Source organism: Acidimicrobiia bacterium (genome assembly GCA_041394025.1).
Classification (GTDB): Bacteria; Actinomycetota; Acidimicrobiia; order IMCC26256; family JAOSJL01; genus JAOSJL01.
Genome location: JAWKJA010000003.1, coordinates 57,287 through 114,957, shown reverse-complemented (window position 1 = coordinate 114,957; position 57,671 = coordinate 57,287). Strand labels below are relative to the sequence as shown.

Annotated in this window: 50 protein-coding genes and 2 pseudogenes (1 of these 52 cut by a window edge); 31 read left to right on the top strand and 21 right to left on the bottom strand. The window is 66.8% G+C overall.

Going from position 1 to position 57,671, the window contains the following annotated elements; genetic code table 11:
* Nucleotides 1-637: 637 nt before the first annotated feature.
* Nucleotides 638-1,919 (top strand): annotated as a pseudogene (locus R3A49_07990) (IS30 family transposase).
* 7 nt (nt 1,920-1,926) lie between these two features.
* A pseudogene (locus R3A49_07985) lies at nt 1,927-2,291 on the top strand (integrase core domain-containing protein).
* Here the strand turns inward: R3A49_07985 and R3A49_07980 are convergent.
* The 3 genes from R3A49_07980 to R3A49_07970 form a co-directional block, all read right to left on the bottom strand.
* The gene (locus R3A49_07980) at nt 2,249-2,650 is read right to left on the bottom strand and encodes a hypothetical protein (GenBank protein ID MEZ5170669.1); all 402 of its coding nucleotides are present in this window, start codon (nt 2,648-2,650) and stop codon (nt 2,249-2,251) included. The pseudogene R3A49_07985 and the gene R3A49_07980 sit on opposite strands and share 43 nt — an antisense overlap.
* Before the next feature lie 1,299 nt (nt 2,651-3,949).
* Nucleotides 3,950-5,242, bottom strand: a complete 1,293-nt coding sequence (locus tag R3A49_07975) for an APC family permease (GenBank protein MEZ5170668.1) — start codon at nt 5,240-5,242, stop codon at nt 3,950-3,952.
* A gap of 75 nt (nt 5,243-5,317) precedes the next feature.
* Nucleotides 5,318-5,758, bottom strand: a complete 441-nt coding sequence (locus R3A49_07970) for a cytochrome c (GenBank protein ID MEZ5170667.1) — start codon at nt 5,756-5,758, stop codon at nt 5,318-5,320.
* A gap of 118 nt (nt 5,759-5,876) precedes the next feature.
* Between R3A49_07970 and R3A49_07965 the strand changes: the two genes are divergently transcribed.
* Entirely contained in the window at nt 5,877-6,257 is a 381-nt protein-coding gene (locus R3A49_07965) for a BlaI/MecI/CopY family transcriptional regulator (protein ID MEZ5170666.1), read from the top strand.
* Complete coding sequence (locus R3A49_07960) at nt 6,254-7,180, top strand: M56 family metallopeptidase (protein MEZ5170665.1); 927 nt, start codon at nt 6,254-6,256, stop codon at nt 7,178-7,180. Before R3A49_07965 ends, R3A49_07960 begins: the two co-directional genes overlap by 4 nt.
* A 23-nt stretch (nt 7,181-7,203) precedes the next feature.
* On the opposite strand, the gene R3A49_07955 is transcribed toward R3A49_07960, so the two are convergent.
* Both R3A49_07955 and R3A49_07950 read right to left on the bottom strand, forming a co-directional pair.
* A complete protein-coding gene (locus R3A49_07955) occupies nt 7,204-7,764 on the bottom strand; it encodes a redoxin domain-containing protein (protein MEZ5170664.1) in 561 nt (186 codons plus the stop codon).
* 80 nt (nt 7,765-7,844) lie between these two features.
* The gene (locus R3A49_07950; GenBank protein ID MEZ5170663.1) at nt 7,845-8,573 is read right to left on the bottom strand and encodes a cytochrome c biogenesis protein CcdA; all 729 of its coding nucleotides are present in this window, start codon (nt 8,571-8,573) and stop codon (nt 7,845-7,847) included.
* A gap of 139 nt (nt 8,574-8,712) precedes the next feature.
* Between R3A49_07950 and R3A49_07945 the strand changes: the two genes are divergently transcribed.
* Nucleotides 8,713-9,249: a signal peptidase II gene (locus tag R3A49_07945; protein MEZ5170662.1), complete on the top strand. Its 537-nt coding sequence runs from the start codon at nt 8,713-8,715 to the stop codon at nt 9,247-9,249.
* Nucleotides 9,250-9,259: 10 nt separating this feature from the next.
* Here the strand turns inward: R3A49_07945 and R3A49_07940 are convergent, their stop codons facing one another.
* From R3A49_07940 to R3A49_07925, 4 genes are all read right to left on the bottom strand, one after another.
* Nucleotides 9,260-9,781 carry a class I SAM-dependent methyltransferase gene (locus R3A49_07940; GenBank protein MEZ5170661.1) on the bottom strand — a complete coding sequence of 174 codons (522 nt, stop codon included), beginning with the start codon at nt 9,779-9,781 and terminating at the stop codon, nt 9,260-9,262.
* Nucleotides 9,782-9,902: 121 nt separating this feature from the next.
* Entirely contained in the window at nt 9,903-10,586 is a 684-nt protein-coding gene (locus R3A49_07935; GenBank protein ID MEZ5170660.1) for a YHS domain-containing protein, read from the bottom strand.
* Nucleotides 10,583-12,073, bottom strand: coding sequence for an ABC transporter permease (locus R3A49_07930; GenBank protein MEZ5170659.1), 1,491 nt, complete (start codon nt 12,071-12,073; stop codon nt 10,583-10,585). The genes R3A49_07935 and R3A49_07930 overlap by 4 nt, the downstream gene beginning before the upstream one ends.
* Entirely contained in the window at nt 12,070-12,777 is a 708-nt protein-coding gene (locus R3A49_07925; GenBank protein ID MEZ5170658.1) for an ABC transporter ATP-binding protein, read from the bottom strand. Before R3A49_07925 ends, R3A49_07930 begins: the two co-directional genes overlap by 4 nt.
* Nucleotides 12,778-12,967: 190 nt before the next feature.
* Between R3A49_07925 and R3A49_07920 the strand changes: the two genes are divergently transcribed.
* From R3A49_07920 to R3A49_07910, 3 genes are read left to right on the top strand one after another with little or no spacing between them, the layout of a single operon-like run.
* On the top strand, nt 12,968-15,979 hold the full coding sequence (locus R3A49_07920; GenBank protein ID MEZ5170657.1) for a heavy metal translocating P-type ATPase: 3,012 nt from the start codon (nt 12,968-12,970) through the stop codon (nt 15,977-15,979).
* Nucleotides 15,980-15,984: 5 nt separating this feature from the next.
* Nucleotides 15,985-16,269, top strand: a complete 285-nt coding sequence (locus tag R3A49_07915; protein ID MEZ5170656.1) for an SHOCT domain-containing protein — start codon at nt 15,985-15,987, stop codon at nt 16,267-16,269.
* Entirely contained in the window at nt 16,266-16,535 is a 270-nt protein-coding gene (locus R3A49_07910) for a metal-sensitive transcriptional regulator (GenBank protein ID MEZ5170655.1), read from the top strand. The genes R3A49_07915 and R3A49_07910 overlap by 4 nt, the downstream gene beginning before the upstream one ends.
* Nucleotides 16,536-16,568: 33 nt before the next feature.
* Here the strand turns inward: R3A49_07910 and R3A49_07905 are convergent, their stop codons facing one another.
* A complete protein-coding gene (locus R3A49_07905; protein MEZ5170654.1) occupies nt 16,569-17,009 on the bottom strand; it encodes a cupredoxin domain-containing protein in 441 nt (146 codons plus the stop codon).
* Between the two features lie 212 nt (nt 17,010-17,221).
* Here R3A49_07905 and R3A49_07900 point away from each other — a divergent pair, with 212 nt between their 5' ends.
* The 11 genes from R3A49_07900 (at nt 17,222) to R3A49_07850 (ending at nt 28,467) form a co-directional block, all read left to right on the top strand.
* Nucleotides 17,222-18,370, top strand: coding sequence for a peptidoglycan DD-metalloendopeptidase family protein (locus R3A49_07900; GenBank protein ID MEZ5170653.1), 1,149 nt, complete (start codon nt 17,222-17,224; stop codon nt 18,368-18,370).
* A 679-nt stretch (nt 18,371-19,049) separates the two neighbouring features.
* Complete coding sequence (locus tag R3A49_07895) at nt 19,050-19,547, top strand: hypothetical protein (GenBank protein ID MEZ5170652.1); 498 nt, start codon at nt 19,050-19,052, stop codon at nt 19,545-19,547.
* A 128-nt stretch (nt 19,548-19,675) separates the two neighbouring features.
* Complete coding sequence (locus R3A49_07890) at nt 19,676-20,350, top strand: hypothetical protein (protein MEZ5170651.1); 675 nt, start codon at nt 19,676-19,678, stop codon at nt 20,348-20,350.
* Nucleotides 20,351-20,563: 213 nt separating this feature from the next.
* Entirely contained in the window at nt 20,564-21,073 is a 510-nt protein-coding gene (locus R3A49_07885) for a sigma-70 family RNA polymerase sigma factor (GenBank protein MEZ5170650.1), read from the top strand.
* 154 nt (nt 21,074-21,227) lie between these two features.
* A complete protein-coding gene (locus tag R3A49_07880; protein ID MEZ5170649.1) occupies nt 21,228-22,751 on the top strand; it encodes a hypothetical protein in 1,524 nt (507 codons plus the stop codon).
* Nucleotides 22,752-22,827: 76 nt separating this feature from the next.
* The gene (locus tag R3A49_07875; GenBank protein MEZ5170648.1) at nt 22,828-23,334 is read left to right on the top strand and encodes a sigma-70 family RNA polymerase sigma factor; all 507 of its coding nucleotides are present in this window, start codon (nt 22,828-22,830) and stop codon (nt 23,332-23,334) included.
* Nucleotide 23,335: 1 nt separating this feature from the next.
* The gene (locus R3A49_07870; protein ID MEZ5170647.1) at nt 23,336-25,204 is read left to right on the top strand and encodes a hypothetical protein; all 1,869 of its coding nucleotides are present in this window, start codon (nt 23,336-23,338) and stop codon (nt 25,202-25,204) included.
* A gap of 157 nt (nt 25,205-25,361) precedes the next feature.
* Nucleotides 25,362-26,843 carry a hypothetical protein gene (locus R3A49_07865; protein MEZ5170646.1) on the top strand — a complete coding sequence of 494 codons (1,482 nt, stop codon included), beginning with the start codon at nt 25,362-25,364 and terminating at the stop codon, nt 26,841-26,843.
* 139 nt (nt 26,844-26,982) lie between these two features.
* Nucleotides 26,983-27,750: a hypothetical protein gene (locus R3A49_07860; GenBank protein ID MEZ5170645.1), complete on the top strand. Its 768-nt coding sequence runs from the start codon at nt 26,983-26,985 to the stop codon at nt 27,748-27,750.
* Nucleotides 27,751-27,869: 119 nt separating this feature from the next.
* On the top strand, nt 27,870-28,073 hold the full coding sequence (locus tag R3A49_07855) for a hypothetical protein (protein ID MEZ5170644.1): 204 nt from the start codon (nt 27,870-27,872) through the stop codon (nt 28,071-28,073).
* On the top strand, nt 28,066-28,467 hold the full coding sequence (locus R3A49_07850) for a type II toxin-antitoxin system HicB family antitoxin (protein MEZ5170643.1): 402 nt from the start codon (nt 28,066-28,068) through the stop codon (nt 28,465-28,467). Before R3A49_07855 ends, R3A49_07850 begins: the two co-directional genes overlap by 8 nt.
* A gap of 446 nt (nt 28,468-28,913) precedes the next feature.
* Here the strand turns inward: R3A49_07850 and R3A49_07845 are convergent, their stop codons facing one another.
* The 4 genes from R3A49_07845 to R3A49_07830 are packed head-to-tail and all read right to left on the bottom strand — an operon-like array spanning nt 28,914 to nt 34,342.
* Nucleotides 28,914-32,000, bottom strand: coding sequence for an FtsX-like permease family protein (locus R3A49_07845; GenBank protein ID MEZ5170642.1), 3,087 nt, complete (start codon nt 31,998-32,000; stop codon nt 28,914-28,916).
* On the bottom strand, nt 31,975-32,688 hold the full coding sequence (locus R3A49_07840; protein MEZ5170641.1) for an ATP-binding cassette domain-containing protein: 714 nt from the start codon (nt 32,686-32,688) through the stop codon (nt 31,975-31,977). The genes R3A49_07845 and R3A49_07840 overlap by 26 nt, the downstream gene beginning before the upstream one ends.
* Nucleotides 32,685-33,347, bottom strand: a complete 663-nt coding sequence (locus R3A49_07835) for an ATP-binding cassette domain-containing protein (protein ID MEZ5170640.1) — start codon at nt 33,345-33,347, stop codon at nt 32,685-32,687. Before R3A49_07835 ends, R3A49_07840 begins: the two co-directional genes overlap by 4 nt.
* A gap of 11 nt (nt 33,348-33,358) precedes the next feature.
* Nucleotides 33,359-34,342, bottom strand: a complete 984-nt coding sequence (locus tag R3A49_07830; GenBank protein ID MEZ5170639.1) for a hypothetical protein — start codon at nt 34,340-34,342, stop codon at nt 33,359-33,361.
* Nucleotides 34,343-34,721: 379 nt separating this feature from the next.
* Here R3A49_07830 and R3A49_07825 point away from each other — a divergent pair, with 379 nt between their 5' ends.
* The 3 genes from R3A49_07825 (at nt 34,722) to R3A49_07815 (ending at nt 37,825) form a co-directional block, all read left to right on the top strand.
* Nucleotides 34,722-36,167: a cytochrome ubiquinol oxidase subunit I gene (locus tag R3A49_07825; GenBank protein ID MEZ5170638.1), complete on the top strand. Its 1,446-nt coding sequence runs from the start codon at nt 34,722-34,724 to the stop codon at nt 36,165-36,167.
* Nucleotides 36,164-37,189 (top strand): cytochrome d ubiquinol oxidase subunit II, encoded by a 1,026-nt coding sequence (locus R3A49_07820; protein MEZ5170637.1) that lies wholly within the window; start codon nt 36,164-36,166, stop codon nt 37,187-37,189. Before R3A49_07825 ends, R3A49_07820 begins: the two co-directional genes overlap by 4 nt.
* Nucleotides 37,190-37,279: 90 nt before the next feature.
* Nucleotides 37,280-37,825: a hypothetical protein gene (locus R3A49_07815; GenBank protein MEZ5170636.1), complete on the top strand. Its 546-nt coding sequence runs from the start codon at nt 37,280-37,282 to the stop codon at nt 37,823-37,825.
* 53 nt (nt 37,826-37,878) lie between these two features.
* Here the strand turns inward: R3A49_07815 and R3A49_07810 are convergent, their stop codons facing one another.
* Nucleotides 37,879-38,865, bottom strand: a complete 987-nt coding sequence (locus tag R3A49_07810; GenBank protein ID MEZ5170635.1) for a glycerophosphodiester phosphodiesterase — start codon at nt 38,863-38,865, stop codon at nt 37,879-37,881.
* 149 nt (nt 38,866-39,014) lie between these two features.
* On the opposite strand from R3A49_07810, the gene R3A49_07805 reads away from it, so the two are divergent.
* Nucleotides 39,015-39,926 carry an LLM class flavin-dependent oxidoreductase gene (locus tag R3A49_07805; GenBank protein MEZ5170634.1) on the top strand — a complete coding sequence of 304 codons (912 nt, stop codon included), beginning with the start codon at nt 39,015-39,017 and terminating at the stop codon, nt 39,924-39,926.
* Between the two features lie 15 nt (nt 39,927-39,941).
* On the opposite strand, the gene R3A49_07800 is transcribed toward R3A49_07805, so the two are convergent.
* On the bottom strand, nt 39,942-40,523 hold the full coding sequence (locus R3A49_07800; protein ID MEZ5170633.1) for a VOC family protein: 582 nt from the start codon (nt 40,521-40,523) through the stop codon (nt 39,942-39,944).
* A 196-nt stretch (nt 40,524-40,719) separates the two neighbouring features.
* Between R3A49_07800 and R3A49_07795 the strand changes: the two genes are divergently transcribed.
* A complete protein-coding gene (locus R3A49_07795) occupies nt 40,720-41,739 on the top strand; it encodes an oxygenase MpaB family protein (protein ID MEZ5170632.1) in 1,020 nt (339 codons plus the stop codon).
* Here R3A49_07795 and R3A49_07790 read toward each other — a convergent pair.
* On the bottom strand, nt 41,700-43,922 hold the full coding sequence (locus tag R3A49_07790) for a YceI family protein (GenBank protein ID MEZ5170631.1): 2,223 nt from the start codon (nt 43,920-43,922) through the stop codon (nt 41,700-41,702). The two genes, R3A49_07795 and R3A49_07790, sit on opposite strands and share 40 nt — an antisense overlap.
* Nucleotides 43,923-43,964: 42 nt before the next feature.
* A complete protein-coding gene (locus tag R3A49_07785) occupies nt 43,965-44,837 on the bottom strand; it encodes an isocitrate lyase/PEP mutase family protein (protein ID MEZ5170630.1) in 873 nt (290 codons plus the stop codon).
* 88 nt (nt 44,838-44,925) lie between these two features.
* Here R3A49_07785 and R3A49_07780 point away from each other — a divergent pair, with 88 nt between their 5' ends.
* Nucleotides 44,926-45,264 (top strand): STAS/SEC14 domain-containing protein, encoded by a 339-nt coding sequence (locus tag R3A49_07780; GenBank protein MEZ5170629.1) that lies wholly within the window; start codon nt 44,926-44,928, stop codon nt 45,262-45,264.
* Nucleotides 45,265-45,272: 8 nt separating this feature from the next.
* Nucleotides 45,273-47,081, top strand: coding sequence for a glycoside hydrolase family 15 protein (locus R3A49_07775; protein ID MEZ5170628.1), 1,809 nt, complete (start codon nt 45,273-45,275; stop codon nt 47,079-47,081).
* Nucleotides 47,082-47,115: 34 nt separating this feature from the next.
* On the opposite strand, the gene R3A49_07770 is transcribed toward R3A49_07775, so the two are convergent.
* Nucleotides 47,116-48,696 (bottom strand): MFS transporter, encoded by a 1,581-nt coding sequence (locus R3A49_07770; GenBank protein ID MEZ5170627.1) that lies wholly within the window; start codon nt 48,694-48,696, stop codon nt 47,116-47,118.
* A gap of 99 nt (nt 48,697-48,795) precedes the next feature.
* Between R3A49_07770 and R3A49_07765 the strand changes: the two genes are divergently transcribed.
* Nucleotides 48,796-49,197 carry a DUF2237 domain-containing protein gene (locus R3A49_07765; GenBank protein ID MEZ5170626.1) on the top strand — a complete coding sequence of 134 codons (402 nt, stop codon included), beginning with the start codon at nt 48,796-48,798 and terminating at the stop codon, nt 49,195-49,197.
* Between the two features lie 56 nt (nt 49,198-49,253).
* Here the strand turns inward: R3A49_07765 and R3A49_07760 are convergent, their stop codons facing one another.
* The gene (locus tag R3A49_07760) at nt 49,254-50,483 is read right to left on the bottom strand and encodes a serine hydrolase (GenBank protein MEZ5170625.1); all 1,230 of its coding nucleotides are present in this window, start codon (nt 50,481-50,483) and stop codon (nt 49,254-49,256) included.
* 139 nt (nt 50,484-50,622) lie between these two features.
* On the opposite strand from R3A49_07760, the gene R3A49_07755 reads away from it, so the two are divergent.
* The 4 genes from R3A49_07755 to R3A49_07740 all read left to right on the top strand — a co-directional run bounded on the left by R3A49_07755 (nt 50,623) and on the right by R3A49_07740 (nt 57,094).
* Nucleotides 50,623-52,839 (top strand): glycoside hydrolase family 31 protein, encoded by a 2,217-nt coding sequence (locus R3A49_07755; GenBank protein MEZ5170624.1) that lies wholly within the window; start codon nt 50,623-50,625, stop codon nt 52,837-52,839.
* 188 nt (nt 52,840-53,027) lie between these two features.
* Nucleotides 53,028-53,951, top strand: coding sequence for a sulfate adenylyltransferase subunit CysD (gene cysD / locus R3A49_07750; protein ID MEZ5170623.1), 924 nt, complete (start codon nt 53,028-53,030; stop codon nt 53,949-53,951).
* A 2-nt stretch (nt 53,952-53,953) separates the two neighbouring features.
* Nucleotides 53,954-55,888 (top strand): sulfate adenylyltransferase subunit CysN, encoded by a 1,935-nt coding sequence (cysN, locus tag R3A49_07745; protein ID MEZ5170622.1) that lies wholly within the window; start codon nt 53,954-53,956, stop codon nt 55,886-55,888.
* Nucleotides 55,889-55,948: 60 nt separating this feature from the next.
* Nucleotides 55,949-57,094 (top strand): acyl-CoA dehydrogenase family protein, encoded by a 1,146-nt coding sequence (locus R3A49_07740; protein ID MEZ5170621.1) that lies wholly within the window; start codon nt 55,949-55,951, stop codon nt 57,092-57,094.
* 18 nt (nt 57,095-57,112) lie between these two features.
* Here the strand turns inward: R3A49_07740 and R3A49_07735 are convergent, their stop codons facing one another.
* Nucleotides 57,113-57,671, bottom strand: partial view of a carcinine hydrolase/isopenicillin-N N-acyltransferase family protein gene (locus tag R3A49_07735; protein ID MEZ5170620.1) — the 3' portion only. It continues 629 nt past the right edge of the window; the window shows 559 of its 1,188 coding nt (coding positions 630-1,188); the start codon falls outside the window, past its right edge; its stop codon occupies nt 57,113-57,115.

The window sequence follows — 57,671 nt, the reverse complement described above, 5'->3', positions numbered from 1 at the left end:
AACCGCACGCCGTCGGCCAGAGCGATTGCGGCGCGGCGATGATGCGGGTGCTGATGGTCTTGTGGGTCGCGAACCGCAAGGTCTACGGAGCCCACAAACTTTGGAAAGCAGCACGGCGTGCTGGCCATGACATCGGCCCCCGCGATCAGGTGGCTCGCCTCATGCGTGAGCTGGATATCCGCGGTGTGTCGCGACGCCAAAGGTGTTCACGACCGTGCGGATCCCGACGCCGTTCGGGCGCGGGATCGTCAACCGGGACTTCCAGTGCGGATCGGCCCAACGTTGTGGGTGACCGATCTGACGTATCGCTGCCGACGAGGTCGGGGATGGCCTATGTGTGTTTCATCGTCGATGCGTTCAGCCGGCGTATCGTCGGTTGGCGTGTACCGGCGAACATGAAAACCGAGATGGTGCTCGATGCATTGGAGATGGCCCGACGATCCCGTGGGGCTCGACGCCTGGTCGGACTCGTTGCACACTCCGATGCCAGGTCGCAGGGCGAAATCAACTGGTTGTCGCAACACCTCATGATGATGGAGGTGACCGAGGTGAGGTCGCGACGGCGGCGGACGGCTTGAACAGGGCGCTTCGCCCGGCGATGCCGTTCGCCGGGACGGCCGATCTGCGTCATGGGCACGAGTTCTGGCGTCTGATCGCCCAGGGCAAGCGCACCGAGGACGCAGCGGCCGGTGTCGAGGGTGTCGGTTCCTGTCGGAGTCGCGCTGGTTTCGTCACGCTGGCGGCATGGCACCTTTGAACCTCGGCGAACCGTCGGGCCGGTACTTGTCGTTTCCGGAGCTTGAGGAGTTGGCGCTGCTGCGCGGGGTCTCGGCGTGCGTGCCATCGCCCAGGAGATGAACCGAGATCCGGGACGGTCGCGGGAGCTGCGCGCAACGCAGCAACCCGCGGCGAAGCTCCGAGTACCGGGCGACGGTCGCGCAATGGAAGGCGCAGATGGCGGCCAAGCGGCCGAAGCCGGCGAAGTTGGCCACGAACCCGCGATTTGAACAATTATGTGCGACAACGCCTCAGCGGCGAGCTCAAGCAGCCCGACGGAACAGCCTCGCCTGGCCCGCCGACGACCTGGAAGGGTTTGAACAAGCCACATCGGGCGGATCGCCGGTGGGCGACAGCATGGAGTCCCGAGCAGATCTCTCGACGGCTGGTCGTCGACTTGATGATGAGGACATGCGCATCAGCACGAGGCGATCTATCAGGCGCTTTACATCGAGGGTCGGAGGTGCGCTCAAGCGTGAGCTGGTGGCGTGCCTGCGCACCGGGCGCGCCCTGCGCAAGCCTCGGCAACGGGCCCGCAACCGGCCCCAGGGTCACGTGACCTCGGATGTCGTGTTGAGCGAGCGGCCTGCCGAAGCGAGGACCGACCCGTGCCCGGGCACTGGGAAGGTGACCTCATCATCAGGCTGCATCGCTCGGCGATCAGCACCGTCGTGGAACGCACCAGCCGCTACGCTCCTTGTCCACCTGCCTCGGCTCGAGGGCTACGGCGTCAGGCCGCCGGTCCAGAACGGGCCCTGCTCTCGGCGGCTACGGCGCCACTCGCCATGAAAGACGCCCTCGAATCGACCCTGGGGACGATGCCAGCAGGGCTGCTTCGATCGCTGACCTGGGACCGGGCAAGGAACTGTCCACCCGCGCAGTTCACGATCGACACCGGCATCTCGGTGTACTTCGCCGATCCACACTCGCCATGGCAGCGAGGCACGAACGAGAACACCAACGGTCTGCTTCGCCAATACTTCCCAAAGGAACCGACCTCTCTCGCTGGGACCTCGAAGATCTCCTCGCCGTCCAGGACACGCTCAACAGCAGACCCGCAAGATCCTCAGCTGGAAGCCCCGCCGGTCCTCGACGAACAGCTTCGGTCACTCGAACGGGCAGGTGTTGCAACGACTGATTGAACCCAGTCAGTTCACATCGGTGAGATTCACCGAACGCCTCGACGAGATCGGGGGGCACGCCCGTCGTCCAGCACCATCCGCGGATTCCTACGACAACACGCTCGCCGAGACGACCAACGGTCTCTACAAGGCCAGTGCATCTACGAGCCCGACACCACCGGCTGGGACGACGTCGACGAACTCGAGTTGGCGACCCTGTCGTGGGTGCACTGGTTCAACCACGACCGACTCCACGGCCACTGCGACGACGTGCCACCAGCGGAGTTCAGAGCAGCGTTCTACGCTGCCGCAGACCGACCACCACGGTTGGGCAATGAACAGAGTCTCCATCAAACCCAGGGCGGTTCAGTTCGTTTTCCCGGGGTCTCGTGATGAGCAGGCTGGTTCTCGTCGCCGTCGTCCTGTCGTTGCTGGTGGCCGCCTGCGGCGATGGTGGTGGGCATGGCCCCCCGGGCGGAATGGGCGGACACATGGACGACCCCAGGGGCGGCCACATGAGCGGCGGTTCGTCGAACCGGCGCCGCCGACAGCGCCCGATAGCGAGGTAAGCGGTGCGTGCCCGCTCGTTCGCATTCGAGCCCGATCAGATCGACGTCCTGGCGGGGAGAACGTAACGATCGCTCGATCTCGGTGATCTCTACGACTTCGTCGTCGACGGAGTCGACTTCCCGCTCAGTGCCGGCGCGGAGAGCACCGCAGAGGAGCGGACTCGTCGTCGACGAGCCCGGCACCTAAGCGTTCTACTGCTCGGTGCCCGGCCACCGGGGGAGGCAGGGATGGAGAGGCACCCTCGAGGTCGAGCGCCACAGCGTGATTCCCAACGTCCCCAGTGTTCGCGAGCCGGACCGTCGCCCGGACGCGCGGAGGCCTTGACCTTCCTCGAGTGGAAGGGTTTACCGTACGGACCGTCCCATGAGACCCCACACGTGGAGGACCGTTGATGCGGTCGAGCTGCAGTACTTCGAGGGTGCCCGAACTGGAGGACCGTCGAGGAGCGCCTACAACGGTTGTCGACCGAGCACGTTTCAGGTGGACCGACGGCTGGTGACGACCCCGGAGGAGGCCGAGACGGTCGCGTTCAGGGTTCCCCGACGGTTCTGGTCGAGGGCCAGGACCCGTTCGCCCGGGGCGACAGGCCCGTCGGCCTGTCGTGTCGCGTCTACCGGACCCCGGAGGGCCGGCGGGATCGCCGACGCTCGAGCAGCTCCGGGCGGTGCTGGACGAATGAGCGATCCCCGGCCGGCCTTCGACGACGTCGACACCGCGCTCGCCGGCGCCGCGAGACTCGCCGGGTCGTGGTCTGGTGTTCCGTGATGACGGGGCGGGATCGTCGCCTTCGGTGGCCTGGCGCTGTCCGAGGCCGCACCGCATCCCGGATGGGTGATGTCGATCCCTCACGCATAGTGCGTGGGACCCGCTCTTCTCGGCCCTGATCGTCGGTGACCTCGGCGAAGCGCTCGACTCCGCCGCCGGCGCTGTCCACCGACCCGCCACCGACTGAGCGGACCGGGCCTCCCGTACGATGGAAGGTGGGGCCGGAGTCGGTTTCGTGGGTCGAGGGGGGTTCGGTGCGGATCGGTGAGCTCGCGGACAGCAGCGGCGTCACGACGAAAACGATCCGCTACTACAGCAAATCGGTGTGCTCGGCGAACCCGAGCGGACCGCGTCGGAGGCCATCGCGACTACGGCGAGGAGACGGTCGACCGGCTGGCGTTCGTGAAGGCCGCGCAAGCCGGTCGGGCTCACTGGCCGAGATCGCGAGGTCCTGGCCTTCCGCGACCGAGGGCGAGGCACCCTGTGAACGTCACAACCTGCTCGGCGAGCATGCCGAAGACAATCGACGAGCAGATGCGTGATCTCGAGGCGCTGCGCAGTGAGCTCCGCAAGCTGGCCCGTCGGGCACGGCGACTCGATCAAAACGCGATTGCGACCCCAGCGACGTCTGCCATCTCATCCCGCGGCAATGATCCATGCACGCCGAACGTATGCTGCAAACGAAGCCGAGGAAGCTGGCGCGACCGACGAGGGATTCACATGGCCATGTTCCCTTCAGAGTCGGTGTGCGACCGCATGAAGAGTCGCTCACCGATCACGATGAGAGCGATGCCGGCAGCGGACACGTAGAGGATGAGCGGGTCGGTGGAGGCCTTCACCCACACAAGGGCGCCCAGGACGACGAGGTCGAGAACGATCGCTGCGGCCACGATCGTTGGCCTTGCGTCGATTCGGGATCTGAGGTGGCGGAGGATCCCCCAGTGGATGGCGATGTCCATGATGAGGTAGTAGATAGCGCCCAACGCTGCGATTCGCCGGAGATCGAACGCGATCGTGAGAGCCATCGCGAAGGCCGTCGTGTAGATCATGGCGTGTGTGCGGACGGTGCCCGGTAGGCCGAAGTGGCGGTGTGGCACTTCTTTCATACGCGTGAGCATTGCCAGCATGCGGGAGGCGGCGAAGATGCTGGCGATGACGCCCGAAGCGGTCGCGATGATGGCGAGTACGACGGTGAGCCAGACCCCCGCATCACCGAACGCGGGCCGTGCAGCTTCAGCGAGTGCGTAGTCCTGAGCCGCAATGATCTCGTTGAGGCCGAGGTTTCCGGCTACGGCAATCGAGAGCGCGAGGTACAGGACCGTACAGATCGAGATCGAGATGACGATCGCGCGTCCCGTGTTGCGGTGCGGGTCGACAATCTCACCGCCGCTGTTGGTGATCGTCGTGAATCCCTTGTAGGCGAGGATTCCGAGCGCCACCGCCGCAAGGAAGCCGTCGACCGAGAGCTCGAATCCCGTGCCCTTGGAACCGCTCGTGAAGTTCGCAGCTTCGACGAACCAGAGACCGGCGATGGCGAAAATCGCGATGCCGGCGATCTTGACCACCGCCATTGCACCTTCTGCAGCCTGAATGACCCGATTCCCGGAAATATTGACAACGAAGGCGACAACAAGGAGAAACACGCCGAGTGCCGGAATCCAGAACGAGGCGGGGGTCAAGTCCAGAACTTGGAGCGTGTAGGCACCGAAGGTGCGAGCGACGAGGCTCTCGTTGATGACCATCGACACGTACATGAACAGCGCGAAGACACCGGTCGTGGTGCCGAGGCCGTACTCCTCCTTGAGAAACATCGCGATTCCACCCGACGACGGAAAGGCGTTGGACAGCTTCACGTACGAATAGGCGCTGAACGCAACGACGAGCGCTGCGGCGAGAAAGGCCACGGGAAAGAGTCCGCCGGCGAGCGCCGCGGTCTGACCCGTGATGGCGAAGATGCCGGCTCCGATCATGACACCGGTGCCGAGCGATATCGCCCCGACCAGGCTCAGACTGTCGGGTACGTCCTCGGGCGCGCTTCGGTCCGGTTCGTCGCTGTCACGAGCCGAGCCGCCGGTCGTGGTCACTTACCCGTGTCTCGGATCGACGGTGATCCCGTCCTGCTCCTGTGCGGCGCGCACGTATGCGATGATCGCCCCCACGTCGTCGTCGGTGAGACCTTCGAGCGGCGGCATGGGTCCGAAGTTCCAGTGGTGGGGTTGCACTCCGTTGGCGACAGCGGCGAAAAAGGCTTCATCGGAATGGTGGTTCGGTGCGTAGGTCGCGTCCAGGAACGGGGGCCCTTGCTCTGTTCCACGAAGGTCGTTGCCGTGGCACGTCGCACACGACGCCTCATAGAGCATCTGGCCACTCTCGAGATCGCCGGCGGCGGCACTCGGATCGTTGCCGTCGGAGTCGTCGGCTGTCCCGCAGGACGCTGCCAGCACCATGGCGACGAGAGCTGTGGCGATGCTGCGCACCCAGCCTCGCTCAAGCTCCGACCGTCGGACGGCTTCGGTGGGTCCCAAAGGTCCTCCTTGGGTCGTCTCAACCAACGGAATATAGACGACATCTTGTAGTATGTAGCGTTCCGAGGCTTCCGTAGGACACAATCGCGATCGTGAATGCGCCGGAAGTGATGTGACGGTGAAGCGACGCGAGCGCGGCGAACTCGAAGCAGAGGTGATGGACGTTCTCTGGGACGAGGAGGATTGGCTCGCTCCGGCAGAGGTCCAGCAAGCCGTCTCCGCTCCGCGTCGTCGTCTGGCGTATTCGACAGTCATGACGATTCTCGTACGGCTCTGGAAAAAGGGCCTGTTGGAGCGGCGCCGAGAAGGCAAGAAGTACCTGTACCGGCCCGTCGCCACACGCGAGGAACTGGCCGCCCAGCGCATGCACGACCTCCTCGAGCAGGCGGGCGACCCATCGTTGGCGCTCGGGCACTTCGTCGATTCCATGAATGCTGCAGAGACTCGACGGCTCCGAAACCTACTTCGGCGTGGGCAGAGCGGCGGAAGGCGCTCGTGAGTATCGCTTTGCTCGTCGTGGGCATCGCGCTCATCGCAGCGCCGAGATGGTTGCAAACGCGCCTCGGTGTTCTCCCCGCCGCCGAGAGCACCCGTGTCACAACGTTGGCACTCACCTCGGGCGTGATCGTCGTCGAGGCGGGGCTGGTGATGCTCGCTCTTCCGACCGTGCTCCGTGCGGCGGGAATCCCGGAGGTCGCGCATCTTTGCGAGGAGGTCCTCGTCCACGTGACGCCCGGCGGTCCCACCATCGGATGGCTAGCCGCTGCGCTTGCGGTCGGGATCCCGGCGACTGCCATGCACGCCGCCTCGCGAGCGCATGTCGGCGCCCGCGCCCTTCACGTCGATCCGTGGCTCGGCCGGCATGAGGACAAGGGCTCCTACGAGCTCGTCACCGTTCCGACGAGCCGCGTCATGGCGCTCTGCGTTCCGGGTCCGCGCCCTCAGGTCGTTGTCTCCAGCGGTCTCGTCGAGCTTCTTGATACCACTGAGCTCGACGCGGTGATCGGCCACGAGATCGCACACCATCAGCTACGCCACCACCGGCTTCTTGCTCTTGCGGTTGTTGTCGAGCAAGTCTTCTTCTTGGTTCCGGGAGCGCGGCGGAGCGCCCACGTGCTGAGAGAGGAGGTCGAACGCTCGGCCGACGAGCAGGCAGCCACGAGATCGCAGGGTCCACTGCCGGTCAGCGCGGCGTTGCATGCGATCGCCCGCTGTAGCGCAGTACCCGACAAGCCCGAATCCGACTCCGTCGCCAACCGGCTCCGAGGCCTTCGCCGGCACGGCCCCTCCCGAATTCGCAGCGCTCGAATGCTGACCTACGCACCCATGGCCGCTCTCGGAATCGTCGGCCTCGCGGTCGCAACGGCTTGGGTCACCGACGCCCATCACCTGCTTGCACTGGGCGGTCACTGCTTCTCCTGACAAGAGCGCCGTCACGAATTCGTTCAGCGGGATGTCTCGTAGGCGTCGCTACGCCCTTGGACCTCGCGACCGGCGCGCACGTCGGGAAGGAGATCATCGAGGGTCGTCGCGCCGATGGCTCCGATGAGCTTGGCGCGTACGATCCCATCGGCGTCGACGACGAACGTCTCGGGGATCCCTGCCACACCGAAATCAAGCGCGGTTCGTCCATTCGGGTCGAGCGCCTGCGGATAGGTCAGACCGAACTCGTCTCGGAACTCACGCGCAGCATCGGCCGAGTCGTTCCACACGACACCGACCACCTCGATCGATCCCTCCCACCGTCCCGCGAAAGCGCGCAGCGCCGGCGCCTCCTCCCGGCATGGAACGCACCATGAAGCCCAGAAGTTCACGACGTAGGGCTTCCCTGTGAGGTCGACGGAGCGAATGCGCTCCCCTTCCAGGGTCTCGAGGTCGAAAGAGGGTGCAGGCCGACTGAGTAGAGGTGAATCCACGAGAGTCGGGTCTTCTCCGAGTCGACTGCCGAGGATGAATGCCATCGGTACGACCACGACCACGACGACGGCGATGCCTCCCCAGAACACGGGTCGCCGAACTCGACGCCGTCGCTCCTTCACGGAAGGGCGGGCAGGTGGGCGTGTTGACCCTGTGGGTGCGGGGCCGGTCAGATCGGAGGCCATCCGAGCCTCGCGAACTCGCGCTGCAACGGCAGGAAGAAGGAGCTCCACACGTCGGTGACGAACAGGACTCCGATGACAACGAGCATCGCACCACCGATGCGCTCGATCGCCTGGCCGTGCCGTCGAAGCCATCCCAGCGATCCTCGGGCACGGTCGTAGCCGAGCGCGAGCAGGATGAACGGAAGGCCGAGGCCGATCGAGAACAGGGCCAGGAGCAGACCGCCCCACGCCGCAGTCTGAGTGGCGGACGCGGTCGCGAGGATCGTGGCCAGGACGGGACCGATACACGGAGTCCAACCGAATGCAAACGCCATTCCGAGCGGAACCGCGCCCTTCGGGCCGGTCGGAACCCGAGCGAGGTCGAGACGTCGCTCCCGTGTGAGCATCGGCAGCCGAACGATCCCGAGCATCCCGAGGCCCATGACGATGATCACGAATCCCGAGATCTTGAGAATGAGCGGCATGTTCCGGTTGAGCGCCGATCCGAGAATCCCGACCGAGACGCCGAGCAGCGTGAAGACCAGGGTGAAACCGAGGACGAACAGGAGCGCAGCACGCAGCGTGATCGACCTCGCTTCGGCGCGATCCAAGTCAGAGACAGGAAGGGCCGAAACGTACGACAGGTAGCTAGGGACCAGAGGCAGTGCACACGGAGAGCTGAACGACACGACTCCGGCAACGACTGCGATCAGCGGGAGCGCCACCAACTCCATACAACGACAAACCGTAGTAGTTCAAAGAAGCCCACTTCCCACCGGCGCTCGTCACCTCGGGCAACTCGGCGGGAGTAACACCGAGACCAGTACCGAGGCGGTGTGTAACCACCGACATGATGTCGTAGCATCCGCGAGCATGCGGGACGACTCCGAGATCGCGGAACAGAGCGCCACGGAAACAGAGGCCCAGCCGTCCTTCGTGACGGCTCGCCGACCAGTTGTGTCGGCAACGACAGCGATAGGGGTCGCGATCGCGGCACTGGTGGTGGACCAGATCAGCAAGGCGATTGCCGTCGGCTGGCTGGCACACGGGCCGGTTGACCTTCCGGGGCCGATCTCGTTGCGGCTCGTGGCGAATCGTGGAATCCTGATGGGAATCCCCGCCCCGCTCTGGGTCGTCTTCGCTGCAACGGCCGTGCTCCTGATCGTGTCGGTCCGCGCGTTTCCGACAGCGACTCCCGCGCGTGCAGTCGGGCTGGGCCTCGCGATCGGGGGAGCGCTGGGAAATCTCGTCGACCGACTCGTCCAGCGAGGAGGCTTCCCCGATGCCGCGGTGGTGGACTGGATCACATGGTCGTCAGGACCGACCTTCAACCTCGCCGACGTCTTCCTGATCGTCGGCGTGATCCTCGCGTGGGGCAGCGCTGAGAACACCATGCGTGAGGTGAGCTGACCGACGGGCGTCACCCGTCCGTGCGAAGCCGGAACCGGGCGACGAGCCCTCCGAGCCCAGCGGCGACCTCGAGCGTCTCGACGGGAAGGCCGGCCACGGCAGCGCGCAGCGCGGAGAGCGGGAACAAGTGGTGAGCGGAACCGTCGAGCCTGTGGATGAGCCGCGCCGGCGGAGTGTCGAGTAAGTCGTAGCCGATGAAGTATCCACCTGGCCGGACAACCCGAACGACCTCTGCCAAGGCCTGTTCCCATTCGAGTACGTGGTGGAGCATGAGGAAGGAGAGCACGGCGTCGAAACGGTCGTCCGCGAAGTCGAGCGCCGTGGAATCGGCCAGACGTACGTCGGCCCGATCACCAAGTGGAGCGAGGCGCGTCGTTGCTGCGTCGACCATGGCTGGGTCCGCGTCGGTCGCGGTGAACCTCACGTCGGGGAAGCGCTCGACCGCGGCTGCCGCCATTGCACCGCTGCCGGATCCGATCTCCAAGACGTCGCCAACAAGAGGCTCAGCTCCTAGTACCCACGGCAAGATCATGCCTCGGGTGAATGCACGCCACGGTGCGCTTCGACAGAAGGTCCGCTCGATCTGTGACATCGCCGGCATCAGTCAGCTCCTCAGCGCCGAGGGTGATCGAGACGGGCGCACGCGCGACTCATCATTTAGCCGCGTAGCGTTTGGGATACTGAGCGAACGCGCTCGCGCATTCAAGCGAGCAGAACCACCAGTCCTTTTCCGCGTACCTGAGTCGACCCGCCGCCTCGTTCCGCTCAATCCGCATGCGACACACGGGGTCGACGAACCAGCAACACGGCGATTCCGCGACAGCAATGTCCCAGAGCTCCACCGCGTCGGCGAGGTTGTGGAACTCGAAGCAACCGAGTGCCACGGTGGGTAGCTCCAGCGCTCGTGCAGCATCGGCGACGTCGGAGGTCGCCAACGACTGTCCTCCTCGCGCCTGGTCGGTGACGCGTGCCGTGAGGTTGACACTACGGCCGAACCAGTCACCACCGCGTTCGACCGCGCTGCCGTGGTGCAGCCCCGCGCGCGGCGACGGGAAGCCAGGCTCCTGGTTACACGCGTCGATCAGGCGCGCGAGCGCTCCGAGAGCTGAGTCCGGCCCGGGGAACGCGAGCATGACCGCGTCGCCCATCGACTTCACGAGCTGATCGTCGGGCTGGAGCACTGATCTGCTCAGCGTCGTGAAACGCTCCGCGAGGTCGGCAGCCTCGACGTCGCCGTGGATCTCGGTGAGCGCGGTGAAGCCGGCGAGGTCCACGAAGGCGAACGTCCGCTCCTGCTTCGTCTCGGCGGCTTCGGGCTTCGCAGGAGGGAGCGTCATGTTCTTCGAGCGGCAGCGACACGATGGAACACAGCGACGGCGACTGCCGTGATCCCCGCCAGCCAGGCGACAGCAAGTCCGAGCGCGAACTCTGTATCGAACCCCGGTGTGAACGCTCCGTCCATGAGCACCTGCACTGCGCCGTACCCGGGCATGAACCGGGCCCAGTCGGGCGGCGCGGCGCTGAACATCGTGTTCTGAGCAAGTCCGACGTCGATGAAAGGGAGCAGGAAGATGACATAGAGGCCACCGACGCGTCCGAAGAGAATTCCGACGATGACGCCGATCATGCCGTAGGTGAGAGCAACGAGCACGGTGGCCGCGGCGAATGTGAGCCACACGTCGGGAGTGAAGTCGCGGGCGGTGATCAGCAAGGACACGACCGTCGCGAGGAGCGATGCGAAGGCGATGATGCCGAGTCGCGCTGCGAGTGCTTCGCGGGTCCGAAACCCGGCGAGGACGAGGCGGCGATCACCCTCGGCCGAGTCGAGTACAACGAACATGCCCGCAAGGCCGGCGAGGAACGCGACCGTGATCGGAACCATGATCGCCCCGTGGACTCTCGTCATCGAGATGATCTCGATCGCGCTGATTCCGCCTTCGGTGAGACTCACCGGTGTCGGATCGGCTGGGGTCACGGCGATTGCGGCGGTGATGAAGAAGATGGGGAGGCCGATGAGGAGGATCCAGAGGGCGACGTTGCGTCGGTACTCGCGGAATCCGTACCGCAGTCCAGCGACGAGCCGGGCCCAGGACCCGGACGTCGTGCGGATACGCGCCCGTGCCGGACGTGTGGTCGCCGAGAGGATCAACCACGCCAGGGTCAGTGCTCCGACCGTCCAGAGCAGCGACGCGCCGAGGTCGCCGATTGGGCCGGCATGCCCTGTGTGTGCGTTGATCATCACGAGTGTGGGGAAGTGCGTCGGGAGCAGACGCAGCACCGCGACGTCGGAGCCGCCCATGGTCGGACCGAGGAAGACATCGAACATCCACACGAAGATGATGACGAGCGAGCCGTTGACCTCGGAGCGCACCACCGCGCCGACAGCGACGCCGATCGACAGGTAGATCAGGGCGAACATCGCCGTGGCTACCACCGCGAGCGGCACGTCCGAGATACCCGCTCGGAGGGCGAGCGCCAGCAGCGACCCGACCACGGCGACCCCGGCGATCGCGACGGCGGAGAGCATCCGGGAGGTGACCACCGGGCCGGTCCCTGCGCCCGCCGCGGCGACACGTCGGTCTGCAGCGCGCGACCCGGTGACATGAAAGAAGCCGGCGACACCCGCGATGAAGGCGGCCGCCCATCCGGCTGTGGCCGCCTCGAGCGAGCCGCGATCACCCAGCCCCCCGAAGACCTCGGCGAAATCGACGATCGCGCCGGCCGAGAGTGTGACGAATACGAAAGGCACGACCGCGAGCAGCACGACATTGATCGGGCGTCGGCCGTACTCGACGAGGTAGCGATGGGTGAGCAGCGCGGTCACTGCTCGGCCGTCCGACCGTCGCGGAGGTGCACGATGCGGTCGAAGCGCTCTTCATCGGTCACGAAGTGGCTGATGATGAGCACGCTCCGTCCTGCCTCACGTCGTGTTCGAGTCAGCTCCCAGAAGCGCAGGTAGGTGTCCCAATCGAAGCCGGCATACGGCTCGTCGAGGAGGAGCAGCTCGGGGTCGGGGAGCAACGCGAGCCCGAGGTTGAGCTTGGCGCGCGTCCCTCCGGACAGCTCCTCGACGCGGGTCTCGGACCAATTGCCGAACCCGAGTGCGTCGTAGATGGGGTCGCGGGCCTCCGTGGCCTGGCTTCGATCGAGTCCGTAGGCGCGGCCGAACAACTCGAAGTGTTCATCGCAGGTCAGCCGTTCGTAGAGGACAGGTGTCTGCGGGCAGTAGCCCATGGTGCCGCGCATGCGAACTGTCCCCCCATCGCGAGCGAGGGCTCCCACGAGGATGCTCATGAGCGTGCTCTTGCCCGAGCCGTTTTCCCCCACGAGGCCGACGATCTCTCCCGGCCGGAGCGTCACGTCGGCGCCGCGCAGCACGCGTAGCGACCGGCGCCGGGGCCACCAGCCGGTCCGATACGACTTCACGATCCCCCGGGCCTCGAGGACGGCCACGAGGTCGTCGCCTCCCGTGCCGTCTCGTGCACTTCCGGGGTCGGGAATCTGGTGCCGGTCGGTTGTCGCCGTCATCATCCCACCCTTCGTCGGGGCGGAGCATACCACCCCTCCCAGGGGGGGTGTCAACCGGGCGAAATCGTAATGCGGGATATTGCCCTTATGTCGCAGGCTGAATAGCGACATCGATGAGCGCTAGACACCCCCTCCCCCGGGGTGTATCCTCAGGAGGTCGTTCGAGACACAGATCGAGGGGAGCACGGTCATGGATGTCGTCGATGCGGGCGTGATCGCCGGGTCGGTTGCTGCGATCCTGTTCCTGGCCTGGTTCTTCTTCGGCTCCAAGCGAGCCGGTAAGGCGACCTTGCAGGGCGGCGCCCAAGAAGTCGTCGTAACGGTGAAGGGCGGGTACTCGCCGGATCGGGTCATCGTGCGGGAGGGGGTGCCGCTGCGGCTCATTTTCGATCGACAGGAGTCCGGTGACTGCACGTCGCGGGTCCTGTTCCCGGATTTCGGCGTGAGCAAGGCACTCCCCGCGTTTGGGACCGCCACCGTCGAGTTCACTCCGGAGAAGGAAGGAGAGTTCGGCTTCGCCTGCGGAATGAACATGGTCCACGGCACGCTCGTCGTCGAGGCGGGCAACGGCTCCGGGACTACTGAAACCGCCTCCTCCGCCGAAGCGGGCGTCGAGCCCCGCGACGCCGAGGCGCACGTTCATGAGCACGAGGAGGCACGCACGATCGAAGTCGGCCCTGGCGTCGACCTGGATGGTGAGGCCCGGGTGGAGCTGGCACTCGAGTCCGTAGGCACCGGATGCCCGACCTGTGTGACGAACATCGAAGCTTGGCTCGAGGACGTGGCCGGTGTCGATCGGGTGGAGGCGAGTGTCGGCCAGGAGCGACTCGCGGTCGTCTACGACTCGGAACGACTCACCGTTGACGAGATCACTGATGCCGTCGCCGAGATCGGCTATCGGGTGCGCACGGTGGACGGAGGCGGGCGAGGCGCGACGCACGACAGTGCGGGGCGCGAAGGCGAAGAGGAGGATGCCGAGGCCGCCGCCCGTCAGGCGGAGATCGCCGACCTGAGCCGCCGGGTGATCGTTGGTGCGGTTCTGAGTGCTCCGGTGGCGGTCGGGGTGATGGCCCACGAGCTCTTCGACGTCACCTGGGTGCCGTCGCTGCTGCTGAACCACTGGTTCCAGCTCGCGCTCATCGCCCCGGTGATGTTCTATGCAGGTTGGCCCATCCATCACATCGGCTGGCTCACGCTGCGCCATCGCACAGCCGACATGAACACGCTCATCACGGTCGGCACGACAGCGGCATTCGGCTACAGCCTGCTCGTCACGCTTGCGCCGAGCCTTCTGCCCTCGGAGGTGCGCGACGTCTACTACGAAGCTGTCGGGGTCATCATCACGCTGATCCTGCTTGGTCGCCTCCTCGAGGTGCGGGCCAAGGCGGGGACCGGCGAGGCCATCCGCGAGCTCATCGGTCTCCAGGCCCGCACGGCGCGAGTGGTGCGAGACGACGGCGAGCGCGAGGTGCCCATCGAGGACGTCGTCGTTGGCGACGAAGTCGTCGTGCGCCCGGGAGAGAAGATTCCGGTCGACGGGGAGATCCTCCAGGGACGTTCGACGCTCGACGAGTCGATGGTCACGGGCGAGTCGATTCCGGTCACGAAGGAGGCCGGCGACACCGTCATCGGGGCGACCGTCAACCAGACGGGCGCCTTCCACATGCGGGCCACCAAGGTCGGGTCCGACACGATGCTTTCCCAGATCGTGCGCCTCGTCGAGGAGGCGCAGGCGTCGAGAGCGCCGATCCAGCGTCTTGCCGATCTGATCTCGAGCTACTTCGTTCCGGCCGTGATGTTCATCGCGCTCGGCACCTTCGCCGTCTGGTTCGTCGTTGGGCCAGAGCCTGCGATGACCTTCGCTCTGGTCAGCTCGGTCGCGGTGCTGATCATCGCCTGCCCATGCGCGCTCGGTCTCGCGACGCCCCTTTCGATCATGGTCGGCACGGGCAAGGGCGCCCAGCACGGCATCCTGATCCGCTCCGCCGAAGCGCTCGAGACGGCCCACGAGCTCGACACCGTCGTGCTCGACAAGACCGGCACTCTCACACGAGGCGAGCCCGCGCTCACCGACATCGAGACGGTCGACGGCGTCGATCCGAACGATCTGCTCCGCCTGGTCGCCTCGGCGGAACGCGCATCGGAGCACCCGCTCGGCGAAGCGATCGTGCGCGGCGCACAGAACGCCTCGCTGGAATTGGCCGAGCCCGTTGGATTCGACTCCGTGACCGGCAAGGGCATCCGGGCAACTGTGGACGGCCACGAGGTCCTCGTCGGGAGCCACCGCCTCCTCGAGGACGCCGGTGTCGGGCGGGCCGACCTGGAAGCGGTCGCCGACCGCCTCTCCGAAGCAGGCAAGACCCCGATGCTCGCGGCTGTCGATGGTCAACCGGCGGGAGTGATCGCGGTGGCCGACACGCTCAAGGACGACTCGGTGTCGGCCGTCGCGGCGCTCACGCGTCTCGAGGTCGAGGTCGTGATGATGACCGGAGACAACCGGCGAACCGCCGGAGCGATCGCCCGTCAGGCAGGCGTCGGCCGGGTGTTGGCCGAGGTCCTTCCGGAGCACAAGGCACGCGAGGTCAGCCGACTTCAGGAGGAAGGCAAGGTCGTCGGCATGGTCGGCGACGGCATCAACGACGCTCCCGCACTCGCGCAGGCCAACGTCGGTTTTGCCATCGGCACGGGAACGGACGTCGCGATCGAATCCTCCGATGTCACGCTCATCTCCGGGGCCGTCACGGGCGTGGTCACAGCCATCACGCTCAGCCGGGCCACGATGCGCAACATCCGCCAGAACCTGTTCCTGGCGTTCGTGTACAACGCTGTCGGGATCCCGATCGCCGCCGGCGTGCTGTACCCGTTCTTCGGGATCCGCCTGAGCCCGATCATCGCCGCGGCGGCGATGGCAGCGAGTTCCCTGTCGGTGGTGACGAACGCCAACCGTCTCCGACGATGGCACGCGGCGCCGCTTCCCGAGGTCGAGGCAGCCCCCGTGGAGCCCCGTGTCGAGACAGCTGCAGAAGACGAGGACGAGCCAACACCGATGGCCACCGATCCCGTGTGCGGGATGACCGTCGACCCCACAACCGCGATCCACGCGCACGACGACGGTAGCGACCGCTACTTCTGTTCGGAGGGGTGTCGCGACGCATTCGTCGCCGAGCCCGACAAGTTCATCGAGAACCTCGTAGGGAGCTGAGGATCATGCAATTGACGACGCTGCAACCGACGCTGGGGCTGGCAGAGATGCTCGCCGGCGGGTGGGGACACATGGACGGCTGGGGTGGAGGATGGATGTGGCTGTGGGGATCCCTGATGATGATCTTCTGGGTCGCCGTCATCGGTATCGCGGTCTGGCTCGTCATGCGAGGGCAGGACCGAGGCCCGCGCGAGAGGGGCGAGCGACCGCGCGAAATCCTCGCCGAGCGCTACGCACGTGGTGAACTGACCACCGACGAGTACCACGAACGCTTGGAGGCGTTGCGATGAGCAACCCCGAATCTCTTCAACGCCTGCGGAGCGCTCGCGGGCATCTCGACGGCGTGATCCGGATGCTCGAAGATGACCGCTACTGCATCGACGTGCTGCATCAACTCGGAGCCGTTCAGGCCGCTCTCGACCGAGCCGCGCAGGCCATTGTCGACGGGCACCTGAGAACCTGCGTCGCCGACGCCTACGCGGAAGGACGAATCGACGACGTCGCCGACGAGCTCATGGGTGCTGTCTTCGGCGCGCGTCGTCCATCCAGCCAATGAGTCGAGAAACTGAGCTTCTCGGGGGCGCGGCCCTCATGACGCTTCGGTGACGACGAGGGTTCCCTCCATGCCCTCATCGCGGTGTCCCGGCACGCTGCAGTAGAAGGTGTACTCGCCGGCTTCTGACGCCGTGAAGCCACCCGACGCCGTCTCGCCGGGTTCCGCAGAGACGTGGGCCTCGAACTCATCGATGATGAAATCGTGTTCCACGTCATCGGAGGTCAGTACGATCTCGATGTCTTCGCCCACGGTGGCCTCGATCGTCGGCGTCCCGTATTCGAACGACGTCGCGGAAACCTCGATGGTTCGCGCGCCAGGAGCCACCGCGCTGTTCTCCGCGTGGCCTCCGTCCCCCTCCGTGTGACCCTCGCCCTCTTCTTCCATGTGCTCGCCGGCGGTCGTCGTGGATGCGGAGTCGCCGTCGCCGCTCCCGCACGCCCCAAGGACGAGGAGACCCGCCGCGGTGACCGCCACGATTCCCACGATGCGTGACCTGGTCCTAGATCCCATCATCAGTGATCTCCTCCATCGGGGAAGGCTCTGTATGTGTTGGTGATCGACAGTCGACCTCTATCGAAATACGACGCAACGTAGTTGCAAGCGAAATATGACGTCATGTAGTTGCAAAGCACAAGAGCTCTTGTTACGGTTCCCGCAACTCGCCAGCCCCCCTCTACGGAGCTCACGTGTTCCCTTCTCGTCTCACGACGATTCTTCTCGTTGTAGCTCTCGCGCTTGCCATCGCTTTGCCAGTCGGCGCCGCGCCGCGCGACCAAATTTCGGTCGACGAGGCCAGCGCCGCCGCCGAGGCGGCCCGCGCCGAGCTGAATGCAGGAGCCGAACGCGTTGCCGACGCACAGGCGACCTACTACGAGCTCGAGAACGAAGTCGCAGACATGGAGAGCGAAGTCGAGGCCGCCGACGCGTACACCGAGGAGGTGCGCGCTGTAGCCCGTGATCGAGCAGTCGAGGCCTACACCGGCGGCAACGTCGACATCGCCGAGGTCCTCGAAAGCGACAGTGTTCTTGACGTCGCGCGCAAGACGCGACTACTCGAGCAGCTCAAGGGCGACGACGACGACAAGATCGAGCAGCTGGGAGCGCTCGAAGAGGATCTCAAGCGACGCCGAGCCGAGCTCGAGACGAAGCGCGAGGACCAAGCCGTGGCGCTCGAGGAGATGCAGTCTGAGATCGCTGATCTCGAGAAGGAGGCCGCCGCCGCCGAGGCGGTGCTCGCGGAGGCGCGCGAGCAAGCGCGAATCGAAGCCGAGCGCGCTGCTGCTGCCGAGGCCGCCCGTGCTGCGGAAGCCGCCGCTCGTGCCAGCCGAGACGCAGAGGCGGTCGCCTCCGATTCGCAAGCGGCCCCGGCGCCCGCTACTGCCCCGGCCCCCACGGCACCCGGTCCGCCGACCCCAGGCGGCAACCTCGGCGGTTCGCCCGGCGGTCCGGGCAACATCCTCTGCCCGTTCCCCGGCCACGGAGGGTTCTCTGATTCGTGGGGTGATCCCCGCTCGGGCGGCCGTTCGCATCAAGGCGTCGACATGGGCGGTCCTTACGGTGGCTCGCTCGTCGCCGTCGTCTCCGGAACTGTCTCGTTCGGTGACATGGGTGGCGGAGGACTGGGTGCGACTCTGAGCGGTAGCGACGGCAACATCTACCTGTACATGCACATGTCGGGCACCGCCAAGGGTGGTGCCGTGCAGGCAGGTGACGTGATCGGCTACAACGGCGCCACCGGCAATGGGACTCCCGGCTTTAACCACCTGCACTTTGAGGTGCACCCCGGCGGCGGCGGCGCCGTGAACCCCTACCCCTGGGTCGCACCCGTCTGTTGAGCTCTCGGCCTCGCCCACGTTCGAGGCCATAGCGCGATATCACGGCCAGAGGCTTCTGCCTGCAGGCGGTTGACCGGGTCGCCGTCACCCGCGCTCGTGTGGACTCGTTCGACTCACTGGCGCGGGCGACTCGACGGGGAAATCCACGCGTTCCGAGATCGGCGGAATCCGTTCCGAGCCCGCCCTACAACCCTTGCAGCGACGGTTCTCTACCGGCCCCACGAGGGCGGGGGTTGCAGAAAACGTGGTCGAATTCCTCTCGCCACGTTGATCGACACACAATCCTGGGGAGAATCTACCGGCCGATGGTCGTTCCGAGACTCACGCCCTGACAAGGAACAGACCCGAGCGCGAGTTCGACGGCGGGTGCCGGGCGCTTCTCTTAGACTGAGCAAGAGATTCTCGATAGTTCAGTGTCGATTCGGGAGAGCCTCATGATCCCGGTGATGACCGTTCTGGGACTGGCTATCGGGAGATTGTGGGCCACTGCGGTTGGCGGGGCGGTTTGGGCGGTGGTTCTTGTCCTGACGGTCGATTCCCCCGGGGGCTGGACCCCGTTGGCCTTGGTCGGTGCGGCCAGCCTCGCGGCGGTGAACGTCGCCGTTGGAGTTGGGGTTCACCGAGCATCTGCGGTAATCCTGTCGCGAGCTCTCAGAACACGATCCGTTTCTGAGGCGTCGTGAACTCAACGTTCACGCGTCGGGCGTGGGCCTGGTCGATCGCCGTCGGCGGGTGCGTCCTTGTTCTCGTTGGGGTGGCGTTGCTCGTCAGCTCGAACGCGCGTGGAGCACGCGGCGGCGACTCCGGTCTCGAGCCACCGACCAAGGGGCCGATTCCCGAGTCGGCGTGGACAGATGACGACGTCGACCTGAGTCAGGTCCCCGATTTCATCCCAGCGCTTGATCGGACCGGCGACATCGCGGGGTACATCGACAAGATGGACATCCTCGGACCGAGCGCGAGCCCGCCACCGGACCATGTCGTGACGGGTCTCCAGCCCGAGCCGCCGATTCCTGTCGTGGGGGACGACTTGGAGACGCCTGTTGGCTACCACTACTCAGGCTTCGGCTTCGTTCCGCTCGGAGCCGACGCCCCGACGTTCGACGAACGGACAAGCAACGTCACGGTCACGCAAGGTGGCGGCACCACCGAGATGCCTGGGGGGTCACCCGAGTGAAGAACGGCAGGAAGTTGGGCTCGCGGTTTCAGACGACGGCCGTGGTTGCTCTGGTCGTTGTGGGAGCAGCGTGCACCGGTGGGGGTGGTAGCAACCTGTCGGACTCCGAAATCGCGGAGGCGGGGGTCTTGACGATTGACGACTTCCCGGGCGGGTGGCGCCAGGAACAGATAGAAACCAGCGAGTTTCCGGGCGCCTTCACGCCGATGCCGGATGTGTCTTCCTGTACGGGCCTGAGTGGAGACGACGCTCCCGAGACATCAGCCGAGGCGGCTTCGACGCTGTACACCAGGCTCGATTCGGCGGCAGCCAACCAGGTCGCGGTCTTCGCATCGGACGAGCCAGCAGCCGATTTCGTGGATTCCTTCGACAGTGACGAAACGGCCGAATGCCTCACGGGCCTCCTCGAAGAGTTCGTGGGCAACCAATTCGCCGTTCCCGAAGACTTCCTCGGGGAGGACTTCGAGAGCCTGTTCCCCGAGGGTGAGATGGGTGAGATCCCGGAGGTCGATCCAGAGGAGCTGTTCCCCTCTCCCGAAGAGGTCGAAGCAACGGCTGGCCAGCTCTCGATCGAGTCGTTCGGCGATGAGACGGTCGCGTTCGAGGCCGTGGCGAGTTTCGGTGATTTCCTCGGTTTCGGGTTCGACTCCGGTGTTGACCTGTCGACAAGCCTGGATCTCGTTGTCGTGCGAGTCGGTCCGGCGGTCACGATCATCCAGGTCCTCTCGTCGATGGGACCCCCGGATCTGACGGCGGCACTCGCCGAGACGTCGAGTGAGCACCTGGACGAAGCCGTGTCCTGATCCTGGTCGGACGGATCGGAGTCTCCTTCGTCACACCCTGATTCCCCGGTGAGCTCGGACAATGGCGGTGTCTGCGTGCGTGACCTGCGTCGACGAGTAGCAGCAGCGGCGCGCATCGCTGGCAGGCGATCGACGATCCGCGGTCGGTCGGGTAGCGGTGCTCGAACTGACTCACAGGGACACTAGACCGAGTGAGGAGGCTGAGGCGTCTCTATGGGTGTGACCCCGGGGGAGCAGGACCCCGAAGCCTTCGTGTCGTCGATCCGGGAGCCGCTCGTGCGCTCTCTGACGTTGTTCACCGGAGATCCCTTCGTGGCTGAGGAGGTGGCGCACGATGCCCTCGTACGCGCGCTCGAACGCTGGGATGAGGTGAGTGGTTTCGACCGGCCGGACGCCTGGGTCTACCGGGTCGGTTTCAATCGAGCTCGCTCTCGGTTCCGGTCGCGCGCGGCCGAGCGACGCGCACTTCGTCGAGTCGATTCCGCCGACAGCGTCGAGCCAGAGGACCGCGAGCAGGCCATCGAGATTCGTCGAGCACTCCAGGTGCTTTCATCTCGACAACGTTCGGTTCTGATTCTGCGCTTCTATCTCGACTACTCCGTGGAGGACACGGCATCGGCACTGGGTCTGGCCGGCGGAACCGTCAAGGCACACACCCACCAGGCTCTCGAGAAGCTGCGGGCGCAGTCGAGTGTCCTCGAGGAGACGTGGATCGATGAGTGACCTGCGCTCGCTGCTCGTGAACGCCGCCGGCGATCGCGACATCACACTCGACTACGCGAGCCTCCGCGAGGACATCACCGAGCGGCACAAACGCCGACGTCGCCGTCGGCGAGCAGGCGTCGCCGCTGCCGTCGTTGCGGTCGTGGGGGCGGGCGTGCTCCTCGCCACGCGTCTCGGTCGCGGCGATGACCCGCCCGTCGAGCCCGCGACCCAAGAACCAGAAGTCTCCGAAGGTGGTGGTGACGCGACGGCCGGCCTCCAATTGCAGCCGAACGATGATGGCGTCTACTCCCTTCGCCTCACCGACGGGACACAGGTGTTCCTGCTCTTGGATCCGTCCGTCTCCGACGACGAGGGGATCACGGTGATCCCCGCGCTGCGCGGCGATCCCGGGTTCCCCGTCGATCGGTCTTTCACCCGCCTGTCGAGCGAGACAGCTGTCGACGCTGCCTGCAGTTCGTGCACTCCCACACCCCGAGAGACCCTCGAAGGCCCTGGCGGAACCACAGTGGTTGACTGGGAGGCCCCTGGTGTCGACGTTGACACCACGACTGTCGAAAAGGGTGGCTGGACACTCGTTCTCGAAGCGCCCGACGACGACGAGCGAATCGCCTACGGCCAGGCGGTCGATTGGTCGGTCGACACCGGCTGGATCGGGTTCTTCAACGGCGAGTCGGGGGAATTGGTGGTGCGCACGAAGCCACTCGACGCCGAACGCCCGCTACTCATCACGGTCGGGCCTTCGTGTGAGGGGGCCGTTCTCGGTCCGGATCCGAACTTCGGCGGCGTATACGCCTGCGAAGACGGCCTTCTGGTCGGCGTTCGCGACGAACGGGACCATTCCAACGAGAAGGCCGCCTCGCTGGTCCATGTCGGACGTCCGAGGCCAACGAGGCCCCCCGAAGACTTCCCGGCCGGCGTGAGGCCCACAGACTTGTCCGAACAGGACACCGTCGCTACCGGGACAGCCTCCGGAATCGGCTGGGAGCTACGCGCCGGCCGAACACCTATCCACGACGGCGACGAATGGATTGCCCACCACTGCGCCGACGTCACCTTCGAGAATCCGCCACAGCGTAGGGACCAATACCCGGCACGCTGCGGATTCGGCGTGCCGGACACGAACGCTGTCGCTGCCCATCTGACAGTGAGCGACCCGGCCGCCCTCGTCTGGGGTCCCGTCGACGCTCGAGCGACGGCGGTACGCGTCGTGTCATCCAGTGGCGACACGGCAACGGTGGAACCGACCGACGACGTGCTTGGCGTGAAGTACTTCGTCCATTCCATCGGCCTCGACGAGATCGTCGACCGAGTCATCGCCATGGATGGCGACACGGTGCTGGGGAAGTTCGTACTGGATCTCGGGCCCGGAAAGCCGCCATACAACTTCGATCCCAACCCGATCGAGATGCGCGAGCAGGCTCCGTTGTCGCTGGTATCGCCTTCGTCACTTCCATGCGTCGACGGCGCGGGCACGATCGTCGTGACCGGGCCTGAGGGCTACAGGACCCAGGACGAGATCGGTGGAGATCAAGACGGTCTCTGGGCGTACTTCTGGCGGGGAACGCAGTTCCCACACGCTGGGAGATACACAGCGACTGCGACCTGCACGACCGCCGCAGGCTCGACGATTGCCTACCCGCCGGTCGATCTCCTGGTCATCGATCCTTCGCCCTGACGTCGTTCGTCTACCTGCACCACAGGGACCGGAAGGAATCTGCAACCTTCGTGGCCGTGGGGGACTCTTTAGGTCAGTGAACGACGAGGAGTTCGAGGAGCTCTGGCGTTCGGAGCGGGCCGACATGGTGCGCGCCGTGTTTCTCCTGTCGTCGGACCTCGAGATGGCGAGCGACATCGTCGACGAGGTCTTCTCGAAGGTCCTAGCCCGCGATCGGCGCGGCGGCATCGACGATCTGCGCAGCTACCTGTGGCGGTGCGCGTTCAACGAAGCCAAGCGTCAGGTTCCCCGCCACCGTCGCGTCGAATCTTGCTCACCGTCAGCCCTGGAGCGTACGGGCGCACACGAAGATGTGGGCGCCGACGACCTGGCACGGGCTGTAGAAGTCCGAGAGGTCGTGTGGAGGGGACTCGACGATCTCGACGAGACGAGTCGACAGGTTCTGCTTCTCCGCTACTTCGCCGACTTCTCCAACCCCGATATCGCCAAGCAACTCGGCGTTCCGCTCGGAACGATCAAGTCGACCGTTCATCGCGGCCTCGCAGCGTTGCGCGCCGCACTCCCAACCGAGCTGAAGGAATGACATGAGCAACCAAGAGACAATGGAGAGCGCCGCTCGCGAGCACTTCGCACAGGCTCGCGAGGTCGTCGTTCCACTTGGTGACCCGGCCACGGTCTACCGGCGTGGCGTCATGCTCCGCCGCAAGCGTTTCCATCGGCGCGTCGGTGCCGTGGCAGCGGCTCTGATTGCTGTGGCGGCCGTGGGGTTCGTGGTGAGTGCACGTGTGTTGGGGACGCACGACCAGACCACCGTGCAGCCCGACGAACCTGTGGCATGGTCGGCGGGAACCGAGGCGTGGACCGAGGTGCCGACGGGTCCGTTCTGGCCTCGGACGTTCGCGTCGGTCGTCGCATCGGACGACGAGCTCCTCGTGTGGGGTGGAGAGGCGACGAGCGAGGCCGACAAGCGAAACGACGGCGCCGTGTTCAACCCGGATTCCGGCGAGTGGCGGGAGATGGCGCCATCGCCGCTCAGCCCCCGGTCGGAGCACGCGACCGTATGGGCGGGGGATCGCATGATCGTCTGCTGCGGCCAGGTCGAGGATGGTGAACCGGGAGCTGCCGCCTACTTCCCCGAGAGCGATGAGTGGGAGACGATCTCGACATCGCCACTGTCAGATGTCGAGTTCGCCGGCGCTGCCTGGACCGGCAAGGAGATGATCGTCGTCGGCGGAACACGTGGTGGCGGCACGATCCCGAACGAAGAAGCCGTCGCCTTCAACCCGGCCGCGGGCGAGTGGCGGCCGATCGCGAAGCCGCCGATGACGATTGGACGAGAGCCCGACGTCGTGTGGGCAGGCGACCGCCTGTTCGTGTTGATTCGGGACGAGTCGCTGGACAGGGTGGTCGGCGAGGTCGTCGATCGGATCATCAGCTACGACCCCTCCACAGATCAGTGGAGTTTCGAAGGAGGGATGCCGACGAAGCGTGGAAACCTCGTTTGGACGGGCTCGGATCTCATCGAGCTCGGCGGACGGACCGAGTCCCCCGAAGGCGAGTTCGTGGCGGCCAGGATTCCGTACGAGCCAGGAATCGACGGCGGAACGGGAGCTGTCTTCCCGGCGTTCCCCGCACCGATCCCGCCGCAAGAGCCCTTCGACGGCACATTCGGGAGTAGCAGCGCCGTCTGGACCGGAACCGAAGTGGTGGTCTTCACCGGAGCCATCGGTACGGGATCCGATCTGGATGTTCCGACGCCCGTCGTGAGCTTCGACCCTGACTCGGAGATCTGGAGGCAGCTTCCTGCCCTACCCGTGCAGGGCTACAACCCGCCCATGGTTGTGGTCGACGGCACCGTGTTCGTCGGAACGGATCCGATGATGGCGCTCGACATGATGGCGAGCGACGATTTCGCAGCTCCCGAAGCCGATCGTTCCACGGTTGTCGGCTCGCTCGAATGCTCAACGGAACAGGAACACACGCAGTCAGAGCGTTTGGTCTGCCCGAGCGACGCTGCTCAAGCCGAACAGGAACTCGGTTTCGACATCCGCGTTCCGCGCACACTTCCAACCGGTTGGAGTCTCGCCCATGGTGAGATCCGGCAGTACCCCGCGAATCGCACCGGGGCGGGGGAGGCCGCAAGCGCGGACTACAACCAAGCGTGGGCACCCAACGGGATCCTCGATCCTGTGCCTGGGGTCGTCTCTCCCTATCTGCAGGTGACGCAGATGCGCCTGAACGGATACGAAGTTCGCTGTGACGAACCCGTGATCCTCGACGACGGGAGCGAAGCGTGTGGGGAAGTGAGGCTGTCGACTCTGGGGAACCCCGGGGGTCCCACGTTCCTCGCAGGTGCCCTCGAGTGGGTGACGGGCGATGGTGTCTGGATCAGGATCAACTCAGCAGAGCTGACGGAGGAAGAGCTGTTCGATGCCGTGAACTCCATGGGGTAGGCCGGCGACAGTGATGTTCGGGTCCTGGGAACTGATGACCGGCTCGCACCGTCCAACGGGTGTGACGAGAGGTATCCGCGTCCGGGGTGCTGCGGCTGGCGTCGCAGCCGTCCTCGCACTCGCGGCGTGCGGCTCGACCGGAGATTCGGGCACGGAGGTGTCTCCTTCCGGTCCTGGAGCTGGGGAGTGGGCGTATCAGTTCCTCGAGGGCGACTACGGCGAGGACATCGTGTCGCCTATCGCCACCGACGGCGATCAGGTCGTCGTGGCCATGGTCACGGGTGATGGGGCGATCACCGGCTTCTCGACCGACGATCGGGGCGAGTTCCAGAAGGGCGAGCAGACCGAGACCGGGATCCGGTATCTGGACCTCGGCGGCATCGCGCCAATGGGTGACGGTTGGCTTGCTCTCGGCAGCGGCGGACGACCCGACGATGACGACGTTCGCCACGAGCTGAGCGCGTTCTATTCGGACGACGGTCGGACGTGGTCCGAGGTTGAAGCCGAGGGTCTGGAAGGTCCAGCCGACGTGATGGGTCTGGAGGCACATGACGGTGGTGTCGTGGCGGTGGGGACGCTGCGAACCGCCGACGATCCGTCCGATGGCGGCTTCCGTCCTGTGGCGTGGACAAGCGAGGACGGTCTCGAATGGCAGACCTTGCGACTGCCGACCGGTGACGGGACCGAGGGCACGGTGACAGGCGTCGCAGACACCGGAATGGAACTTCTGGCGGTAGGTGTCGTCGACCAGAGCGGAGCGATGTGGTCATCCACGGACGTCGGCGCGTCATGGGAGCTCGTTGAGCGCGAGGGAGTGCCGCGCACGTGGGCGTTGGACGGTATCGGCCGCCAGGGTGACGTTCTGGCGCTCAGTGGTAGCGCTCCGACCGGCGAGACGGGTGACGTGGAAACCGTCGAGGTTCTCCTGCGATCGACCGACGGCGGGAACAGTTGGACCGACTCGGCCGAGCCCCCACCCAGTAGTGGAGGCCTTGGGTACGGTCCTCCAGTGGTCAGCGGAGGCAACCGGTTCTTCACACTGAACGCTTCGCGAATCCAGCCGTGGTCCAGCTCTCAGGCTTGCTACGCGGACATCGACTTCTGTCGCCAGGACATGATCGTCGCGCTCTACGCGAGCGACGACGCCGACCGTTGGAACCGAATCGACACGTCGGGTATCGGTGACGGCAACGACGGTGAAGTCCACAACATCGTGGCCACCGACGACGGCGATGTGTTTGCAGTTCGGCGTGTTGTCGACGGACTCGGGGTCTGGACATGGCCGGGGGACGTGCCACTGCCAACGGAGGAAGAGCCCGCCGTTCCGGTCTCCGATATCGATCTTCTCGAAGAGGGTGACGTTCCCGAGTTGGGTCGACGCTACGCACTCCCGATGTACATCCACTGTGGGATGGACTGGCTCGGCGTCGGGGGCGAAGCCTGGCAACGCAACGACGACGGGCCGAGCGCCGAGACGGGGGCGGGAGACACGATCCCCGAGGGCTGGCCCGTCGCCAACCAGACGATCTACGGATTCGTGACGCTGGTGAGCGACGATCTCATCGAGTACTCGATCGGTGACGGCGAGGTCATCGCCACCTATGAACCCGCTACGGAAGGGCCTCCCGGCTGTGCGTGAGCGACGATTCTTGTGCGCGAAGGCGGCAAGAGGCCTGCTGGTCGCGCTGCTGGTTCTCGTAGTCGCGTGTGCCTCCGAGTCGGCGGTGTCCGAGCACGGGTCCGACGGCAGTGGACAGGCGGACACCTCCGTGCCCGCAGTGAGCCTGATTCCCGCGGATCTTACCGAGCGGTCGAAGGCGGTTCTGACGCCCGACTACATCGCCCAGAGGCGGGAGGAACTCGAACTCTCTCGCGAGATCAGTGCCGCACTCGGCTTCCCAGCCTTGACCAGGGAACTGTTGTCCTTGGGTGACGAGGTCGGCTTGAACGACGTTTCCGCGCAGTTCGCGGGGACCGTGTTCTACAACGACGGCGATCCGGCGTACTGCTTTCCTGGCGGGCCAGAGGCTGGGTTCCCCGAGGTCTGTCTCGGTACATGGTCGCTCGACCTCGACACGTGGCCCGAGGATGTGGACGTCGACGACGGCCGGGGGACACCGGGTGTGATCGAGGGTGACCTGCTGCCCGGGGAACGCTCGCGACTGTCCATCTACCCGTGGGAGATCCATGACTGGGCGATCGTTGCTGAGGCTCCGCCGAATCGGCCGGACGAACTGGCGACATCGACGGAGTGCGAGTACCGCGCGAACCCCGCGGCTGACGCAACGGACCGCATCAGCGGCGAGAGGTACAAGTCATTGTCCATTCAGGACAACTCGGCTGTGCAGGTGGCGTTCAACGAAGAGCTCCGCGCCCAGGCGGACGCACTCACGAGTCGGCTACCAATCGTGGAGGCCTTCTTCGGACACGACGACGCCAGAATGCTGGCTCTCGTGGGCAACGAAGAACTCGCAGAGGAGGTCGCATCCCTGATCGGGCGCTCCGTCACGATCGCCACCTTCGGCGCCGTCGACGGCAAATGCTGAAGTAAGGGCGCTCGCCCACTCGGCAACTTGTCGTACTGCTCTGCTTCGCGGGTGTTCTTCTGCTGAACAAAGGCTAGGCGCCCTTGCCTTGAGTTGGCAAGATAGCTAGCCTTACACTGGTGAAGCGCAAAGCACTGATCAAGCGGCTGCGGTCCATCGCCAAGGAGGCAGGTGAGGAGTTGCAGTTCGTTCGGGAGGGTTCCAATCATGAGATCTGGGCAATCTCGGGCCAACGCGTCGCAGTCCCTCGCCACACCGAGATCAACGAACGGACGGCCCGAAGCATCATCAAGTTCGCCGAGGAGGTGACAGCGCATGGCTAGGAACAAGAGCGCGGCGTCGAACTACCGGGTCGACGTTGTCCGGTCAGGTAACTGGTGGACGATCGAGATCCCCGATCTGCCGGGAGCCTTCTCGCAGGCACGCCGCCTCGACCAGGTTGAAGACATGGCTCGTGAAGTCATCGCGCTCATGACCGACGTCGACGAGAGCGATATCGACAGTCTCGATGTTCACGTCGAACCACCAGCGGACGTCGGTGAGCTCCTTTCGGCGCTCGAGGACAGTGTCGCCGCAGCAAGAGACGCCAGAGCTACCGAAGCTGAGATTCGACGCACGGTGGCACTCAAGCTCCGAGAGGCTGGTCTACCGACCCGCGATGTCGGATCGTTGATCGGTGTGTCACACCAGCGGGTCAGTCAGATCCTCGCCAGTTGACGGGCGGTGATCCCACCTCCGCGGCTCGGCGACTGCCCACCGGTGAACGACACCCGCGGCCAAGAGTTCCCGCTTGGTCCTGAGACGGCACGTTCTGAGAATCCGCGAAATCCGTTCCGAGCCCGCTCTACGACCGTTGCCCGGAGGGTCTTCTACCGGCCCCACGAGGGCGGGGCATGTAGAAAACGTGGTCGAAAACCGGACTCGCCGATTTCGATCGCCGTTTCCTGGCACGAATCTACCGGCCGGTGGACGTCGCGGAGCCCAGGAGCCGACAACGCGACCCGCGGCGCCGGAGTGATCCCGCTCGTCGACGGTGCGTAGCCAGCCCAGGAGGCTCCATCAGTCCTCGGGCGTCGCACCAACAACGCGGCGCTCGGCACCAACGGTGGGGTCGCCCGAGAGGTCGTGGCGGCAGATCAGTGTTCGTGGGATTCCTGCGAGCGTCACTCGTCCCGGAGCAGCTCGGTTGGCTCGAGCGCGTTGACGAGCCGTGAGCCGACGAGGGAGGCCAGCACAGTGGCGAACAGAAGCAGGACAACGGGCCGGGCGATGGTGGCGGCGGGAAGCGTGTAGTCGGGAGCGAGGACGAACAGCGGACGCAGGACGGCGACGAAGTAGTAGCCCATCGCCGCACCGATGAGCAGGCCTGCGGCGGCGCCGCCGACGGCGACCGTCGCCGCCTCCGCCGTGATCAGCGAACGGACGGTACGGGACTCGAGGCCCTGGGCGCGCAGTGTCACGTACTCCCTTCGCCTCTGGAGGAGGAGACCGAACACGAAGATGGCGATGGCGACCGTCGCCATGGCGAGTGCGAAGCCCGAGTCGAGATCGACGAGGCCCGCGATGTTCAGTGCGGCGAGGCTCGACTGGTCCCGGTCGAGCAGCGTCTCGCGCGTGTCGATCTGGAAGCCGTCGGCGGCAGCCGAACCCTGACGCAGCGCGTCGACGGCCGAGTTCAGTGACTGGCTGTCGCTCCCGCCGACGGAAGCGAGGAAGAAGTCCGGGGCCTTGTCCGGTACCTGCTCCGTGTGGGTCTCGATGGACATGACCGCATCAGCGCCCTCGGGAAAGCCCGGCAGCCGCTCGAAGAGCCCGGTGACCTGCGCGTCGATCTCGACCTGGTCGGGCGTGGCCCGCGCCAGGAGCACATGGATCGTGTCGCCCTCCTGAACCTGGAGGTGGTCGGCCATCTCGAGGCTCACGAGCACCGCCGTCGGATCAGCGTCGATCTCCTCGAGCAACGTCGTCGCCTCGTGGTCGACGGGGGCCGTCGTCACGAAGGCCGCGGGATCCAGCGCGGCCAGGTTGGCGGGATCCGACGTGCGATCGCTGCGAAGAATCACGTTGCTCAGCCCGTAGATCACCGGGGTGGGCGTGTCGACGCCATCGGCGGCGAAGGTTCCGGCGTCCTGGACGCCGTAGACCTGTTCGGCGGTCGGACTGGGCGTCACGCGGATGTCCGCGCCGTTGGCGTAGCGGGCGTCGTCGACCTTGGCAGCGTCGTACGACGCCGTGAACGCCGCGAGGCAGGTGGCCAGAGCCACGATGAGCGATGCCACGATCGCTCCGTTGCTGATGGCCCAGGGTCGGCGTCCCACGCTGCGACGGAACAGCTCGGGACCCGGCGGGCCGATGTGCGGTGTCGAGGTCGGTCGCGCGCGCGACAGGAGTGCGGACAGGACACGGGCCGCGAGCAGGCTCCCCGCGAGCCATGCCGCGAGGGGCAGAACGAGCAGTGGGAGGTCGAGCTCGACGGAGCGTCCGAAGTACACGGATCCGGGTGTGCCGTCGAACGCACCCGATCGAAGCGCCAACACGGTTCCGACGACGAGAACACCGGTCGCGACGAGGTCGAGTCGAGCCCGTCGCCACAACGGGGCTCGCTCGTCGAGGCGACGGCGGTCCTCGTTGATCTCGCGGTCGATGGAGCGCCGGCCTGTCGCATACAGGGCGAAACCCGTGACGACGAAACCGCCCAGTGTGCCGACGACGGCGGACGTCGCGAGGCTCGCCGTGCTGGCGCGCTCGAGCGAGGTCCGTCCCAGGATGGCACCCGCGGCGGCGAATCCGGCCACCAACCCGACGAGAGCGCCGACGCCGGTGATGAGCGCGGTGTGCAGAGCGAGCATGCGGAGGAGGTGGCGGCGGCCGGCGCCCCGGATGCGCAGCGTGGCGTGCTCCCGGCGCTGCGCTTCGGCGAGCACGTTGCCCGCGTACGCGGCGAGCATCGCCGCGAGCACGGCACCGGGAACGCCGAGGAACACGAAGAGCCGCTTCGCAGCCGCCGCGTCGCCTACTGCGACGCCCAGGGTGTTCGAGATGTTGTCGAGCAGGTAGTCCTGGCCTTCGGCCACGCTCATCACGTCGGAGGCGATGTGCTCGGTCTCCACCAGCGCCGTCGCGGGAGCTGCCGCGAGGGCATCACGGTCAACGGCGATGTCGACCTCCCGGATCGGTGGATTCTTCAGCCGTCCCGCCCCCGCCGTGATGGCACGTTCGTAGGCCGGGAAGACGGAGTCGGCGAACGTTGCCGGGGAGACGATCACCGCGTTGGGCGTGTAGATGAAGGTTTCGAGATCGCCGCCGCGCCGACTGGAAAACAACGAGCGTGATCGGGACAGGTCGGCGACACCCGTCACCGGCAGGTCGAGCGTCGTGTCGTCGGGCAACACGACCGTTGTGATGTCGCCGATCGAGATGCCGAGCGCGGTTGCAGCCTCTGCGCTGAGAACAGCACCGTCGCCGGCGAGAGCCCCTTCGGTGATGGAGATCGTGGAATCATCCCGGGCGTACTCGTCATCGAAGCCGAAGATCTTGGCCGGGCCTTCCGCCGTCACTGACGAGGCCCGAAGAGAGGCCGGTCCGAGATCGGCGATCGACAGGGCACTGGCGTTGGCGACCCCGGGGAGTTCTGCGATCTGGCGAGCCAGCTCGTCGACCTGTTGAGGCGGCGGCTGGTTCGCCGGGGTGGGGTTGAGCGACTCGCGACTCGAGTACGTCGTGGCCGCCATGCTGTCGTCGACCGCCGTCGTCGTCTCGGCTCTCACGCGGTACGTCAGCCGGTGGGAGGCGCCGGGCTCCAGCGTTCCGATGTTGAAGCCGTTCTGTCCCGGACCCGAAGAGAGTGGGTTGTCGTCGAAGCCCTCGATGGGGCCGTCGTCGAGGCGGGCGGAGTCAGGGACGAACCGGAGCCCGGTGGACGGGAGTGATCGGATCGTCACCTCGTGAGCAGCGACATCACCGGGATTCCGGACGTCGATGCTGATCTCGGCCTCGTCGCCTGCCGCCAGGGTGTCCGGCGGGTCGACGGTCTGGGTGAGCTCGAGCGTGCCGGCGGCTCGCTCGGTGACGACGCGCTGCATGTCGATCGCGAGTGGCTCGACGGCGCGCTGGGTCATCGACGCCGAGAGCCCGTCCACGAAGAACAGCACGCCACAGAACAGCCCGACCCCGAGGCTGACGCCGACCATCGTCGACAGCGTGCGTCGAGGGTTCCGCCACAGGTCAGCGAGGACGTATCGCGCCAGCACCGGCCGGCTCCTCGTGTCGTCGGGGTCGAGCGAGGTGCTCGGTCCGTGCCACACGACCGGCGATGGTCGGATCGTGGGTGACGACGACCAGCGTCGCCCCGATCTCGGTGTGGACCTCGACGAGAAGTTCGATCACTCGACGGGCGTTGTCGGCGTCGAGCGCCCCGGTCGGCTCGTCGGCAAGGATCACGGCGGGCCCACAGATCACGGCGCGGGCGATCGCCACCCGCTGACGCTGTCCTCCCGAGAGCTGGTCGGGCAGGCGCGTCCAGAGACCCTGGAGTCCGAGCCGGTCGAGCACAGTCCGCGGTTCGCCCCCGAAGGCGGGGGCAACGGGCCGTCCGATCGCGAGTTGGAGACCCACGTTCTCCTCGACGGTGAGGTGAGGGAGGAGGTTGTCGGCCTGGTAGACCATGCCGATCCACCGGCGTCGAAACGCGGCCCGTTCTCGCTCGGAGAGAGCCGAGATCGCGGTCGGACCGATCGCGACGTGTCCCGACGTCGGGAGCGCGAGTCCCGCGAGCAGACCCAGCAGCGTCGACTTCCCGCATCCGCTCGGTCCCATGATGGCCACACCCTCGCCCCCCTCGATGGTGAGACCGGCGTGTTCCAGTGCCCGTACAAGCCCGCCCGGTGTTGCGTGCTCGACGGTGAGCGCGCTCGTCTCGATCCGGTTGGCGGAGCTCATCGGCGCCGCACACGGTGGTCGGCGAGCTCGTAGCGGGCGTCCACCCGGTCGGCGAGTCCACGGTCGTGGGTGACGTAGAGCAACGCGTAGTCGGCCTCGAGCACCGTGTCGATGACGTGACCGGCGGTCTGCCCGTCGAGCTGGGCGACGACCTCGTCGGCGAGTACGAGGTCCGGATCGTTGGCGACCGCAACGGCCAGCGCGACACGCTGCGCCTCGCCCCCCGAGAGACGGCGTGGGCGGTGGTCCGCTCGGTGCTCCACTCCGAACGCACCCAGCAGCTCGAGCGCGCGCGCCTTGGCGTCGTGTCGGGACCGTCGACTCCCGAAGGCGAGGGCGAGCTCCACGTTCTCGCGCGCCGAAAGGAACGGGATGAGGTTGTCGGCCTGGAGGGCGATGCCGATGCGCTCGGCCCGCAGCCGGGCCCGAGCCGGCTCGCTCAGGTCGCCGAGCGTCACACCGTCGACGGAGACCGAGCCGTGGTCGGGGTTCAGCAGCCCGGCCACGAGCGACAGCAGGGTCGACTTCCCGCTCCCCGAGAGCCCGATGAGGCTGGCCTTCTCGCCGGGCTGAACCGTCAGGTCCACGTCGGCGAGCACCGGCACGGGATCGCCATCGGCCTGTCCGAAGGACTTCGACAGGCCCCTCACGTGCAGCACAGGCGAAGCGGTCAACTCGCCCGCTCCGACTCGGGTGCCGCACCGAACACGTCGGGAGCCGTCTCACGGGCGTGGGCCTCGAGGTCGAGCACCGTCTGGCTCGCCTCGGCCAGGCCCTCGGGGCTCAGCTCGACGAGGTTGAGGAGCTCGAAGCGGTCCTTGTGCAGGCTCGCGTCGAGCGGGACGTTGTTGATGACCCCGACGCCGGGTGCGTAGTACTTGTTTTCGTTGTCGGGGGCGCCGGCCTCGCCCTCCTGGATCACCCGGACGTTGTCGTAGCAGCCGAAGGCCACGCACTCCCTGACACCGACCTCGACGGGCTCACCGACCGACGGGTCCTCGTCCGGGGCGGCGCCGATACACCAGCGGGGTGTGTCCATCGTGACGTCGGCAGGCGCGAGGATGCCCACCATTCCTCCGTCGGCGTCGCCGAGCCAGGCGCCCTCGGTGTTGGTGTACTCGCCGCCCTCGTACTCCTCGGTGTAGCCCCCGAGGATCCAGACGTTGCCGTCCCTGTCGAGCGCCATGTAGTCCATTCCGACCTGGGCGACCTCGCCCGAGTCGGTCGACTCGTCGAGCATGGCGACGGTCGGGATCCCGTCGATCTCCCGGATCACATCGGTCATCGTGGTGATGACCTCGTGGGGAACCTCGCGGTCGCCGACGAGCGTGGACCCGCCCCGCACCCACTGCAGACCCGGCGTGAGCGGGTGGTACGGATTCGTGTCGGTCGTGGGGTCGACGAAGTTCGCCGGGTCCACCTCGACCGTGGTGCCGCAGTCCAGCGACTCGTCAGAGCCCGAGGCACCGGAGTCCGAGCTGCCGCTTCCGCCACAGCTCGAGACGACGAGTGCGAGCGCCGACAGGGCTCCGACGGCCCGGAGCGCACGGCGGGTCGCCGGACCGGATCGGGAGCCCGACGGTTCACGCTGCTCCGATCGACGTCGTCCCGTCTGATCCTGTCTCGTTCCGGCTTCTTCTGATCGACGTGCCACGGCGGGCCTCCCGTCCGGGTGCTTCGGTAGTCGGAGTCCTACGGCGACGACCCTGAAGGCAGCCTGAACCCGGGCTGGACCGTCAGCGGGGATTCAGGTTCGATCGGTGTGGCGCCTCCGGCGCTGCACGCTGTAGGCACAGCGACCCGCGGCGGAGGTCGAACAGACGATGCCGGTCACTCGGTAGGCTGCCGCCCGGTGGACGCGACAGGGCCGTCGGCGTGTTCGGTCGAGCAGGGGATGTGGCGTGGTCGGGGGCGGTGAGCGAACCGGGGCAGGCCTCGCCGCACCGAGTCGCTCTCCACATCCGGATCGGGTCGGGCGAGCGTGAGTCGCTCCGGGAATGTGAGCTGATGCGCCCCGCTGACCGGGACGTCCGATGATCGACCTCGGGTCACAGATCCTCGCTGTCGACCCGGTGCCGTGGGCACGCGGACAGATGGCGTTCACCCTCGCCTTCCACATCGTCCTCGTGCCACTGGGTGTCTCGTGGGCGGCCATGGCGCTCATCGCCAACTACCGCGGGATCAAGCATGACGACGCCGATGCCCTGCGGCTGGCGCAGCGGTGGTCGAAGTACATGGCGGTCACGTTCGCCGTGGGAGCCGTCACGGGGACCGTCCTCACCTTCGAGTTCGGCCTTCTGTGGCCGAGATTCATGGACCGGTGGGGCGAGGCCTTCGGGATTCCCTTCGCCGTCGAGGGCCTGTTCTTCTTCACCGAGGCGATCTTCATCGCCATCTACATCTACGGCTGGCGGCGCCTGAAACCCTGGCCGCACTTCTGGACAGGCGTGCCCGTGGTGATCGCCGGGATCGGCGGGAGCATCTCGGTGGTGGCGGCCAACGCCTGGATGAACCAGCCGGCGGGCTACACGCTCGACGCCGCCGGCAAGGTCACCGACGTCGACCCGCTCGGCGTGATCTTCAACGACGCGATGCCCCTTCAGGCGGCACACATGGTCGTGGCCGCGTACCTCGTGGGCGGGTTCCTCGTGGCGTCCGTCTACGCCTTCGGGATGTTGCGGGGCCGCAACGACCGGTACCACCGCCTCGGCTTCATCATCCCGTTCACGGTCGCAGCGATCGCGACACCGGTGCAGATGGTCGTGGGTGACTCACTCGCCCGGTACGTCTTCGAGAACGAGCCCGAGAAGTTCGCGGCGATCGAGCTCGTGGGGGAGACAGGCGACGACGTCCCCGAGACACTGTTCGGGTGGTTCAACAGCGACGGCGAGGTCACGGGTGGGATTCCGATCCCGGGGATGGCGTCGATCCTGTCGGACCCGGGCGACTGGACGAGCACGGAGATCCAGGGACGCGACGCGTTCCCCGAAGACGAGCAGCCCACGATCCGACAGGCCAACATCGTCCACTGGGCATGGGACGTGATGGTCGGCCTCGGAACGCTGTTGCTCCTGCTCTCGGCGTGGTTCGGCATCGTGTGGTGGCGGCGACGCGACCTCCCCGGACCGAAGTTGTTCCTGCGCATCGCCGCGGTCTCGGGAATCCTGGCGGTGATCGCGATGGAGGCCGGCTGGGTCGTCACCGAGGTCGGCCGGCAACCGTGGATCGTGGTGGGCGAGATGAAGGTCGAGGACGCCGCCACCGCCAACAACGCTGTGTGGATGACGTTCCTCGTGATCCTCGGGGTCTACGCCGTCGTCGGCGTCACGACCGTTCTCGTGTTGCGCGGCATGGCACGCCGCTGGCGCGAGGCCGAGGCCGTGGCCGAGCACGACGTCCCGTACGGCCCGCCTGCACCGGTCGCCTCTCCGGCCGATCCCCCCGCGCACGATGCCGGTGACAGGGAACCCGTCGGATGAGCTGGTCGGACGTGATTGCCGTTGTCCTGTTCGTCGGTGTGACGGCCTACGCCGTCTTCGGCGGTGCCGACTTCGGAGCCGGCTTCTGGGATCTCGTGGCGGGAGGCGCCGAGAAGGGGGAGCGACCGCGGGCGCTGGTCGACCACTCGATCGGTCCGGTGTGGGAGGCGAACCACGTCTGGCTGATCTTCGTGCTCGTCGTGTTGTGGACTGCGTTCTCGGAGACGTTCGCGTCGGTCACCCTCACACTCTTCGTCCCTCTCACACTCGCCGCGCTGGGGATCGTGGTACGCGGATCGAGCTTTGCCTTCCGCAAGGCCGTGTTCCGCACCCGCGACCAGCGGAACTTCGGTGCGGCGTTCGCCGCGTCGTCGGTCGTCGTGCCGTTCTGCATGGGGGCGATCGCCGGCGCGATCGCCTCCGGGCGCGTTCCGGCGGGCGGCAGGGCCGGGGACCCCTGGAACAGCTGGGTCAACCCCACGTCCGTTCTCGGTGGCGTCCTCGCCGTAGCGGCGGTGGCATACCTCGCGGCCGTCTACCTCGTCTGGGACGCCCGGCGCCTCGACGACGACCGCATGGTCGAGTACTTCCGCCGTCGTGCGGTGGGAGCCGCCGTCGTGACGGGTGTGATCGCCTTCGTGGGGACCTTCGTACTCCGGGAGGACGCCCGCTACGTCTTCGACGGGCTCACGTCGCGTGCCCTGCCGCTCGTCATTCTCTCCGCTCTCTGTGGGCTCGGGTCGCTGATCCTGCTGGTCCGGCACTCCCACCGCTTCGCGCGCGTCCTCTCGATCGGGGCGGTGGCCGGCGTCATCATCGCCTGGGGTGTCGCGCAGTGGCCCTACATGCTGCCGACGACCCTGAAGGTCTCCGACGACGCTGCGCCCGAACCGACCCTCGTCGCCCTCTTCGTGGTCTTCGTCGCCGCCGCGGTGATCATCCTGCCGTCACTGGCACTTCTCTACGTCCTCGACCAGAAGTCGCTGCTGCCCGACGAAGGCGCCGACTCCACCACGAGCTGACGTCGACAGAGCTCGTGGCCACCCACGCGCCCGAGAGTCCACGGACCAACGGCCCTGGCCGCCGTTGAGCCGTTCCGCGACGATCAGAGCGTGCGGAAGGTTCTGGTTCTCGTCGGCACGACCGTCGTGGCGGGCCTCCTCCTCGCCTGGGCAGCCCGGGTTTTCGGGGGCACCAGCGCGGTCTTCGCATTCCTGGTCGTGTGGGTGCCGATGGTGTGGCTGGGAACGGTGAGCCGCGTCGCTCGACCCCGCCTTCCGGGTTCGTACCATGACCTTCGCGCCTTCGAGGTCTCCGGACGTCTCTACGAGCTGCTCGGAGTCCGTGTCGCGAAGCGACTGCTGCGCCGCGGACCCTTCGCCGTGTTCAACCCCGACCTGCACCTGCCGTCCGAACACACGCCGGAGAAGCTCGCCCACCTCGACCAGAGAATGAGGGACGCCGAAGTGAGCCACGTCATCCTTCTGATCGCCACTCTGGTCGTCGTGGTCAACGCCGCTGCCCACCGCTGGTGGACGGCCGCGATCCTGACATTGTTGTTCGACGTCCTGGTGAACGGCTATCCGGTCATGCTCCAGCGCTACAACCGAGCCCTGCTCCAACGCCGCCATCCCACGCTGCCGCGGCATCCGAACTGAGGATCTGGCGGTGGCGCGTCGGAGTGGCCGTACGGCTCGAGCGCGGGCCGCACTCAGCCCACGGATGCGCCGGATGTGCACGCCTCCAGCGGTGTGGCGCGGCCGTCTGTCTTGGGGACGAGGACCTCCGGCATGTTCGTGAACATGCCGTCGACACCGAGGTCGAGCAGCTGCACCATCTCCGCAGGGTCATCGACGGTCCAGGGGTGCACGACGAGGCACCGACGGTGCGCCGCCTCGACCAGTGCCGCGTCGGCATCGGCGAACGCGGGGCCAATGCCCGCGGCGTACCCGGCGATGTCGTCGAGCGCGGCCTCGTCGGGTGGCGGGCTGCCGGGAACCCGGAGCTGCACGAGGGGGATGTCGGGAACCAGCGTGTGGACGCTGCGGAGACTGTCGGGACTGAACGACTGGATGATCACCTGCTGCGTGTCGGACACGTCGTCGAGCAGACCCGACTCGCCGAGCAGATCCACGAGCGACTCCTCCATGGCAGGCTCGGCGCCCGACGTCTTCGTCTCGATGTAGTACCGCGTGTCTGAGCCGTACCGGTCGAGGATCTCCTCCATCGTCGGGATCGTCAGGCCGACGTAGTCGGGTTCGGCGAGCTCGGGGTACGTCTCGTTGAACCACGACCCCATGTCGCACTCGAGCAGTTGGTCGAGGGTCTTGGCGCTCACGGTTCCGGTACACGAATCAGCCGGGCCGCGGGCGGTCCGGTCCAGTGTGTCGTCGTGGAGTACCACGAGGATCCCGTCGGCCGTGAGTTGCAGATCCTGCTCGATGTAGTCGGCGCCCTGCTCGAGGGCCAAGTCGTAGGCGGCGAAGGTGTGCTCGGGTGCGTCGTGCGACGCTCCCCGGTGGGCGATCACGACCGGGGCATCGGGCGCCTCCATCGCCGTCGTGGTGGTCGTCGGAGCGCTCTGGTTGTTGTCTCCGTCGTTGTCGGCGCTGCAGCCGGCGATCAGCACCGCCACGGCACACGCAGTCGCCAGGCCGACGAACCGTTTGCGGTGGGCAGCCTCTGTCGTGTGATCCACTGGCTGCTCACTGGACCTCATGGTGCCTTTCGGGTCAACGTCATCCCGCTGCGTCGACACTACGCCACGGGCCGCCAGAGCTCCCGCGGCGGCACCTCGCCCGGTCCGGCGCCGTTTGTGCGACGCTTGCACGAGGCCAAGGAGCGACCATGCGTGTGGGGATCTCGGTACGAAGCGTCTACGGCGTGGGCGACGTGCGGAGCGGCGCGCGGTTCATGGTCGAGCGGGCAGCTGCGGCGCGCGAGGCGGGACTCGACTCCCTCTTCGTCGGGGACCATCACAACGTACCGGTGCCCTACTACCAGAACTCACCCATCCTCGGACGGTTGTTGGCCGAGTGGGATGAGCGCCCCGCCGGTGCCCTCTACCTCTTGCCGCTCTGGCATCCACTGATCGTCGCCGAGCACGTGGCGACGCTTTCCGCCGTCGCCGGTGGCCCCTTCGTGCTCCAGTGCGCCATCGGCGCGGGCACGGAGCAGTTCGCGGCGCTCGGAACCTCGGAACGCGACCGGGCAACCCGCTTCGAGGAGTCGTTGTCGATCGTCCGTCGGCTCCTCGCAGGGGAGGAGGTGGATGCCACCGATCCGTGGTCGATCCAGAGCGCGCGGATCGCTCCGTTGCCTCCCGGAAGATTGTCGATCTGGATCGGTGGCCATGCTCCCCGGGCGATCGACCGCGCCGCTCGTCTCGGTGACGCCTGGCTCGCGGGGCCGGACCTCGTCCCCGAGGCGGCCGACCGACTGCTCGGCACCTACCGGCAGCGTTGCGACGTTCACGGAAGAAGACCGTCGGTCATCGCGATCCGACGCGATGTGCACGTGGGCGCAGACGACGCCGACGCGCGGTCCGTCGCCGGCCCCGTGCTCGACGCCGGCTACCGCGGCTTCGATCCGAGCGCCTGCGTCGTCGGCGGGGTCGAAACGGTGGCCGACGAGTTCCGGCGCTTCGCTTCGATGGGCTACACGGACGTGATCGTCCGCAACATCGTCGAGGAGCAGCGGTCAGCTCTGGCTTCGATCCAACGCCTCGCCGACGTCCGACGTCTCGTTGCCGACGCCTGAACGGCCCCGACCGGATCAGGCCGGGTCGAGGATCTCGTCGCCGACGAGCTTCGTCGTCGGTACCTGATCGACAGTTCCGTGTCGAGCGAGCTCACCGACCGCAGACACGGGGTCGGGATCACCGAACACGCGGGCGTCGTCGAAGTCGGCAGGCCGGCCGGTGGCGTCGATCGCCCACCAGGAGGCCTCGAGCGAGATTCCGTTCGGATCGGTGAAGTACACCGAACGCACGAACCCGTGATCGACGACTTCGGTGACCTCACTGCCGGCGTCGATGAGGCGCTTCCGCAGGGCTTCCAACGCATCCTCGTCGGGAACATTGAAGGAGAGGTGGTCGAACTGGATCGGGAAATCCGGGGGCGGAGCGCCGGCAGGTTTCTCGAAACGTTCCAAACCGGGGATCTCGAAGAACGCGATCGTGTTCTGTGGCCCGATCTCGAAGAAGTAGTGGCGCATCGGACCGGCCATCGTCGTGCACACGAGCCGCATACCGAGGACGCCCGCATAGAAACGGACCGTCGAGTCCATGTCGGGTGTGACGAGTGCCAGATGGTTGACGCCCCGCCAGTGAACCGTTTCGGGGGTTGTGCTGCCCATGGGATACGACCTCCTGTCGATCCTCCGACTCTACGACGCCGTCGGGCGCCATGCGCCGCGGCTGCAGGCTTCGACGGACCTCTCCTTGTACTTCATGTCCGCACGGGGTGAGGGGTCGAGTTCGTCTCCGAGGCGATGGTGTTCTCCGGGGCCGCCGGACGCGTCCGGCAAGAGGCGTGTTGGGTACTGTTCCGCCATGGCACGCCGATCCGGACCACTCGCGGCCGCCTGGACAAGCATCGTGAATCTGCGCCGACGCCGACCGGAGTCACGCACGGACCCGTTCGATCAGTACGCCGCAGATCTGGGTGTCGACACGGTGCTGGCCAGCGAGGTCGGCCAGTTCCACACGTTCGCCATTCCCCGCATCTCGGCCCTGCTGCGCAGGACGGGCGAGTACCACAACGACGGAGTACGCCGACTCGACGACACGAAGGCGCTGATGGCCGCACCTCTCACCAGGGGCCCGGACAGCGCCGAGGGGCGCGAAGCCATAGCCCAGATCAACCGGATCCACGCCCAGTACGCGATCCGAAACGATGACTACCTCTATGTCTTGTCGACGTTCGGGTTCGGGTCGGAGCGCTGGAACGAGCGCTACGGGTGGCGGCCCATCACCGATTCCGAGAAGCGGATGCTCTACGAGCGGATTCGCTGCACGGGTGTGGCGATGGGCATCGATGGAGTACCCGCCGATGGAGAAGAGCTCCGGCGCTGGGTCGACAACTATCTCGACGAGAACAGGAGGTCCCACCCGGACAACCACGCCTTGGCCGAAGCCATGATGTGCGCCGTCGAAGCCATGGTGCCGAGGATCGTGCGTCCTCTGGTGTCGCCGGTCACGCGAGTGTGGATGGGCGATCCCGAGCTCCTTGCTGCGCTCGGCTATTCGCTTCCGCCGCGCCCGATGGTCTGGGCGGTCAATGGCGCCATGGCGCTACGAAAATGGTTCCTGGCGCGCTTCACCGCGATGCGAGGCCGGGACTTCTTCGACCTGTTCCTGGCGAACCACCTGTCGTCGCGCCCCGACGGGTTCACCAGCTACCGCGAGCTCGGCCCCATGGCGCTGCTCGAGAAGTTCGGTCGGCGCGAAGATCCAGGGGCCGTCGGTGCCGAAGACCAGAGGACACGGCCTTCTGTCGATCCTCCGAGTGAGGGACCCCTGACCACTGCGGATCAGTCGGGCAACGCCGCGACGGTGGCGACCGTCGAGTAGCACATCTCGTCCTCCGTGCCCTCGTTCCACGTGATGTAGCGGGGCTCGGGCATGGGAGCGAGCGCCCGGTCCCACGTGCACTCCACGAGAAGGGTGTCGTCACGGTCCAGCACGACGGTGTCGAGGGGCTCGTAGTGGAGTTGCCAGTCGAAGCTCCAGTTGGGGATGTCGAGCAGTATCCGTTCCTCGGGCGTTCCCGGGTTGAGCGTCATGCGGAACGACTTCCCGAACTCGTGCATGTGGCCGAAGATGCCGACGATCTCACCGGGATTCGAGACGCGGTGGCGGCAGTCGGCGTGGGCGACGCCGTCGGTGTCGCTCAGGTAGTCGCTCAACTGCTTGCGGCACTGGAGGAGTAGTCCGGTCGGGATGAGAGGTGCGCCGGGGCCGAACTTCTCGCCGAGTTGTCGGAGGACCGCATCGCGGTCACAGAGTGGGCCCCTCTCCTCGTCGCTGCACGGGATCTCGGCGGGCGCCAGGTACGTCGCGTTGTCGACGGGCCGGACCGCGCCCTCGGCCACGTCCCTCTCGGGGGCGAAATCGACCACGACCTCGGACGTGTCCTCCGGGAACTCGTGGTCGTAGTGGTAGTGCGTCTGCACGACGAAGAAGTCGCCGGGCTCGAGCCGGATACCGGTCCCGTCGGGATACTCGACGGGTTGCTGGCCGGGCGCCCACGCGGCGATCTGCTCGACCCGGCCGTCGAGCCCGGTGAGACCGCCACACGCCCACCCGGTGCCGGGGTCCGCATCGTCGATCTCCCGCGCCGTCTCGAGAACGTCGGCCTCCGCATGGAAGAACACGGCGTGGTGCACGATCTCCTTCTCGTCGGGCACGATCGTGAAGGACCGTACCCAGCGCAACTCGTCGGTCTCGGGGAGGGCGTAGATCCGACAGCGGTAGTCGTCGAGCTGCTCGGAAGTTCCTGCGTAGGGCTCCGGCGTGATCGTGACGTCGGCGTCGACTTCGCGGATCGCGTCGACCGAGGGTTCGATCGGAGTGTGGGTGGGGACGTCGAGCCCGCCACCCTCCTCGGCCCACGCGGCGATCTCCGCCTTCTCGTCGTCGCTCAACGACCAGTCGTGGTCGAACGGCAAGGACTTCTCCGACGCGCCCCATGGCGGCATGTAGCCCCATCCGGTGACGAGGGCGAGGTCGTCGGCGACCTCGGCGGCGTCGCCGGCCGTCTCGAGCGGGAACGTCTCGTTCCCCACGCCGTCCTTCTCGTGGCACGACGCGCAGCTCTCCTCGAGGATCGGCTGAACCGTCTCGGAGAACGGGTACTCGCCAGGGTTGCCGACCTCCCCCACCGACGCGGCGGCCACCGTGGCGTTGCCGTTCCCGGGCTCGGTCTCGTCTGCCACCAGGTCGAACCGGAGTGTGACCTCGTCGGATGTCGACAGGAGACCGGGAACGGCGATGGGCCCGATGTCGAAGGACGACATCAGGATCTCGGCTTCCATCGTGGCCGTGACGCGCTCGGCGTCGAGGCGCACAGTACCGGTGAAGGTCACGGGCTCCGTCGTTTCCTTGACCGTGAGGTCGCCGCCGACGCTGACGTCGTAGTCGACACCCTCCTCGGCGGCAGCGGGGAGTCCCGCGATGGCGCCGGGGTCGAACTCGACGTAGGGGTGTTCGGTCGACTCCAGGAAGTCGTGCCGGATGCGCTTGTCGCGAAGCGCCGAATCCGACTCCAGCGCCTCGACGTTCACGACGATCGTTCCGATCCTGCTCTTCCGGACGTCGTCGCGGTTGAGCGCGATCTCGCCGGCCACGAGCGACGTGGAGCCCTCCACGGTGGAGTCGTTGCCAGCTTTTCGCTCGGTGGTGATGTACGTCGCCGACGACTCGTCGCCCACGCGGAACAGGTCGTCGCCGGGCTCGAGCACCACCGGAGGTGCGGTGACGCCGTCGGAGCGGACCGATCCGTCCTCCAAGAGCCAGGTCCAGTGCTCGCTCGTGAGGAAGGCCCCGAGGGCGAGGAAGAACAGGACGCCGCTGAACATCAGGCCGGCCCGCCGTGGCCAGAGACGCCCGGCTGGTTCGGCGTCGAGCTCGCCGTCGCTCGTTGGCGTTCGGCGTCGCCAGACGATCGCAAAGAACGCGGCGGCGGCGACCGCGACGCCGAGCAGGACGTAGGGCGCCGAGTGTGCGACCTGATCCTGGACGTGGGCGAGCATCATCACGAACCGCTCTCACGATCACGAACCGACCCTCACAGTGTGTCAGGCGCGGTTGCGCTCGTCGGTCGCCAGGCGCTCCTCGACACCGAGGATCTCCGCCATCTCGTCGAAGTCGGCCATCTCGCCGGCGACGGAGTCGGTCTCCGCGTACCGGCGAAGGTGCCGGTAGGTACGGTCGAGAGCGCGGGTTGCCGCGTACAGGCCCGACAGCACGAAACCGACGGAGAAGAAGCCCATCTCCCGCAGCTCCTCGAGCGAGCACAGGGGTGTTCGTCCCCCCTCGATGAGGTTGACCGCGAGGGGTGGGGGAAGCCGGTCACCGATGATGCGGAGATCCTCGACCGTTCGGGGTCCCTCGACGAACAACACGTCGGCGCCGGCGTCCTTGTAGAGGTGGGCCCGGCGGAGTGCCTCGTCCAGTCCGTGTGTCGCGAGAGCGTCCGTGCGGGCGGTGATCGTGAGGTGGTCGTTGCCCCGGGCATCGACGGCGGCGCGGATCTTGGCCGCGTGCTCCCCGGCGTCCACGACGGACTTGTCGCGCATGTGGCCACAGCGCTTGGGCCACGTCTGGTCCTCCAGGATGACGCCGAAGGCACCGATCTGCGCCAGCGCACGCACCAGATGCTGCACGTTCAGTGGCCCACCGTGACCCGTGTCGCCGTCGACGATCACCGCCAGGTCCGTCGCCGCGCAGACCCGTCGGGCGACCTCGAGCAGCTCGGACTGCGTGAGCAGCCCCAGATCCGGCTCACCGAGCAGGGTGGCGGCAACGCCGTAGCCCGTGAGCACGACCGCAGGAAACCCGGCGCGTTCGGCCAGGCGGGCCGACAACGAGTCGTAGACCCCGGGGACCACCGTGACCTCTCCGGCCTCGACGAGCGGGTGCGCCGGTGCCGGATCGTCTCGACGGGTCACGCCCGCGACCCTACCGAAGGCGAGGAGGAGCGCCGCAGGTATCCTGCGGTGCCCGCCTCGCAGAAGGAGATGCACGATGATCGAGAAGATGGACCGTAGTTCCGGGTCGACGCTCGGGTTCAAGGTGTCGGGAGACGTCTCCAAGGAGGACTACGCCGTTCTCACCCCGGCCGTGGAGGCGGCGGTGGCCGACACCGGATCGGTGAACCTGCTGTGCGACCTCACCGACTTCCACTGGGAGAAGGTGAGCGCCTGGGGCTCCGACCTGCACTTCGGACACGAGTACCACGACAAGATCGAGAAGATGGCGATCGTGGGCAACCGGAAGTGGCAGGAGTACCTCACGAAGATCGCCAGCCCCTTCTACGCGAAGGAGGCGCAGTACTTCGACAGTGACGACGACGCCTGGGCCTGGTTGGAGAACTGACCTTCACCGTGGCGAGCCCCATCGAGGACTACGCGATCATCGGCGACACGCAGACCGCCGCGCTCGTCGACAGGAACGGCTCGATCGACTGGCTCTGCGTCCCGCGCTTCGACTCCGGCGCTGTGTTCGCCGCACTCCTCGGGGAAGTGGAGAACGGACGCTGGCTCCTGGCGCCGGCTGGTGGGATCAGGCGGATCGAGCGTTCCTACCGCGACGGCACACTCGTCCTGGAGACCACGTTCCACACCGACGACGGTGTCGTGCGGCTGATCGACTTCATGCCGATCCGCGACGAGACGGTCGACGTCGTGCGGATCGTGGAGGGCGTCTCGGGGCGGGTGCCGATCCACATGGACCTCCGCATCAGGTTCGACTACGGCTCGAACCTGCCGTGGGTCGTCTGCGAGGACGGGCGGACGCACGCGACGGCAGGCCCCGACTCGATGGTGCTCTCCACGCCGGCACCCACGGAGGGCGCGGGACCGTCGACCGTCTCCGACTTCGTCGTCCAAACGGGAGATCGGATCCCCTTCGTCCTGGCGTGGCATCCGTCGCATGTCGACGCACCGCCCGAGGGTGATGCCGACGATGCTCTCCAACGGACCGACGACTGGTGGCGGGAGTGGTCGGGACGGTGCAACTTCCACGACGAGTCGGCCGACATGGTCCGCCGGTCGCTCATCACCCTGAAGTCGCTCACGTACGCGCCGACGGGCGGCATCGTCGCCGCGGCGACCACGTCACTGCCGGAGTGGATCGGAAGTGTCCGGAACTGGGACTACCGGTACTGCTGGCTGCGCGATTCGGTGCTCACGCTCCTTGCTCTCATGACCGGCGGATACGACGACGAGGCCCTGGCGTGGCGCGACTGGCTGTTACGGGCCGCCGCCGGCGACCCCGCCAAGCTCCAGATCATGTACGGGCTCGGTGGCGAGCGGCGCCTCGACGAATACGAGGTCCCGGGGCTCTCGGGCTACGAAGGATCGGCACCCGTGCGTGTCGGCAACGCGGCGAGCAACCAGTTCCAACTCGACGTCTACGGCGAGACGCTCGCCTCACTGGCGTTCATGCGCGACGTCGCACCCGCCCAGGCCGGATCCGCCGGCCACGCCGACGAGCCGTGGAAGCTCGAGGTCGCCCTGCTCGACTTCCTGGAGGGTGCCTGGCAGCACCCCGACGACGGCCTCTGGGAGATGCGCGGTGAGCGCCAGCACTTCACGCACTCGAAGGTCATGGCGTGGCTCGGTTTCGCAAGCGCGGTGAGTTCCGCCGAGGAGTTCGACCTCCCCGCTCCACTCGACCGTTGGCGTGCCGCACGCGACGAGATCCACCAGCAGGTCTGCGACGAGGGTTTCGACCCCGACCTCAACTCCTTCACCCAGGCCTACGGATCCAAACAGCTCGACGCGGCGCTCCTCCAGATCCCGACGTCGGGGTTCCTGCCCGGGAAGGACCCCCGGATGGTCGGAACCGTGGCGGCCATCGAGAAGGACCTCATCCAGGACGGCTTCGTCCTGCGCTACCGCAGCGAGTCCGGCGACGACGGGCTCCCGCCCGGGGAGGGCGCCTTCCTGCCGTGCTCCTTCTGGCTCGTCAACAACTACGTCGCCCAAGGGCGCACCAAGGACGCCACGGCGCTCTTCGAGAGGCTCAAGGCCGTCGCCAACGACGTCGGGCTGTTCTCGGAGGAGTACGACCCTGTGACGAAACGCCAGCTCGGCAACACGCCCCAGGCGTTCACGCACCTGAGCTTCGTCCAGGCCGCGGCGAGGCTGTCGGGCTTCACGGGCACGGCGCTGGGTACCCACGACGACTGAGGCCCACCTGGTTCGCCGACCGGCGACGTCGGCGTCAGTGCGCGGCCGTGGCCGCCGAGTCCTCGGTCTCGTACTCCCCGAGGAGCTCTTCTTCCCGACCGTGCCTCGGAAAGAAGAGGAAGACGATCACGGCCCCGAGCAGGATCGCGGCGATCCCCGCCACGTATGCCCAGTCGGACCCGTCCACGAACGACGATCGCGCCGCAGCCGTGATCTGCTTCGAGTACTGCGGGTAGGCCTGCGCGGTCGCCTCCGCCGCGGCGAACGACTTCTGGAGCTCCGACTCGACGCCGCTGCTGATCTTCGACTGCACCGACGAGGGGGCATCGGCGATGGCGTTTCCGATGGCTGCCGCGTAGCCGGCGGTGAGCAACGACCCCAGGATCGACTGCATGATCGCCCCACCCAGGTCGCGCTGGAGGTCGGCCGTACCGGAGGCCATCCCCGCGCGGGTGACGGGGACCGACCCCGTGAGTGAGTGAGAGGCCGGTGTACCGGCGAGGCCGACACCGATGCCGACGAACAGGTAGGCGAGGCCGACCTCCCAGTAGCCGGAGCCCGTGTCCCACAACAGGAGCATCGTGGCGAACCCGAGCAGGCAGAAGAGGTAGCCGAACAGTAGCGTGGCGCGCGAGCCAACGGACCCGACGAGCTTCGCCGACCGCGGCGCAACGAGGACCATGGCGAAGACGGCCGGCAGAATTGCCGCACCAGATTCCAACGCCGAGTATCCCAGGACGTTCTGGAGGAACTGCTGGCCGATGAACATGGCGCCCATCAGCGCCCCGAACACGATAACCCCGGCGACCGCCGCCACCCAGAAGACACGTCGCGCCGCCACGTGGAGGTCGTACAGCGGATTGGCGGCCATGCGTTGCCGGATGACGAAGGCCACGCACGCGGCCAGGGCGATGACTCCGAGCCCGATGGCGAGCGTCCCCTCGTCGGGTACCGACGCGAAGTTGATGGCGAGGACGAGCGCCGCGACGAGGACGATCGAGAGAACACCCCCGGAGTTGTCCACGGGATCCGACGTCTCGTTCACGTGGTTCGGCACGAGGACGACGGCGAGCACGAGCGCCACGACGGCCAGGGGCAGTGTGATGAGGAACACCGAGCCCCACCAGAACTCGCCGAGCAGGTAGCCGGCGGTCAGGGGGCCGAGTGCGGAGATCGCCCCGCCGATCCCGGACCACAGTGCGATGGAGCGTGTGCGCCCGGGTCCCGACCACAACGCGGTGATCAGGGCCAGCGTTGTGGGGTACGCCATTCCGGCCGAGAGGCCGCCGAGGACACGTGCCACGAAGAGGATGTCGTCGGAGGGGGCGAACGCAGCCAGGAGCGCGGCGGGAATCGACAGCACGGTTCCGGCGACGAGCATCAGCTTGCGGCCGTACCGGTCGCCGAGCGCTCCGAGGTAGAGAACCGAGGCGGCGAGCCCGAGGGAGTAGCCGACGGCGATCAGGTTCAGAGTGGTCTGCGTCGAGTCGAAGGCCTTGCCGATGTCGGGCAGGGCCACGTTGGCGACGGCGAGGTTGAGGTTCGCAACGGCGGCAACGAGGATCAGCGCAAGGAGAACGAGTGCGGCCCGTTTCGGAGCGTCGGTGGAAGCCACGGTTTCGGAACGTTAGCGCCCGGTGTCTCGCTGGGTTGACGATGCGGTATCCGATGGGGGACGGACGCGCCCGGGAGTCCTCGGCCATACTGGCGGGTCGTGGAACCCAGTGCGGCACGCAACGTGCTCGGCGGCGACCTGGAGCCCTGTGGAGCGGACCCTCTCACCGGCTTCTACCGTGACGGGTGCTGCAACACCGGTTCCGAGGACCTCGGCAGCCACACGATCTGTGCTGTCGTCACAGCGGAGTTCCTCGAGCACCAGCGGGGGATCGGCAACGACCTCAGCACGCCGATGCCCCAGTTCCACTTCCCGGGCCTCCAACCGGGAGACCGCTGGTGTGTGACGGCCGCCAACTGGCTGCGGGCTCACGGCGACGGTGTCGCGGCACCTGTCGTCCTCGCCTCCACGCATGAGCGCGCTCTCGACATCGTCCCGCTCGACGCTCTCCGGGAGCACGCCGTCGACGTCCCGAGCGACCCGGGAGCGTTGGAATCCTGACGGACCACTGCGGTCGGAGATGTCGCTGCAGGGGCGTCGCGCAGCGGCCCGGCGTCCTAGACGCCGAAGGCGTCCATGAGGTCCTGGCGGACCACCTCGTTGTCGCCACCCTCCGACAGCACGACGATCACGAGATCCTCCTCGGGGAACACGTCGATGCTCTGGCCGTTGAAGCCGCTGGCGTGAAAGCCGCCGGGGTGGTCCTCCTCGAGCCACCACTGCGCGCCGTACTCCTCGGTGTCGGTGGTCGGGGTGGGCATCCGGCTGTAGTCGACCCATTCCTCGGGGAGGATCTGCTCGCCGTCCCACACGCCGCCACGGGCGTAGAGAAGCCCGAATCGTGCGTAGTCCTGTGGTGTGAGGTGGATGTAGGAGCCCCCGCTGTGCAGACCCGTCACGTCGAGCAGGTGCTCGGCGCCGGCGATGCCGAGGGGGTCGAACAGCGACTCCTGGATCCAGGCCACGAGGTCGTCGCCGTAGCCGACCTGTTCGGCGACACTTCGGCCGATCAGGTTGGCCGTGCCGGTTGAGTAGTACCACACCGTGTCGGGCTCGTCCTCGAGCGGCTTGGAGGCTGTGTAGTTGGCGCGGTCGTTCTCCGGTCCGAGAGATGTGAGGACGTCTCCCGTGGGGTCTTCGTAGTCCTCGTCCCACTCGAGACCGCTGCTCATCCGCAAGAGCTCGTCGAGTGTGATCTCGGACCGTGGGTCGCCCGGTTCCGACCACTCGGGAGCGTCGACCGGCTCGAAGATGTCGAGCTTTCCCTCTTTCACGAGGATCCCGACCAGAGCGCTGTTGATCGACTTCGCCATCGACCACGAGGGATGCGTCTCGTTCGGATCCCAGTTGTTGTACTCCTCGACGACGAGTTCACCGTCCTTGACGACGAGGATGGCGTCGATGGTCCCTCCGTCGCTCGACAGCGGACCGAACGCGTTGTCGACGATGGCGTCGATCTCCTCGGTGTCGACGTCGTCGGGTAGATCGCCCGTCGGCCATTCCTCGGTCGGCCAGGGAACACCCTCGGGTGCCGTGGCGTAGTCGAACTCCTCGAAGGTGAGGCCGGCGTCCTCGACACGCTCCAGGAGCTCGTCGGGGATGGAGAAGGACCCGTCATCGGCTGCCGTTTCGGCCCCGGTCGTCGTCGTGGAGTCCGACGTCTCGTCGGAATCACTCGACGACGAGCACGCGGTGACAACCGCGAGCAGGACCGCCAGGACTGCTGCAAGGACAACCCGGAACTTCGAAGAGTCGAGCCGGTGTTCGCGCTCGCGGGTGCTGGTCATGTCCGCCACTCCTCGTCGCTCGACGCTCGCGGGCCGCAGGTTCGACAAAGCTACCCGCGAGATGCGACGGGAGTCGCACGAACGACCGACGCCGAGCGGCTTGACCGATGTCGACGTGCCGATAATGCTCGGGAGTCCTGTGATACGGACCAGGCACCGGAGGTCGCTGCGATCGGGCGCGGTCGGTGTCGCCGCCGCCGCGGGTCTCCTCGTCGTGTCGTGTACGTCCGGCGACTCATCATCCGAACCCCCGGACGACGTCGAGGTCACCGGATGGGAGGTCGTCGAGGAGGACGGGACCGTCGTGGCCGACACCGGTGCCGCCGTCCTCAGCGTCGGGCTCGATCCGTTCTCAGTGGACGCCACCTTCGCAGAGGAGCACGAGCCCTTTTTCGTCGAGGAGGCCGGTCTCTACCTGGCTCGAGGCGACACCCGCACCGGGATCGAGCGAGCGACCGGTTTCTCCGCGGGTGAGCGGTCCGTGGACTTCGATGTCGTCTTCGATGACGGGTCCACGGGAACGGTCGGGCTCGCCGCCGACGGCCGAGCCGACTCGGTCGGGCTGACACTGCGACCCGACGACGACGCCGGGTTCACCGCGTGGGGTGAGCGCCTCGCCTCACCCGACGACGAGCTGATCTACGGGCTCACCGAACGGATCACGGACAGCTACGAGGACTCCGAGCTCTACCCCGCGGCGGTCGGCTCCCTGAACCGTCGCGGCGAGACCGTCGAGATGTGGATCACCCCCACGATCTCCGGCTACGCGCCGTTCCACCAGTCGTCGAAGGGCTACGGGCTCCTCGTCGACGGCTTCATGCCCGGCCGCTACGACATCGCGGCGACTGATCCCGGGATCGTCGCGTTCGAGTTCGAGTGGGATCCCGATGCGGATGCGGCGACCTACCACCTCTTTGCCGGACCCGACCACAGCACCATCGTCAGCGCCTACCACGATCTCACCGGGCACCCTCCGCAGCCTCCGGACCACGTGTTCCGTCACTGGCGTGGCTACGACGTGCACCCGATCGGTGAAACGACGACGGTCGACGGTGTCGAGATCAACGCCGCGGCGGCCCGCGACCTCGATGTCTACGAGGAGTACGACATCCCCGCAGGTCTCTACCGTTTCGACCGGCCGTGGACGGTCGGCGAGGCCGGGTTCGCCGAGTGGGAATTCGACCCCGAGCGTTTCCCCAACGCGGAGGAGATGCTGGAGATCTTCGAGGGACGCGGCTGGAAGATGCACGTGTTCACCGCTCCGTGGGCCCTCGGCAGCCTGGGTGACGAGGCCGAGCGGCTCGGCTACCTCGCGCCGAACAGTGACCGTGATGCGGCGTCGGAGATCGTGGGAGTCTCGGTGGACTTCACGAATCCCGACGCGGTGGAGTGGTACAAGACGAACGTTCTCGAGTTCCTCGCCGGGCCCGAGGGTCGGCACATCGACGGTTTCGTGATGGACCGCGGCGACGAGTCTGACGTGAGCAGCGGCGTCGACGACATCTGGTTCGACGGGCGGAACGGGCGCCAGGTCCACAACTGGTACCCGGTCGCGTACGACCGGATCTACCGCGAGATCATCGAGGAGGCCCGCCCCGACGACGGCTACCTGCTTGCCCGCGCGGGGTACACGGGCTCCCAGGCGTACGTCATGCGCTGGGGAGGCGACACCCATGGCCGCGACGGCTTCGCCATCCCGGAGGTGGAGCTCACCGCCGAACAGTCGCCGTCGACCGACAAGGGTCTCCGGTCCGTGCTCATCAGCGTGCAACGTGCCGCCTTCATGGGTACGCCGTTCTGGGGCAGTGACATCGGGGGGTACAACGGCTGGCTCGACCGCGAGGTCTACGCCCGGTGGATCGAGGTGGGCTTCGCCAGCCCGATCATGCGGTTCCACGGTCGCGACGGCACTCCCTGGAACACGCCACCCGACGGCGCCGTCGACGAGGAGCTGATGGACATCTACCGCGGCTACATCCGTCTCCGCCACGACATGAACGACTACCTGGCCCGGACCGCACGGGTTGCCGCCGAGGATGGAACGCCGATGGTTCGGCCACTCGTGTTCGAGTGGCCCGACGAGGAGAGTGCACTTGACCGCTGGGACGAATGGATGCTCGGCGACGACCTTCTCGTGGCGCCGGTGTGGGAGAGCGGCGCCCGGGAGCGCACGGTGTGGATCCCACCCGGGGAATGGATCGACTTCTGGGACCGCGAAGCAATGGTCGAGGGTCCGACGGAGATCACGGTCGATGTCCCGCTCGGTCGTCTCCCGATGTGGGTCCGACCCGACTCCGAGCTTCTCGATCTCGACGTCGACGGAGCGCTTCTCGGGCGCGCCGTCTCCGCACCCTAGGCCGGGTCACCGCCCTCGGCCTGCCTCTCGTCCCGGATCTCGGGAGGATCCGCTGGTACGCCCCTGTCGGGCCGACCGGGGCACCCGTGTGAGCACGAGCCGCCGGGAATGAGACAATGGCTGCGACGTTCCACGCAGAGAGTTCACTCATCCGCGTACGTCCCTCCAACGGGCGCCGAGGACATCCGATGACCACAACCGAGCTTCCCGACCTCTCGATGACGCATCTCCAGCAGCTGGAGGCGGAGTCGATCCACATCATCCGGGAGGTCGCCGCCGAGTTCGAGAAGCCGGTGATGATGTACTCCATCGGCAAGGACTCCTCGTGCATGCTGCACCTGGCGCGCAAGGCGTTTCACCCGGCGCCGATCCCGTTCCCGTTGTTGCACGTCGACACCACGTGGAAGTTCCGCGACATGATCACCTTCCGCGATCGCACGGCGGAGGAGCTCGGTCTCGATCTCATCGTGCACACGAACGAGGAGGGCCGGGCGCAGGGCATCAACCCCTTCGACCACGGATCGCGTAACTACACCGACATCATGAAGACGCAGGCCCTGAAGCAGGCACTCGAGGTCGGTGGCTTCGATGCGGCCTTCGGAGGCGCCCGTCGAGACGAGGAGCGGTCACGGGCCAAGGAGCGCGTGTTCTCGTTTCGTGACCGGAACCATCGCTGGGATCCCAAGAACCAGCGACCCGAGCTGTGGAACCTCTACAACGGACGTGTCAACGACGGAGAGTCGATCCGGGTCTTCCCGCTGAGCAACTGGACCGAGCTCGACGTGTGGCAGTACATCTGGCTCGAGGACATCCCGATCGTGCCGCTCTACTACTCCGCCGAGCGCCCGGTGGTGGAGCGCGACGGAACCCTGATCATGGTCGACGACGACCGCTTCCGCTTCGAGCCCGATGAAGAGCCCGAGATGCGCTCCGTGCGTTTCCGCACCCTCGGCTGCTACCCGTTGTCCGGTGCCGTCGAGTCCACCGCCACGACCCTCCCCGAGATCATCCAGGAGATGCTGCTCGCCACGCGTTCCGAACGCGAGGGGCGGGTCATCGACTACGACCAGTCGGGCTCCATGGAGGAGAAGAAGAAGGAGGGGTACTTCTAGCGATGAGTCACCGCTCCGAGCTCATTGCCGACGACATCCTCGCCTACCTCGAGGAGCACGAGCGCAAGGACCTCCTGCGTTTCCTCACGTGCGGATCCGTCGACGACGGCAAGTCGACCCTCATCGGTCGGCTGCTCCACGACTCCAAGCTCATCTACGAGGACCAGCTCGCCGCGGTGGAGGCCGACTCCACGACGTCGGGCTCGGTGGCCGGCGATCTCGACCTGGCACTGCTCATGGACGGCCTCAAGGCCGAACGTGAGCAGGGCATCACCATCGACGTCGCTTACCGCTACTTCTCGACGGCCCGCCGGAAGTTCATCATTGCCGACACGCCCGGCCATGAGCAGTACACGCGCAACATGGTCACGGGCGCCTCCACCTGCCAGCTGGCGATCATTCTCATCGACGCCCGCCACGGCGTTCAGGCCCAGACGAAGCGCCACTCTTTCATCGCCTCGCTGCTCGGTATCGACAAGATCGTGGTCGCGGTCAACAAGATGGACCTCGTCGACTGGTCGGAGGAGCGATTCCGCGAGATCGCCGATCACTACACCGAATTCATGGACCGACTCGACATCACCGAGCCGTACGTCATCCCGATGTCCGCCCTGAAGGGCGACGGCGTGGTCGAGCCCGGCGACAACATGGGCTGGTTCGAGGGCCCTCCACTCATGGAGTACCTCGAGACGGTCCCGGTGGGTGACGACCGCGAAGTCGCCGACTTCCGCTTTCCCGTGCAGATGGTTCTGCGCCCGGACCTGGCCTTTCGGGGATTCGCCGGAACTGTGTCGTCGGGGGTCGTGCGTCCCGGCGACGAGGTCGTGGCCCTCCCGTCGGGGAAGGTGTCGACTGTCGAGAGAATCGTCACCTTCGACGGCGACCTCGATGCTGCCGGGCCCGAGACGGCTGTCACGATCACGCTCACCGACGAGATCGATCTGTCGCGCGGGGACATGCTCGTGCACCCCGAGAACCCTCCCCGCCGCGCCCACGATGTCGACGCCATGGTCGTGTGGATGGCGGAGGAACCGATGGTGCAGGGGCGCGAGTATCTGGTCCGCCAGACGACGTCCACGACCACCGGCCGGATCTCCTCGCTCCAGCACCGTGTCGACATCAACACACTCGAGACCGAACCGGCACCCGGTCTCGAGCTGAACGAGATCGGGCGGTGCACGGTGTCGCTCGACCGGGAGATCCTCTTCGACCCGTACGCGCACCACCGGCACACCGGCTCGTTCATCCTGGTCGACCGCCTGTCGAACGCCACCGTCGGGGCGGGGATGATCGTGGACGACGAAGCAGGTTGGTCGGCCGTCCCCGACGAGCACCTCACGCGTCACACCTCGGCGATCACTCCGGAGGAACGCGAGGCGCGTTACGGCCAGCGTGCGGTCACGGTGTTCCTGACCGGGCTCACGGGCTCGGGCAAGTCCGCCATCGCCACGGCACTCGAGCGAAAGCTCTTCGCGGCCGGGCGCGGGACCATCAGGCTCGACGGCGAGAACATGCGCCTCGGCGTGTCGCGCGACCTGGGATTCACCTCGGCCGAGCGCTCGGAGAACGTCCGACGGGCCGCTGAGATGGCCCGCCTTGTGAACGATCAGGGTCTCATCTGCATCGCAGCACTCGTGGCGCCCAGGGCGTCGGTGCGTGAGAAGGCCCGGGAGCTCATCGGAGGCGACCGCTTCATCGCGGTGTACCTCGACGCTCCGGTCGACGTGTGCCGCGATCGCGACGATTCCGGTGTGTACGAGGCTGCAGATCGAGGTGAGATCGCCTTCCTCCCCGGTGTTTCGGCACCGTATGAGGTCCCGATCGACGCCGACCTCGTTCTGGACACCGTGGGAGAGGACGTCGGCGCCTGCGTCGACCGGGTCGTCGCTCTCCTCGACGACCGCGGGTTCCTCAACCCGCGACGGAACACGACCTGACCTGCGGCGAGCGAGACCTTCGCGTACGGAGTATCACGGGAACGACACGGAGACACAGAGATGATGACGATGTACGACGACACCCACGAGCTGTTCCGCGAGAGCTTCCGCTCCTTCGCCGAGAACGAGGTCGCTCCCCACATCACGGAGTGGGAGGAGGCGGGCATCATGGACCGGGAGGTGTACGCCAAGGCGGGCACCCACGGGTTTCTGGCGATGGCGGTCCCCGAGGAGTACGGCGGCGGTGGAAACTGCGACTTCCGGTTCAACGCCCTGATCGGCGAGGAGCTCGCACGTGTCGGATCGGGCGGTGCCGGAATCGGCATCACCCTGCACAACGACGTCTGCACCCCCTACTTCATCGAGTACTGCACCCCCGAGCAGTCGACGCGGTGGATGCCCGGAATCGCCTCCGGTGAGCTCATCACCGCGGTCGCCATGACCGAGCCGGGTACCGGTTCCGACCTGGCGGGGATCGCCACGACCGCCGTGCGCGACGGCGACGAGTACATCCTCAACGGGGCCAAGACCTTCATCACCAACGGCATCAACTCAGACCTCGTGATCGTCGCCGCCACGACCGACTCCGAGGCCGGCCGTGGTGGCCTGTCGCTCATCGTCGTCGAGCGGGACACCGAGGGCTTCGAGCGCGGCCGGAACCTCGACAAGATCGGTTTGCACTCCAACGACACCGCCGAGCTCTTCTTCACCGACGCGCGGGTCCCGGTGTCCAACCTCCTGGGCGAGGAAGGACGCGGCTTCGAGTACCTCGGCTTCAACCTGGCGCAGGAGCGTCTGTCCATCGCCCTCTACGGCGCGGCAACTGCTCGCGCCGCGCTGGGATGGACGGTCGACTACGTCAAGGAGCGGACCGCATTCGGCCAACCCATCTCGGGCTTTCAGAACACGAAGTTCGTGCTCGCCGAGGTGGAGACCGAGATCGACGTCACCGAGACATACGTGGCCGACGCCGTGATGCGCCACAACGGTGGAGCCCTGTCACCGGTCGGAGCCGCCAAGGTGAAACTGTGGGCCACCGAGGTCCAGCGCAGAGTCATCGACCGGTGCCTCCAGTTGTTCGGCGGCTACGGCTACATGACGGAGTACCCGATCGCCCGGGCCTACGCCGACGCGCGGGTCACGACGATCTACGGCGGTACGTCGGAGATCATGAAGACGATCATCGCCAAGGAGGTCCTCGCCTGAGGTCCCCAGTGCGACGCACTACGACGCCAGGCTGATTCGGGCGAGGCGGTTGCGCTTTGCCCAGTAGCGCCGGGCGAAACCCGGCCGGGTGTCGGTGGTCGGCTCACCGACCCGTTCCAGCCAGTCATCGAGGCGGCGACGGTGCTCCGCGAAGGCCTCGGCGCTGTACGGGATGTCGTGCAGCCACTGGGACTCGAGTGCTTCGCGCTCGTCGGCGAAGATGCTCGCCAACGTCTCGGGATCCTTCATGACGCGCCGGTGAAGGCGCTCGTGTGTCCACCACAGGGAGTTGCCGGCAATGCCCTCCGGTGTGGGCCCCAGGGCGAGGGGGTCGTCCACCGACACCGGCTTGAAGAGACTCAGGCACGGCGACGACGTGGCGGTCACCCAGTGCTGCACGCCATCCTCGCTCAGTCGGCTGACCCAGCTGGCCGTGGAGAGCGAGGAGATGATCCCGCTCCCACCGTGCTGACAGGGCATGTGCTGCGTCCCGTTGAGCCGGCGGTAGGTGGGCCATTCCGTGCCACCGTGGTCGCGCAGCACGGACATGAGGGTCGAAACGTCGGTTCCTCCCGAG

Coding starts and splice junctions, on each gene's coding strand:
- R3A49_07950 (MEZ5170663.1), bottom strand. CDS start 8,573: ATGGAGTTGGTGGCGCTCCCGCTGATCGCAGTCGTTGCCGGAGTCGTG.
- R3A49_07945 (MEZ5170662.1), top strand. CDS start 8,713: ATGCGGGACGACTCCGAGATCGCGGAACAGAGCGCCACGGAAACAGAG.
- R3A49_07940 (MEZ5170661.1), bottom strand. CDS start 9,781: ATGATCTTGCCGTGGGTACTAGGAGCTGAGCCTCTTGTTGGCGACGTC.
- R3A49_07935 (MEZ5170660.1), bottom strand. CDS start 10,586: ATGACGCTCCCTCCTGCGAAGCCCGAAGCCGCCGAGACGAAGCAGGAG.
- R3A49_07925 (MEZ5170658.1), bottom strand. CDS start 12,777: ATGACGGCGACAACCGACCGGCACCAGATTCCCGACCCCGGAAGTGCA.
- R3A49_07920 (MEZ5170657.1), top strand. CDS start 12,968: ATGGATGTCGTCGATGCGGGCGTGATCGCCGGGTCGGTTGCTGCGATC.
- R3A49_07915 (MEZ5170656.1), top strand. CDS start 15,985: ATGCAATTGACGACGCTGCAACCGACGCTGGGGCTGGCAGAGATGCTC.
- R3A49_07910 (MEZ5170655.1), top strand. CDS start 16,266: ATGAGCAACCCCGAATCTCTTCAACGCCTGCGGAGCGCTCGCGGGCAT.
- R3A49_07885 (MEZ5170650.1), top strand. CDS start 20,564: ATGGGTGTGACCCCGGGGGAGCAGGACCCCGAAGCCTTCGTGTCGTCG.
- R3A49_07870 (MEZ5170647.1), top strand. CDS start 23,336: ATGAGCAACCAAGAGACAATGGAGAGCGCCGCTCGCGAGCACTTCGCA.
- R3A49_07850 (MEZ5170643.1), top strand. CDS start 28,066: ATGGCTAGGAACAAGAGCGCGGCGTCGAACTACCGGGTCGACGTTGTC.
- R3A49_07840 (MEZ5170641.1), bottom strand. CDS start 32,688: ATGAGCTCCGCCAACCGGATCGAGACGAGCGCGCTCACCGTCGAGCAC.
- R3A49_07825 (MEZ5170638.1), top strand. CDS start 34,722: ATGATCGACCTCGGGTCACAGATCCTCGCTGTCGACCCGGTGCCGTGG.
- R3A49_07820 (MEZ5170637.1), top strand. CDS start 36,164: ATGAGCTGGTCGGACGTGATTGCCGTTGTCCTGTTCGTCGGTGTGACG.
- R3A49_07805 (MEZ5170634.1), top strand. CDS start 39,015: ATGCGTGTGGGGATCTCGGTACGAAGCGTCTACGGCGTGGGCGACGTG.
- R3A49_07800 (MEZ5170633.1), bottom strand. CDS start 40,523: ATGGGCAGCACAACCCCCGAAACGGTTCACTGGCGGGGCGTCAACCAT.
- R3A49_07795 (MEZ5170632.1), top strand. CDS start 40,720: ATGGCACGCCGATCCGGACCACTCGCGGCCGCCTGGACAAGCATCGTG.
- R3A49_07790 (MEZ5170631.1), bottom strand. CDS start 43,922: ATGATGCTCGCCCACGTCCAGGATCAGGTCGCACACTCGGCGCCCTAC.
- R3A49_07780 (MEZ5170629.1), top strand. CDS start 44,926: ATGGACCGTAGTTCCGGGTCGACGCTCGGGTTCAAGGTGTCGGGAGAC.
- R3A49_07760 (MEZ5170625.1), bottom strand. CDS start 50,483: ATGACCAGCACCCGCGAGCGCGAACACCGGCTCGACTCTTCGAAGTTC.
- cysD (MEZ5170623.1), top strand. CDS start 53,028: ATGACCACAACCGAGCTTCCCGACCTCTCGATGACGCATCTCCAGCAG.
- cysN (MEZ5170622.1), top strand. CDS start 53,954: ATGAGTCACCGCTCCGAGCTCATTGCCGACGACATCCTCGCCTACCTC.
- R3A49_07740 (MEZ5170621.1), top strand. CDS start 55,949: ATGATGACGATGTACGACGACACCCACGAGCTGTTCCGCGAGAGCTTC.